At 70.2% G+C, this 57671-nt stretch carries 48 protein-coding genes, 2 pseudogenes and 1 CRISPR repeat array (1 of these 51 running past the window's edge); of the genes and pseudogenes, 39 read left to right on the top strand and 11 right to left on the bottom strand.

Annotation, left to right across the window (positions count from 1 at the left end; translation table 11 throughout):
* The 10 genes from ACZ6Y7_RS32655 to ACZ6Y7_RS32610 form a co-directional block, all read left to right on the top strand.
* Positions 1-161, top strand: the final stretch of a protein-coding gene (locus ACZ6Y7_RS32655; RefSeq protein WP_465761552.1) for a GntR family transcriptional regulator. It extends 652 nt beyond the left edge of the window; the window shows 161 of its 813 coding nt (coding positions 653-813); its start codon lies beyond the left edge, outside the window; it ends in the stop codon at positions 159-161.
* Complete coding sequence (locus ACZ6Y7_RS32650; protein WP_465761551.1) at positions 151-495, top strand: hypothetical protein; 345 nt, start codon at positions 151-153, stop codon at positions 493-495. The genes ACZ6Y7_RS32655 and ACZ6Y7_RS32650 overlap by 11 nt, the downstream gene beginning before the upstream one ends.
* Positions 495-1169: a YdcF family protein gene (locus ACZ6Y7_RS32645; RefSeq protein WP_465761621.1), complete on the top strand. Its 675-nt coding sequence runs from the start codon at positions 495-497 to the stop codon at positions 1167-1169. The genes ACZ6Y7_RS32650 and ACZ6Y7_RS32645 overlap by 1 nt, the downstream gene beginning before the upstream one ends.
* Before the next feature lie 959 nt (positions 1170-2128).
* On the top strand, positions 2129-3349 hold the full coding sequence (locus ACZ6Y7_RS32640; protein ID WP_465761550.1) for a hypothetical protein: 1221 nt from the start codon (positions 2129-2131) through the stop codon (positions 3347-3349).
* Positions 3346-4179 carry a DciA family protein gene (locus tag ACZ6Y7_RS32635; protein WP_465761549.1) on the top strand — a complete coding sequence of 278 codons (834 nt, stop codon included), beginning with the start codon at positions 3346-3348 and terminating at the stop codon, positions 4177-4179. Before ACZ6Y7_RS32640 ends, ACZ6Y7_RS32635 begins: the two co-directional genes overlap by 4 nt.
* 130 nt (positions 4180-4309) lie before the next feature.
* On the top strand, positions 4310-4798 hold the full coding sequence (locus ACZ6Y7_RS32630) for a hypothetical protein (protein WP_465761548.1): 489 nt from the start codon (positions 4310-4312) through the stop codon (positions 4796-4798).
* A 124-nt stretch (positions 4799-4922) separates the two neighbouring features.
* Positions 4923-5444, top strand: a complete 522-nt coding sequence (locus tag ACZ6Y7_RS32625; protein WP_465761547.1) for a hypothetical protein — start codon at positions 4923-4925, stop codon at positions 5442-5444.
* Positions 5445-5608: 164 nt separating this feature from the next.
* A complete protein-coding gene (locus ACZ6Y7_RS32620; RefSeq protein WP_465761620.1) occupies positions 5609-7639 on the top strand; it encodes an RNA-guided endonuclease TnpB family protein in 2031 nt (676 codons plus the stop codon).
* Between the two features lie 93 nt (positions 7640-7732).
* Positions 7733-8309: a CRISPR direct-repeat array (repeat unit 29 nt; unit sequence GTCCGACCCGGGCACGCGAGGGCTGACCG).
* A 363-nt stretch (positions 8310-8672) separates the two neighbouring features.
* Positions 8673-9293 carry a hypothetical protein gene (locus ACZ6Y7_RS32615; protein ID WP_465761546.1) on the top strand — a complete coding sequence of 207 codons (621 nt, stop codon included), beginning with the start codon at positions 8673-8675 and terminating at the stop codon, positions 9291-9293.
* Positions 9294-9476: a DUF4177 domain-containing protein gene (locus ACZ6Y7_RS32610; protein WP_465761545.1), complete on the top strand. Its 183-nt coding sequence runs from the start codon at positions 9294-9296 to the stop codon at positions 9474-9476. It begins immediately after the preceding gene.
* 347 nt (positions 9477-9823) lie between these two features.
* On the opposite strand, the gene ACZ6Y7_RS32605 is transcribed toward ACZ6Y7_RS32610, so the two are convergent.
* Entirely contained in the window at positions 9824-10396 is a 573-nt protein-coding gene (locus tag ACZ6Y7_RS32605) for a restriction endonuclease (protein ID WP_465761544.1), read from the bottom strand.
* A 215-nt stretch (positions 10397-10611) separates the two neighbouring features.
* Here ACZ6Y7_RS32605 and ACZ6Y7_RS32600 point away from each other — a divergent pair, with 215 nt between their 5' ends.
* On the top strand, positions 10612-12384 hold the full coding sequence (locus ACZ6Y7_RS32600; RefSeq protein WP_465761543.1) for a zinc finger domain-containing protein: 1773 nt from the start codon (positions 10612-10614) through the stop codon (positions 12382-12384).
* Positions 12385-12456: 72 nt separating this feature from the next.
* Here the strand turns inward: ACZ6Y7_RS32600 and ACZ6Y7_RS32595 are convergent, their stop codons facing one another.
* Entirely contained in the window at positions 12457-13080 is a 624-nt protein-coding gene (locus ACZ6Y7_RS32595; RefSeq protein WP_465761542.1) for a hypothetical protein, read from the bottom strand.
* Between the two features lie 159 nt (positions 13081-13239).
* Between ACZ6Y7_RS32595 and ACZ6Y7_RS32590 the strand changes: the two genes are divergently transcribed.
* From ACZ6Y7_RS32590 to ACZ6Y7_RS32560, 7 genes are all read left to right on the top strand, one after another.
* On the top strand, positions 13240-13500 hold the full coding sequence (locus ACZ6Y7_RS32590; RefSeq protein WP_465761541.1) for a hypothetical protein: 261 nt from the start codon (positions 13240-13242) through the stop codon (positions 13498-13500).
* Positions 13501-14396: 896 nt separating this feature from the next.
* Complete coding sequence (locus tag ACZ6Y7_RS32585) at positions 14397-17309, top strand: helix-turn-helix domain-containing protein (protein ID WP_465761540.1); 2913 nt, start codon at positions 14397-14399, stop codon at positions 17307-17309.
* Between the two features lie 189 nt (positions 17310-17498).
* Positions 17499-18212, top strand: coding sequence for a hypothetical protein (locus ACZ6Y7_RS32580; protein ID WP_465761539.1), 714 nt, complete (start codon positions 17499-17501; stop codon positions 18210-18212).
* Complete coding sequence (locus ACZ6Y7_RS32575; protein WP_465761538.1) at positions 18209-18682, top strand: MarR family transcriptional regulator; 474 nt, start codon at positions 18209-18211, stop codon at positions 18680-18682. The genes ACZ6Y7_RS32580 and ACZ6Y7_RS32575 overlap by 4 nt, the downstream gene beginning before the upstream one ends.
* A gap of 1593 nt (positions 18683-20275) precedes the next feature.
* Positions 20276-20866: a hypothetical protein gene (locus ACZ6Y7_RS32570; protein ID WP_465761537.1), complete on the top strand. Its 591-nt coding sequence runs from the start codon at positions 20276-20278 to the stop codon at positions 20864-20866.
* Entirely contained in the window at positions 20866-21303 is a 438-nt protein-coding gene (locus tag ACZ6Y7_RS32565; RefSeq protein ID WP_465761536.1) for a replication/maintenance protein RepL, read from the top strand. Before ACZ6Y7_RS32570 ends, ACZ6Y7_RS32565 begins: the two co-directional genes overlap by 1 nt.
* 52 nt (positions 21304-21355) lie before the next feature.
* Entirely contained in the window at positions 21356-22030 is a 675-nt protein-coding gene (locus ACZ6Y7_RS32560) for a GIY-YIG nuclease family protein (protein ID WP_465761535.1), read from the top strand.
* Positions 22031-22198: 168 nt separating this feature from the next.
* On the opposite strand, the gene ACZ6Y7_RS32555 is transcribed toward ACZ6Y7_RS32560, so the two are convergent.
* On the bottom strand, positions 22199-22981 hold the full coding sequence (locus ACZ6Y7_RS32555; RefSeq protein ID WP_465761534.1) for a hypothetical protein: 783 nt from the start codon (positions 22979-22981) through the stop codon (positions 22199-22201).
* A gap of 80 nt (positions 22982-23061) precedes the next feature.
* Positions 23062-23262, bottom strand: a complete 201-nt coding sequence (locus tag ACZ6Y7_RS32550) for a hypothetical protein (RefSeq protein ID WP_465761533.1) — start codon at positions 23260-23262, stop codon at positions 23062-23064.
* A gap of 704 nt (positions 23263-23966) precedes the next feature.
* Between ACZ6Y7_RS32550 and ACZ6Y7_RS32545 the strand changes: the two genes are divergently transcribed.
* Complete coding sequence (locus ACZ6Y7_RS32545) at positions 23967-27224, top strand: AfsR/SARP family transcriptional regulator (protein WP_465761532.1); 3258 nt, start codon at positions 23967-23969, stop codon at positions 27222-27224.
* Between the two features lie 57 nt (positions 27225-27281).
* On the opposite strand, the gene ACZ6Y7_RS32540 is transcribed toward ACZ6Y7_RS32545, so the two are convergent.
* Positions 27282-28895 (bottom strand): alpha/beta hydrolase, encoded by a 1614-nt coding sequence (locus ACZ6Y7_RS32540; protein WP_465761531.1) that lies wholly within the window; start codon positions 28893-28895, stop codon positions 27282-27284.
* 414 nt (positions 28896-29309) lie between these two features.
* Positions 29310-29987 (bottom strand): TetR/AcrR family transcriptional regulator, encoded by a 678-nt coding sequence (locus tag ACZ6Y7_RS32535; protein ID WP_465761530.1) that lies wholly within the window; start codon positions 29985-29987, stop codon positions 29310-29312.
* 72 nt (positions 29988-30059) lie between these two features.
* On the opposite strand from ACZ6Y7_RS32535, the gene ACZ6Y7_RS32530 reads away from it, so the two are divergent.
* The 7 genes from ACZ6Y7_RS32530 to ACZ6Y7_RS32500 all read left to right on the top strand — a co-directional run bounded on the left by ACZ6Y7_RS32530 (position 30060) and on the right by ACZ6Y7_RS32500 (position 38127).
* A complete protein-coding gene (locus tag ACZ6Y7_RS32530) occupies positions 30060-30959 on the top strand; it encodes an alpha/beta fold hydrolase (RefSeq protein WP_465761529.1) in 900 nt (299 codons plus the stop codon).
* 1815 nt (positions 30960-32774) lie between these two features.
* Positions 32775-35240 (top strand): telomere-associated protein Tap, encoded by a 2466-nt coding sequence (tap, locus tag ACZ6Y7_RS32525; protein ID WP_465761528.1) that lies wholly within the window; start codon positions 32775-32777, stop codon positions 35238-35240.
* A 221-nt stretch (positions 35241-35461) separates the two neighbouring features.
* The gene (locus ACZ6Y7_RS32520; RefSeq protein ID WP_465761527.1) at positions 35462-36013 is read left to right on the top strand and encodes a hypothetical protein; all 552 of its coding nucleotides are present in this window, start codon (positions 35462-35464) and stop codon (positions 36011-36013) included.
* Between the two features lie 99 nt (positions 36014-36112).
* Positions 36113-36694 carry a telomere-protecting terminal protein Tpg gene (tpg, locus tag ACZ6Y7_RS32515; RefSeq protein WP_465761526.1) on the top strand — a complete coding sequence of 194 codons (582 nt, stop codon included), beginning with the start codon at positions 36113-36115 and terminating at the stop codon, positions 36692-36694.
* Between the two features lie 280 nt (positions 36695-36974).
* A complete protein-coding gene (locus ACZ6Y7_RS32510; protein ID WP_465761525.1) occupies positions 36975-37364 on the top strand; it encodes a hypothetical protein in 390 nt (129 codons plus the stop codon).
* 132 nt (positions 37365-37496) lie between these two features.
* Entirely contained in the window at positions 37497-37799 is a 303-nt protein-coding gene (locus ACZ6Y7_RS32505) for a hypothetical protein (protein ID WP_465761524.1), read from the top strand.
* A gap of 7 nt (positions 37800-37806) precedes the next feature.
* A complete protein-coding gene (locus ACZ6Y7_RS32500; RefSeq protein WP_465761523.1) occupies positions 37807-38127 on the top strand; it encodes a hypothetical protein in 321 nt (106 codons plus the stop codon).
* Positions 38128-38359: 232 nt separating this feature from the next.
* Here the strand turns inward: ACZ6Y7_RS32500 and ACZ6Y7_RS32495 are convergent, their stop codons facing one another.
* Both ACZ6Y7_RS32495 and ACZ6Y7_RS32490 read right to left on the bottom strand, forming a co-directional pair.
* Positions 38360-38872, bottom strand: coding sequence for a hypothetical protein (locus tag ACZ6Y7_RS32495; protein WP_465761522.1), 513 nt, complete (start codon positions 38870-38872; stop codon positions 38360-38362).
* Positions 38873-39621: 749 nt separating this feature from the next.
* Positions 39622-40347 (bottom strand): hypothetical protein, encoded by a 726-nt coding sequence (locus ACZ6Y7_RS32490; protein WP_465761521.1) that lies wholly within the window; start codon positions 40345-40347, stop codon positions 39622-39624.
* On the opposite strand from ACZ6Y7_RS32490, the pseudogene ACZ6Y7_RS32485 reads away from it, so the two are divergent.
* The 4 genes and pseudogenes from ACZ6Y7_RS32485 to ACZ6Y7_RS32470 all read left to right on the top strand — a co-directional run.
* A pseudogene (locus ACZ6Y7_RS32485) lies at positions 40346-40438 on the top strand (S1 RNA-binding domain-containing protein); the annotation flags it as partial. The gene ACZ6Y7_RS32490 and the pseudogene ACZ6Y7_RS32485 overlap by 2 nt on opposite strands.
* A 430-nt stretch (positions 40439-40868) precedes the next feature.
* Positions 40869-41465 carry a DUF4352 domain-containing protein gene (locus ACZ6Y7_RS32480; RefSeq protein ID WP_465761520.1) on the top strand — a complete coding sequence of 199 codons (597 nt, stop codon included), beginning with the start codon at positions 40869-40871 and terminating at the stop codon, positions 41463-41465.
* Positions 41466-43246: 1781 nt separating this feature from the next.
* Positions 43247-43435 carry a hypothetical protein gene (locus tag ACZ6Y7_RS32475; RefSeq protein ID WP_465761519.1) on the top strand — a complete coding sequence of 63 codons (189 nt, stop codon included), beginning with the start codon at positions 43247-43249 and terminating at the stop codon, positions 43433-43435.
* A complete protein-coding gene (locus tag ACZ6Y7_RS32470) occupies positions 43428-44558 on the top strand; it encodes a sigma-70 family RNA polymerase sigma factor (protein WP_465761518.1) in 1131 nt (376 codons plus the stop codon). The genes ACZ6Y7_RS32475 and ACZ6Y7_RS32470 overlap by 8 nt, the downstream gene beginning before the upstream one ends.
* A gap of 188 nt (positions 44559-44746) precedes the next feature.
* On the opposite strand, the gene ACZ6Y7_RS32465 is transcribed toward ACZ6Y7_RS32470, so the two are convergent.
* Positions 44747-45070: a hypothetical protein gene (locus ACZ6Y7_RS32465; RefSeq protein WP_465761517.1), complete on the bottom strand. Its 324-nt coding sequence runs from the start codon at positions 45068-45070 to the stop codon at positions 44747-44749.
* 489 nt (positions 45071-45559) lie between these two features.
* On the opposite strand from ACZ6Y7_RS32465, the gene ACZ6Y7_RS32460 reads away from it, so the two are divergent.
* The 9 genes from ACZ6Y7_RS32460 to ACZ6Y7_RS32420 all read left to right on the top strand — a co-directional run bounded on the left by ACZ6Y7_RS32460 (position 45560) and on the right by ACZ6Y7_RS32420 (position 54423).
* The gene (locus ACZ6Y7_RS32460; protein WP_465761516.1) at positions 45560-46345 is read left to right on the top strand and encodes a squalene/phytoene synthase family protein; all 786 of its coding nucleotides are present in this window, start codon (positions 45560-45562) and stop codon (positions 46343-46345) included.
* Between the two features lie 17 nt (positions 46346-46362).
* A complete protein-coding gene (locus ACZ6Y7_RS32455; protein WP_465761515.1) occupies positions 46363-47343 on the top strand; it encodes a terpene synthase family protein in 981 nt (326 codons plus the stop codon).
* A gap of 882 nt (positions 47344-48225) precedes the next feature.
* Positions 48226-49194 carry a hypothetical protein gene (locus ACZ6Y7_RS32450; RefSeq protein ID WP_465761514.1) on the top strand — a complete coding sequence of 323 codons (969 nt, stop codon included), beginning with the start codon at positions 48226-48228 and terminating at the stop codon, positions 49192-49194.
* Entirely contained in the window at positions 49191-49349 is a 159-nt protein-coding gene (locus tag ACZ6Y7_RS32445) for a hypothetical protein (protein WP_465761513.1), read from the top strand. Before ACZ6Y7_RS32450 ends, ACZ6Y7_RS32445 begins: the two co-directional genes overlap by 4 nt.
* A 993-nt stretch (positions 49350-50342) precedes the next feature.
* A complete protein-coding gene (locus tag ACZ6Y7_RS32440; RefSeq protein ID WP_465761512.1) occupies positions 50343-51038 on the top strand; it encodes a serine/threonine-protein kinase in 696 nt (231 codons plus the stop codon).
* Positions 51039-51055: 17 nt separating this feature from the next.
* Positions 51056-51346, top strand: coding sequence for a hypothetical protein (locus ACZ6Y7_RS32435; RefSeq protein ID WP_465761511.1), 291 nt, complete (start codon positions 51056-51058; stop codon positions 51344-51346).
* Positions 51347-51393: 47 nt separating this feature from the next.
* Positions 51394-51861, top strand: a complete 468-nt coding sequence (locus ACZ6Y7_RS32430; protein ID WP_465761510.1) for a hypothetical protein — start codon at positions 51394-51396, stop codon at positions 51859-51861.
* A gap of 1130 nt (positions 51862-52991) precedes the next feature.
* Positions 52992-53456, top strand: a complete 465-nt coding sequence (locus ACZ6Y7_RS32425; protein ID WP_465761509.1) for a hypothetical protein — start codon at positions 52992-52994, stop codon at positions 53454-53456.
* On the top strand, positions 53443-54423 hold the full coding sequence (locus ACZ6Y7_RS32420; RefSeq protein WP_465761508.1) for a helix-turn-helix domain-containing protein: 981 nt from the start codon (positions 53443-53445) through the stop codon (positions 54421-54423). Before ACZ6Y7_RS32425 ends, ACZ6Y7_RS32420 begins: the two co-directional genes overlap by 14 nt.
* 94 nt (positions 54424-54517) lie before the next feature.
* On the opposite strand, the gene ACZ6Y7_RS32415 is transcribed toward ACZ6Y7_RS32420, so the two are convergent.
* The gene (locus ACZ6Y7_RS32415) at positions 54518-56356 is read right to left on the bottom strand and encodes a helicase associated domain-containing protein (protein WP_465761507.1); all 1839 of its coding nucleotides are present in this window, start codon (positions 56354-56356) and stop codon (positions 54518-54520) included.
* Positions 56357-56445: 89 nt separating this feature from the next.
* Positions 56446-57066 (bottom strand): annotated as a pseudogene (locus ACZ6Y7_RS32410) (DEAD/DEAH box helicase family protein); the annotation flags it as partial.
* Between the last annotated feature and the right edge of the window lie 605 nt (positions 57067-57671).

Here is a 57671-nt window from a genome sequence, read left to right as displayed (position 1 = left end):
TGCCCGCAGGGGAGCCCGTCATGGTGCTCCACCGAACGACTTACACCGCGGACGGCACTGTGATCGAGTACGCGGTCGGCGTGCACTCGGCCAGCCGCTTCTCGTGGGAGTACAACTTCCTCATCCCAGACTCTGCGTCAGGAGACTCGCATGCCCAGTGAAGGCCGTCCGCGTGCCATCGACACGGCACACATCGCAACGCCTGCCGACGTGCCGCCAGCCGCACTCGTCTCGATGGCTCACCGCCGAGACACTCACCTCGCGCGTGCGCTCGGTCGCCGACAGGACCTCGGTTCCACGACCTCAGCAGACCCCCTCTCGGCTCTGGCGCTTGGGGTCGCGATCACTCAGAAGGTCCTGCAAGAACAGCGCCTGCTCGTCCAGGCCGCGGTGGAGCAGGGATGTTCCTGGGAAGAGATCGCCTCCGCTTTGGACGTGCCTGCGACCACAGTCCGGGATGCGTTCACCGGCCCGGCAGACAAGCAGACCAAGTGATGATGGATACGCGGACGGACATCTCCCAGGACGCCTGGGACGATGCACAGTTGCTGTGGGACTACCACCAGCTTCACCACACGATCCGACCGTGCTCGGTGATCATCGGTCTGGGCAGCCACGACCTTGGCGTGGCCACACACTCCGCACAGCTCTACATCGAGAAGATGGCACCGCTCATCGTCTTTAGCGGAGCCAACAGTCCCACCACCCTGAAGCGCTTCCCTCGCGGGGAGGCGATCCACTACGCCGAGCACGCAGTATCGCTCGGTGTTCCCCGCACAGCGATCCTCCTGGAGACGCACGCGACCAACACCGCCGAGAACTTCCAGTTCTCGCGCGAGGTTCTGCAAGCTGCTGGCGCATCAGTCAGCTCTCTCCTGCTCGTCTCGAAGCCATACGAGCAGCGCCGGAGTCTCGCCACCGTAATGAAGATGTGGCCAGAGGTAGATGTGGTGTGCGCTTCCGAACCGGTGACGCTGAGCGAATACGTGGACAGGATCGGAAACACCAAAACTGTCGTGGACATGCTGGTTGGAACTCTGCAGCGTCTGATCGAGTACCCGAAGAAGGGGTTCATCATCGACCAGGAGGTCCCCGTCGAGGCCGTCGATGCCTACGAAAGGCTTCGGGACAGAGGGTTCGACAGCAGGGTGATCCGTCCGGCCCTTTGATGCGATGGCGGCACGCGCCCGAGGCAACTGATGGCACCTCGGGGCGCGCCGCGCCAAGCACGAAGCTCAGGGCGTGGCCAGCACGGGAAGCGATATCGTGCTACGCAGCGTGCATGATCGTGACCCATATCTGAAAGCGGAAACCCCCGACAGCTGGCCGGCCTCGGGGGTTCGCGGCCCGAGGAACTCGGGCCTGCGTCGACAGTCCCCAAATCCTGGAAGGAGGGAGTCGACGACGTGAAGAAGACTACCCACCTACCGGGATGGACAAGCAGCACCCCGCCGAGAGGTCAGCGACGTAAGCCGCTGGCTTGTCGACGGGGCTTCTGTGATGTCCCGGCCCGCCGCGCTGCGCGCACTCCTGTCGAGGAGGCGGGAATGACGTAGGTCTTTGGGGCGGCGGCTCGCGCCGCCCCGGCCGGGCTCGGTGTTAGCAGCACCAAGCGCGCGGCCATCAGTTTGCGGTCGGGCTAGCAACCCGTTCCGCGCCCGGAGACCGGTTAGCAGCCGGTCAATTCGGGCGAATCGTTCGGTTCATCCCAGAACCTCCCACGCAGGGCGCGAGCCCCGAGCGGGTTTTGCATGCCCACCAATAGGAAGGCGTTGCCATTTTGCAGGTCAGTGCTGCCCTGCGCCAGTTTCGCGCGGCGGGGCAAGTGTGTGTCGATCCCCTGGTTCCGGCCTTCTGCGAGCGCCCCCGCGAGGGGGGCGATCTCTCCTCCCCCGCTCCCGCCTTGGGTTCTGTTGGCGGACCGGTTGTCGGACCGGCCGCCCGCAATCCCGGGACTGTGATGGACATCACTCATCTGGGTGAGGGTGTTGGTGTCGCAGGCGACGCCCCGTCGGGTGTAGTTACGGCCGGACCGCGGGTTCCCGGCCAGCGGTCCGGGGGGTGGCAGTCCAAGATCCCTTCGGGGTTGTCGGCTCGGATGCGGGCGTTGGTGGTTGAGGGCGCGGGGATGGAGCGGTACCGCGAGGGCGGTTCGGACGGCGGGTCGGGGGCTGGCCGGGACACGCACCGGGTCACCAGCGCGATCGCGTTCGGGTTCGCCCGGGTCGGGGCTGACCGGCTCGCGCTGCGCGACGTTCTCTTGGCTTCGCCGGCACCCGGTGGTGCGCTGCTGCGGGACCTGGCGCACGCCAAGGGGCATGACCACGCCTCGAAGTACCTGGACCGGGTGTGGCGGCGTGCGGTGCGTGTGACGGGTGAGTCTGCGCCGATCCTGGAACGGCGGGATGCGCTGGCGGCTGTGGCGGAGCGTCGGGTCGCTGTCGAGGTGTTCCCGTGGCGAGGGCAGGCCGGGCAGACGGACCGGGCGAACCTGCTGTACCGGCTGGAGTTGTGTGAGCGGGCTGGCGGGTTCGACCACGAGGTGTCGCAGCGTCAGCTGGCTCTGGGTATCGGGGCGGGGGAGTCGACGGTGAAGCGCTCGGATGCCCGTCTGGTGGCTGCCGGGTGGCTGTGGCGGGCGGAGCAGGGCAGTGGCGGGAAGTCCTCGAAGTGGATGCTGGGCAAGCCGCGTACTGGGTCGGCTGACGATGTGTCGCCGGTTGACCCCAACCTCCAGGTGGGGCACGAGGCCCCCGGGTACCTAGATGGGGTCAACCGGCGACACGCCCCCGCCACGACGTCCGCTGCCCCGTCGGATACGCCCGCTGAGCTGGACTTCCGTCTGCTCTCGGAGCTGATGGCCCGGGATGCGTTCCGGGCCCGCGGCTTGGGCAAGACGGCCGCAGAGGTGGTGGCGGCACTCGCGTACCGGGACGGGCAGAGTGCGGTGGAGCTCGCGGCCAGCACCCGTCGACACCGTGCCACCGTCCACGCGCGCCTGGCTCCGCTGATGGAGCACGGCCTGGTCGTGAAGACCGGCGAGCTGTACTACCTGGCCGACGGCGTCCTGGACACCCCGGCCAAGCGCCCGCAGGGCAGCCGTCTGCCGTCCTGGCGCCCAGTGGACCGCTGGGACGAGGTGGCCACTGACCTGGGCGTTTTCGGCGCTTCCTATCGGCAGTGGTGCCTGTACGCGTTCGACCGGATCGCCGCGGACGAGGTGTACCGCCGGGTACGCGAGCACGTCCGCCCGGCCCGACCCGCCGCTGAGCTCACCAACCAGGACCGGGAGTTCCTGAACTCCTGGAGCACCGACTTCGAGGGTGCCGACCAGGTGGTGGACGCGTGACTAGCCAGTCCGTCACCAGCGGAGCCGACCTCGCCCGCACCGCCCTGCGCGCCGCCCGCAAGGCCGCCCGCACCAACGGCAACACCCCGGCCCAGCGCACCACCCGGCAGACCACGGTCACGCAGCGGCGCGGCCCGCGCGAACCCGAACCGATCGCGGACGTGTTCCTCGCCCTGGTCGCCTCGCACGGCTGGACCCTCGGCACCGCCGGCGGAGGCCTGCACGACCACTGGCCCGCGATCGTCGGCGGCGAGGCGGCCGCCCACTGGCACCTCGCCGGCTACGACCCGACCACCCGCCGCCTGCGCGTGGTCGCCGACTCCCCGGCCTGGGCCGCCCAACTCCGCTACCAGGCCCGCCGCATCATCACCGACCTCGAGCAGCTGCGCCCCGGCACCGTGGTGGCCATCGACATCCGCGTCGGCCCTGCCCCCGCGGTGCAGCACGACCAGGCCCCCGACGACCGGCCCTTTCGCCGCGACGACCGGCCTGCCGCGCAGCCGACCCGGCCCCCGCTCGCCGACCACACCGCCTACCAGGAACTGCGCCGCCGGATGCGCGAGAACGCCGCCACCCGCCAGGCCACGCTCGACGAAGCCGCCGCCCAGCGCGAGGACATCCTGCGCCGGCACTACAACCGACTGCGCGAGCCCGAGAAAGCCCACTTGCCCCCCGAGATCGAGAACGGCCCGACCGCAGACACCGACGAGCACTCCCACCAGCAGCGGGAGCGCCACCGCGCCGCTCTCGCCGTCGCCCGCGCCGCCCGGGCCGGGGCGATCCCACTGCGTACTGGCCGCCCAGCCCCGACTCGGGCCAGCGCGGCGTGAGCCGCATCCGGCCTCGCTCGTTTGGGGAAAGCCGGGACAACCGCGCGGCAGTGGCGGCAGGGTGGCCTCGGCGACCCATGTGTCGGCCCCCACTCGGACCATTCCAGATGATCAGCAGAGGCAGATGCACGTGAGCGAGCAGGACTCCACGGAGACCAGCGGCACGGCTGGCAACACCCAGCAGACGGCTCTCGACGGGCCGATCAGAAAGTACATCCGCGAACTCCTGCGCGCAAACCTGGCAGCCCAGGAAGCGCGCGAGGCGGAAATCCAGCGCCTCGAAGAGACCGGACACCGGATCGTGAACGGCGGTCAGACCGGGATGGACTCCTGGAAGATCACGGACTGGCGCTCAGGCGCGCTGATTGAAGCCGGTACAAATGGCCTCGAGGGCTACGATGCGGCGGCGGACCGCCTAGACCCCACGGGCATGTGGTTCCACATCGACCACGTTGGCGATGGCGTTGACGAGCCCCTGGTGAACTCCTTCGGCCTGCCCGACTCCTTGGCCGACGCGTTGCGCGAATGGCTCTCGCTGCTTTCGACATCGGACAAGGACGTTGCGGTCGTCACGGGATGGAGCGTGGAAGAGATTCAGCGACACCGAGTCGATATGTAGCACCCGCCGAGCCCCGCTGACTTCATAGTGTCGGGCGTAGCGAACACCGTCGGCTCCGTTCTACCTGACGGGCCGGCAGCCCGACACCTTGCCGCCCGTCGTCGTTAGCCGCACACTGCTCGGCATGGGGGACTCATCCTGGCTGATCGCTGCCATCACCGGCGCGACCGCGATCGGCGCAAGCTGGACGACCGGCCGCCTATCGGCTCGATCAGCCCGTCACACGGCGGAGCTAAACGCTGCCGAAAACCGTGGCGAACACACCAGACAGGCCCGCCGTGCCGCGTACCTGGAGCTCATCGCATCCATTCACATCACTGGAAACCTCCACGGCAACGCAATGGCGCTCTTTCGCGGAGCGCCCCACCCTGAGTGGCGAACCGCACTCTCTGAGATCCACAATGAGCTCCGCGACAACTATCACGACCGGTTTCTTCCCGCACTCGACGTTGTGAGCCTGGAAGGCCCTGACGATGTCGCCGAAGCCGCGATGGCTGTCGGCCCAGCTTCGACAAGGGTCTTCAAACTCGTGGAGAACATCTTGCGAGATACCGGCGACCCGGCCGGGCTGCCCGAGAGCTGCGCTGACCTTTGGAACGTCGTGGAGACGTTCACCATCACAGCACGACGTGCCCTGAACACGTAGGGAAGCCAGGTTGATGGGGATCCACGCGAGTCACCGATCGCTATCGACCCCGTCATCGCGTGGCAGGCCCGCCCCGTGACTGCGGCCGTGTGAGCCCCATCGCGGACGTGTTCCTCGCCCTGGTCCCCGCGCACGGCTGAACCCTCGGCACCGCCGGCGGAGGCCTGCGCGACCACTGGCCCGCGATCGTCGGCGCCGAGGTGGCCGCCCACTGGCACCTCGCCGGGTACAACCCGACCACGCGCCGCTTGCGCGTGCTCGCCGACTCCCCGGCCTGGGCCGCCCAGCTCCGCTACCAGACCCGCCGCATCCTCACCGACCTAGAGCAGCTGCGCCCCGGCACCGTGGTGGCCATCGACATCCGCGTCGGCCCCGCCCCCGCGGTGCAGCACGACCACGACCAGGGCGACCGGCCCGCACGCTGCGAGAACCGACTCACCGCGCAGCCGGCCTGGCTCCCGCTCGCCGACCACACCGCCTACCAGGAACTGCGCCGCCAGATGCGCGAGAACGCCGCCGCCCGCCAGGCCTCGGCGGTCCAGGGGGATGGGGCCGGTTGCCGTCGACGTCGTGGAGCTGCCGGATTGGGAGAAGCCCTCTGCGGCTGTAGCCCCTGTAGCCAGGGCATTTGGTCGTTCTGGTGCCGGCTGTCAGTGGGGTCGGCTACGGTTTCGCCGAACGTAGTCGAGCAGACACGGAAAGGGGTGAACTGCGCTTTGCTGCAGGAGAGTTTGCGGGCGTTCAAGTTCACCCTGGACCCGACGGCGGCGCAGGCGGCGGATCTGAGCCAGCATGCCGGTGCGGCGAGGTGGGCGTTCAACTGGGCGCTGGGCCGGAAGATCGCCGCACACCGTGAGTGGCGTGCTCAGGTGTCTGCTCTGACCGAGGCCGGGCTGAGTGAGGCCGACGCGAGGAAGAAGGCAGACGTCCGGATCCCGGGTCAGGCCGTGATCAAGAAGCACCTCAACGCGATCAAGGGCGACTCCCGGACCGACGGGAACCCGGAGGGCTTCCACGGTCCGCTCGCTCCGTGCCCGTGGTGGCACGAGGTGTCCACCTACGCGTTCCAGTCGGCCTTCATCGACGCCGACGTGGCGTTCAAGAACTGGTTCGACTCGTTGGCCGGCCGACGCGCGGGACGGGCCGTCGGCTACCCGCGGTTCAAGAAGAAGGGCCGCGCCCGGGACTCCTTCCGCCTCCACCACGACGTGAAGAAGCCCACGATCCGCCCGGACGGCTACAGGCGTCTGATCATGCCCCGCATCGGCTCGGTACGCATTCACGACTCCGCCAAGCGCCTGTCCCGCCTCATCGGCAAGGGCCAGGCCGTCGTCCAGTCCGTGACCGTCTCCCGCGGCGGGAACCGCTGGTATGCCTCCGTCCTGGTGAAGGTGGTCCAGGACCTGCCTGACAAGCCGACCCGCGCGCAGACCGAGCGCGGCACGATCGGAGTGGACTGGGGCGTCAAGCACCTCGCTACCCTCTCCCAGCCCCTCGACCCGACGGACCCGGCGAGCGTCCACGTCGACAATCCCCGCCACCTGGAAGCCGCTACTCGCCAGCTCGCCAAGGCGCAGCGCGTCCTGTCCCGCACCCAGCGCGGATCCAACCGCCGTGCCCGGGCGGCGCGGCGCGTTGGCGTGGTCCAGCACCGCATCGCCCAGCGCCGTGCCACCAGCATTCACCAGCTCACCAAGCAGTTGGCCACGGGCTTTGCGACCGTCGCCATCGAGGACCTCAACGTCACCGGTATGAGCGCCTCAGCGAGGGGCACCACGGAGCGGCCCGGTCGGCGGGTGCGGCAGAAGGCCGGCCTGAACCGGGCGGTCCTCGACGCCTCCCCGGGCGAGTTCCGGCGCCAGCTCACCTACAAGACGTGCTGGTACGGGTCCAGTCTCGCGGTCCTCGACCGCTGGCGCCCGTCCAGCAAGACCTGTTCGGCCTGCGGGGCAGTCAAACCCACGCTGTCCCTGGCCGAACGGGAGTACCACTGCACCACCTGCGGCCTGACGATCGACCGCGACATCAACGCGGCCCGCAACATCGCTCGGCACGCCGTCCCTCTGGTAGAGGGGGACGTAAAAGCCCGTGGAAGTTCGGTAAGCCCCGCTCGCGAGGGCAGGCACGGACGCGCCGCAAGGCAGAAGCGGGAAGGCCCACCGCCACTCGGCGGCGGGTCACCTCGGCGGGAGTAATCCCCCGACAGCCCACACCGCCCGAACTCGGGCCACAACTCCACAGAGAGCAAAGAAATCGCAAAGCCCGAAGAAAACCCCAGCTCGCGAAGGGTCCGACCCGGGCACGCGAGGGCTGACGATCCTCTACTGGACCGGCCACGGCCACGCCACGTCCGACCCGGGCACGCGAGGGCTGACCGTGGGCTCCCGCATCAGGAAGCTCCGCTTAGCGGTCCGACCCGGGCACGCGAGGGCTGACCGCCGAGTTCGCGGGCGGCTTCTCCACTGGCGGCGTCCGACCCGGGCACGCGAGGGCTGACCGTGGGCTCCCGCATCAGGAAGCTCCGCTTAGCGGTCCGACCCGGGCACGCGAGGGCTGACCGCCGAGTTCGCGGGCGGCTTCTCCACTGGCGGCGTCCGACCCGGGCACGCGAGGGCTGACCGTCGACCAGCACCAGGTCGCCCTGCGGCGCGGTGTCCGACCCGGGCACGCGAGGGCTGACCGTATCCGCGGCTGCCGGACGGCCGCCCCGACCAGTCCGACCCGGGCACGCGAGGGCTGACCGCGGGGCATGGACGGTGCCATCGCTGTCGTGTAGTCCGACCCGGGCACGCGAGGGCTGACCGGTCGGCCGCTTTCTCAAGGACGACGTGCTGCCGTCCGACCCGGGCACGCGAGGGCCGACCGTTCCGCACTGAACTGCGCAAGGTGGTCGGTGTGTCGGACCCGGGCACGCGAGCCGTCTTGAGCGGGCCGTTCGCGAGGCCCGCAGCGCGGCGAAGCTTCGCGATCACGAGAACATCGTGACTGTCCATGAGGTCGTCATCGACACCGGTCGTCCTTGGATTGCCTGCAATTGGTCGAGGGCTGCTCGCTGGATGTACATCAAGCACTACGGGCCGCTGCCCCATGATCTGGCGCTGAAGGTCGCCGCAGCCGTCCTGCGGCGGCCCGTACCCGGGAGCTTCGCGCCGACGGCGTGCCGAAAGCCGGTACGTCTGGGCTGTGGCGCTGGAAGGATGGGGTGACACTACTTTCGGGGAGGTGCCGGTGACGCTGCGTCGGGACGCGTGGGCGATGCTGGAGACCGTGGCCGCCCAGGGGCCGAACGCCTGGCTGACCGGGACTCAGCCCCTGGAAAACCGAAACGCCGAGGCCCGTATCGTCCGCGACCTCGTGGACGCGGGCCTGTGCGAGCTCGCCCAGCCCGAACCGCTCGCCACTCCGCCCGCGAAAACGGCCCGACCGGCCTGGGCGGTGCGGATCACCGCTCTCGGGCAGGACGCACTGCGCTACCGGGACCACCAGGAGAACCCGCCCGAGCGGACCGCCGGGCCCGGCCCCGACCCCGTGCCGGACACCGCGATCACCGTCCGCGGCACCGACCTCGCCCTGCTGCGCCGGGCCCTCGCAGATGCCGAGGCCGGCGACCTCACCGGTGTGGACACCGCAGCCCTCGGCACCGCGATCGCCAAGGCGCGCCCCGTCGACGGCACCCGCCGCTACACCGTCGACGCCACCGACACCGAACTGACCGCGGTCCTGCGCGTGCTGTACCTGGAATCCCTCTACCGCGACGCCACGGGCTACCACCACGTCCTGCGCGCCTCGAACCGGGCCGACGGCATGCGCCCCCACCATCGGGAATCCGGATCATTGAGGGAGTGCTAAGTGACGACCTGGGAATACAAATGGGTTTCGGTTAGTGGCTGGCATCCCGGCAACGACCTGATCAGGCAGTTGAACGCGGAAGGTGCGCAAGGATGGGAGGCCGTCAGCACCACCGTGGCGGTCCCCCAACGGGAGCGCGATATGCCGACCTACTCGGTGTTGCTGAAGCGGCCCAGTCGCTAGGCGTTGGTGTAGTAGGCGCGCCAGTCCGCCAGCAGCGCGTCCCCGAAGTCGCGCACTCCTTCTCCCGGGCAACCAGCTCGCCGTCGTCCAGCGCCGCCGAGTCTTCCCGGGCCGGGCGCTCCCGTTCGGCCAGGCGACCCGGCACGGGGTGGCGGAAGCCCAGGCCGAGGCCCGGCCCGAGCGAGGTCGGCGAGCACATCGACCCGCCTTGCTGCGCGGATAGCGCAGTGCCGCAGGCCGACTCCGAAGCGCAGTGGAGGGGCGGATGTCCGTTTTGCCGAGCGGATCGGCGATGGCGTTTTCGGCGGGGTGGGGAGGGAGCAATCAACTTCAGGGATGGGAGCGAATTAGCCGGCCGGTCCGAGTTTGCGGTTGGTGCCGGAGCGGGCTATGTCCAGCTCGAGGAGCGAGGACAGGGGGGTGCCGTTGTTCCAGAAGCCGAGCAGATCGACGTCGACGAGGGTGATCTGCTGCCCGGCGGCGAAAGTGCGGGCCGGCCTCGTGAAGACGCAGGACGCGACGAACAACGGCACGTCCGCGCCGTGGTGGAGGCGGGCAGTGCCGTTGAACTTCTGGACCTCGCCGCTGCCGACCGTTCGATGTGCCGCGTAGCGTTTGCACTGGACGACGAGGCGGCGGCCGTCGGGCAGGATGGCGGTGACGTCGGCACCCAGGTCGCCGGCGCCACCGACGCGCTGGACGCCAGTGCAGCCGTCGCGCCGGCACAGCGCGGCGACGTGCTCCTCGAACTGGCGGTCGTCCATGGCCCAGATGGCGTCCATGGACCGGCGCCCGGCCAAGCGGGCGTCCTCGGCAAGGCGGACCTGCTCAGCGGCGGACTCCCGGCGTCCGGCCCGCACCAGGGTGACGACGAGAAACACCGCGGCCACCGTTGCGAGCACGATCACCAGCACCACCATGTCGGTCCCCCTCATCGGCCCGCCTGTTCGCCGCTCTTCCTGCCCACCCGGTGGGACGTTCACGCCGGCCACCGCAACGGCGACCGTCAGGCCGTGGCGGCCTGTCAGTGACGCTGCGGGTGACTGCTCGGCCTGGAAGAGTTGGGCCGTTGTCCCGCAAGCGGGTCGCTCGTGCTGGCACGATGAAGCGTCCATGCAGGGCGGACCTTTGGGGGTTGTCGTTGCCGGGTGACAAGCGGCGGATCCAGACAGCGGTACTGGGCGGCGCGGACTCGGAGGAGCCGCTGATCCTGCCGCTGGAGGCGATCGAGCTGGACGCCTTCCGCAGGCAGCACGCCGCGGACACCTTCTGGTGCGGGCTGCTGCTCGGCGGCTGCGGTGAACGACTCACCACCAAGCTCTACACCGACCGCGTCTGCCACTTCGCGCACCTGCCCGACCCGACCGGCCTGCACGTGTGCGAGCGCCGGGCCCGGGACGTCTCCAGCGCCGACCACCTCTATGTGAAGTCCGCCGCCATCGCCTGGCTCCTCGACCAGGACCACCCCGGCACCGTTCATCTGCGCGAACCGCTCGGCTCCGTCGTCGACATCGCGTGGGAACACGGAACTCGGGGGCTGCGCCTGCACCTGGACAGCGCCGTGGCGCCGGTGTGGGACAACGACCTCCTCGAGCCGGTCCTCGGTACGACGGTGCCGATCGACACCGACACCCTGGTCCGGCGCCGCTACGTGCACCGCGTCCGTCTGGACAGTGCCGGTACCTCCCGCCGAGTGCGCATCGGCACCCAGGCCCCGGCCCGCGACACCGAGTGGTTCAGCCTCGATGAGTGCCACATGTCCCCGGACGGCTTCCGCACCCCCGCCGTCGAGGAGATCGTCGCCGCCGCGAAACGCACCGCCTGGACGCCCTTCACCTCGGCGCCCTGGCGCAAGCCCACCACCGTTCAGCGCCTGGAAGGCGCCCTGAAGTCCAACTCCGTGACCATCGTCCGGTCCGAGTGCCGCGCGGTCGAGGCCGACGGGCCGTACGAGGGGGCCGAGGCACGGGCCGTGGCCGGCCTACTGGAGCAGGCACGGCTGTGGCTGGAGCAGCAGGAGCAGTTGCGCACGGACCTTTTCGGGCGGCTGGCGCAGGCCCTGAGCGATGGAGAGGCCGAGGTGGTGAAGTCGCTGCTCACCCAGGTGAACTTCAAGGCCGCCCGCGAACGCACCGCTGAGCAGCACGAGATCGCCGTCAGGGCCGCCGCATTCCTGAAGGACGTGAAACGCCGGGCCGCCCAGACCGCCCGCGAAACCAGGCAGCCGACGTACCACACCAGGCCTCGCCCAGTCCGCGCCGAGCCGATCCGAAAGGACCGGGCCCAGGCCGCCCATGCACGGATGAGCCGCATCCTGAGCGACCTCGGACGCACGGCGGACCAGCTTCCCGACCGCGAACTGCGCTACCGGGTGTTCATCCTGGCCAAGGAAGCAGACGCAGCCGGCGCCCACGTCACCCCGGGCCAGCGCAAGGCGGTCGACCGGTGGCTCGCCCGGGCCGAGCGCCAGCAGCCCGTCCCCGGAAGCACGCCAGCCGGATCATCGGCTTCCTCCCGCTCGCCCGGTGGTGCGGATCGGCAGATCCCCTCCCCGCGTCGGTTGCCGCCGACTGCGCTGACCGATCTGGCGGCCGGGGTGCGCGGCGCGTTGAAGAAGGCCGCACGCGAGCGGTCCGCCACCTCCTGGTCGAAGCTGAGCCGCGTGGTCGACAGCACCCTGCTCCACCCCGACGACCAGATCCAGGTTCTGCTGCGGGTGGAAGACGGCACCGCAGCCGACGAACCGCTGCTCTCCTCGCTGCTGGCCGTCACCGACACCGATCGTCCGGCCCTCTACCGCGAACTGGCCTCCCGCCTCGGCCGAGAGGTCCCCGCCCCCGCGGGCGACGCCCGCGCACACTGGCAGACCGAAGTCCTCCGCCTTCAGCAGCAGTTCCGGTACCGCTGACCCCGCACGCCAGCCTGCGCCTCGCTTTGCTGGCCCCTGGGGCGGCCGGTAGTTCATCGACCGCCAGCCCGATTACCGCCAGAGCATCGGTGGTGGACCTGGCGGATCCACAGTCGCCGAATCCTGGTCATCGGCGTCCGGCACCGTTGCCCGGTCCGGTACCGCTAGTCCCAGCATTTTGGCTTGGCGTAGCCGGCGGTAGAAAGTGCTCTTGCTGATGTGGAGAGCTTTCTCGGCGGCTTGGGCAGCACTCGCCCTCTTGGTCTGGGCTTCTTCCCGTACATGCAGAATGGCGCGGAGCTGGTTCACGTCGCCGGCGCCTCCAGGGCAGATCATCTCGGCGATGACGATGGCGAGCGGGTCGTTGGGAAGCACTGGGCAAACGGGGCCCTTACTCGGTGGGACGGTTTCGATTCCCCGGCGGGCCAGCGCGGCCAGGCCTTGTGCGAGCACCAGCCGGAACGTGTTGGGCGAGTACGTGACTCGTAGGCAGTCGTAGAGCATGACCGGCGGTTCGGTGAGCGTCACCATGAGGTCAGGGGCGATCGCGGCGCGGAACCGCACCTTCAAGTCGGTCTGCGCTACGAGCAGGTCCACCTCGTCAGGCAGTACGAGGCCTTCGCCGACCGGAATCGGAGACCGGACGCCGACACTGCACAGCCGCTCAGCGTCAGTCAGTGTCGAGTAGACCAGCATGCTCACTCAGCCCCAACGAATAGTTCGAACGCGCGGTCGATGTCAGAATCGCGATTTTCTCGGCATCCCAAGGCTGATGCTATCTGCCCAACTAACCCAGAGGATTGAGCTGTTGAGGCCAGGAGGCCGAAATCCGCACCATGAATCCAGGGGATAGCCATGCCCAAACCCGTGCGCCGCACGAACACCAACGAGCCCCGGCGCGTCTTCAACCTGCCCCGTCCGAAGGCACGCCTTCAGGGCAAGCTGAACCGCGCACGCCGCACCTGCCGGGCTGACAACCACTCGGTTCCGCCGCGCGACCGGCAATCCGTGTCGAAGCTGCTCCAGCAGGCGACCCTCGCCCTGACCACCATCAATGCCGCTGCGCAGGCCGCCCACTGGCTGGCACAACTCGCCGGCCATACCCACCTGCCCTGACCCACCGATACCTCCGACCGACCCGCCGGGGCGGCCAGGGCGCGTGCGCTGGCGCGTCCATCGGCAGCTGTGCTTGCCGGAGCGGGAGCGGTGGTCGGCGGTTGGCACGGTTGTGGATAAGCGTTCGGGGACGCCTCACAGAGCGTCCCCGAACGCGGCCAGCCTGTCGGCTGGTTGCCGGCTCCGCTACGACCGGTGCACGGCGGTGGTTCCCGGCTTGTTTCTGGGCTGCGGCCGGGAGGGTGGTCACCAATCTGCCGCGCCCTGTAGGGAGCGCACCGGGTTGCGACGGCTTCGTGCCGGACACTTCGCACGATCCAGGCAGGCATGATCGATGGATGCCGGGCTCTGACCAGGGCAGGGAGGCACGAGAGGAGACCCGGTTATTGCATTGACACCCGGACAATCATGCAAAAACCGCAAGGGTGGCGCGGGCGCCGGACTGAAAACCGGACAAGCGCGGCTCATTGACGGGGCCTCAACGCTCTGGTCTGCGGTAACGCCCTTGCCTTGGGTCACGGTTGTTTCAAGGCCTGGCGGAAGGATGGGTCTGACGGCTTACTCCGGGCCTCGGCGTGTTCAACACTTAGCCGCACGGTGCGGTAGAGGACTACGACCCCTCCCCGTGCCGGATACGTCGTGAGGGCTGCGGTAACCGAGAGGGACTTCACATGAAAGTACGGCGTGGGGGCCACGAGACCGGCGGGCAAGTGCCTGTCGGCCTCATCGTCCTGGCGGTGGCGGTGCTGGCCGTCTTCGTCGCGCTTGCCGCGATGGGGCTGTCAACCGAGACGGTCATCGCGCTGTCCAGTGCCGCCGTCGTGGCAGCGGCCGAGCTAGTGAGACGTCTGGTCTCGGCCGCCTCTGCGGGACGCCGGCGCGGGTGAGCGTGCGCAGTGGGAAGGCCGAAAAGGGCGATCGCCTCAGGAGCGCTTGCCGGGAGTCTCGCCGAGTTCCTCCAGGCTCTATGCGCACGCAGCGGGAAGACCTATGCCCAGATGGCCGCAGAGACATCGCCGCGCATCTCCATCGCGACCCTCTCCCGCGCCGCGTCCGGACGCCGCCGTCCGCGGCTGGACGTCGTGCAGGCCTTTGCCCGGTCGTGCGGTGCCACCCCGTCAGAGCTGAGGAAGGCGGAAAGGCTGTGGCGCAAGACGCCGGCGAATGCGTCGGCGGCACGTGGACGACGCACGGTTGGCTGGCGTGAGCCGGATTCGCTGAGCGAGGCGCACGACCTGGGCGAGCAGATGCGTTCGGCGCTGCTGCTGAGTGGAAGCCCGTCGCTGCGCGCCATCGAGGAGCGGGCCAAAGGCATGGGCCTGAGCCTGTCCCGGAGCACGCTTGGGGACGCGCTACGCCCGGGGGTGGTACCGACCGAGCTGGTGTTCTGTGCGTTCATGCGGGTGATCTCGCAGTTTGACGGTTCCCCGGCGGCCGACTACCCCGAAGCTGAGTGGGAGCAGCTGTGGATTCGCCTTCAGGCGGTGGGGCGGGCGCGGGACCGTGGGCGGGGAGCCGGGTCTGCCGGGGTGAGGCTCAGAGACGGCCGTGCGGTGGCCCCGGGGCGAAGGGGGTCGCGGCGTCGGCCGTCGGCGCCGCGAGACTGGGTGCGGCCGGGGCCGATGCGGGAGTTCAAGGATTTCGTACACACGCTGTACCTGGAGGCCGGGTGGCCGTCCTTGGTGGACATCGCTACAGCGATCCGGTTGGACGACTCATTGGACTCGGCGCCGACGCGGGACACCGTGAACAGGCTGCTGCGCTCGTCGGCGCTGGGCGTTCAGGTGGACGCGATAGCGGTGGCGGTGGTGCTGGCCCGTATGGCTGGCGTCGAGCCGGTGACGGCCGGTGCGCAGGCCCGTGAATTGTGGATCCGTGCGGCGACGGAGCCTCCGTACGGGTGTGCGGTTCGGGAGGCAGACCCGTTGGCCTTGGGTGTTCGGGAGGCGTTCGCGTTCGCGAACACCGAGGCCGTGCTGCCGACTCTGGTGCCTTATGTCCGGCGTCAGCACGACGTGGTGCTCGACGGCGTTGTGCAGCAGGCTGTCGAAGGGCACAGTGCGATCGTTATCGCCCGCGGGCGGCGGGCGACCGGCAAGTCGCGCAGCTGCTGGGAGGCGGTGCGGAGGCTGCCCGGGACGTGGCGTCTGGGTTATCCAGTGGATCCTCTGAACGGTGAACTGGTGGTTGAGGTGCTGGCCAAGGCCGGGCCTCGCAGCGTGGTGTGGCTGGACCGTATCGATCAGTATCTGGATCCTGCTCAGTGCGCCGCGGCGGGACGGGTTCACGCTGAGATCATCAATGCGCTGCACGACCAGCGCCGGGCGCCGGTGCTGATTGTCGGCAGCATCTCCGCGACGGCGGCGGTGCTGAACGGGACTCGCGGTTCAGGCGGGGCAATCGCTGCGGCGGCGCGAACCCTGATCGAGGACTCAGTCGTCAACGTTCCGGACCGGTTCACCGGTGACGAGCTGGTCTCACTGGCCGGATCCGTCGGTCTGGATCCCCGGCTTGCCCTGGCCGATGCCAACGCCGCCCGGGGCGCGGTGGCCCAGTTCTTGTCCGCGAGCCGCAACGTTCATCCACTGCTGAAAACGCAAAAGCTTCACGCGGCCGTTGAGGAGGGGGACACCCACACCCTTCACATGGCGGGTGCTCTCCTTCAGCAGTCGGGTCGCCTCGAGGAGGCGGCCACCTGGTATCAGCGCGCCGCGGAAGCCGGTGATCCTCAGGCCCTTGAACCGGCGGCCAGGTTGCTGAGCGAGAACGGCGAGCCCTATGAGGCGATCTCGTGGCTGCGGACCCTGGCGGAAGCCGGCGATGCCAACGCGGCCGTGGCTGCCGCTCGGCGGCTTCTTCGGGAAGGCCGGGATGACGAGGCGATCGCGATCTATCAGCAGGCGGCGCTGGCCGGCGGGAATGACCACGCTCTGAGGGCTGCAGTTTCGCTCATGCAGCGCAAAGACCGGACCGAGGAGGCGGTGCGATGGCTCCGGGCGCTGGCGGCTGCAGGAAATCCTGCTGCCCTGCGCGAAGCCGCGCACCTTCTGTGGGAGATGGGAGACACGGCCAGAGCCCTTCGGTTCTACGCGGATGCCGGGGAGGCGGGGGACCTGACCGGGTGGCGCAGCGCCGCGGAGCGTCTGCAGGAGCTGAGCCGGGATGACGAAGCGATTTTGATGTACCGGGCGGCGGTGTATCACGGCGACCGCTCGAGCATGCTGCCTCTCGCCGACCTGCTCACGACGAAGTGCCGGGAAGACGAGGCGCTGTCGCTCTACCTCAAGGCTGCGGAGGCGGTACCGGAGGACCGGGCGGCTATCTGGCGGGTCGCGGTGCTGTACCGGACAACCGGGCGGCCTGACGATGCGCTCAGGTGGTTTCGGCGGGCGGCTGATCTGGGGGACTCGAAGGCGTCGATGCAAGTCGGGCTGGTTTTGCGGGACAAGTGCGAGAGCGACGGGACCCTGGTGGACGACGCGGTCTCGGCGTTCTCGAAGGCCTCCGACGCCGGGGAATGGCACGCCTACCGGGAAGCCGTGTGGCTGCTGCGCAAGCACCGGGGCCTGAACGCTGCCGAGGCCTGGCTCAAGCAGCGGGTGGACGCCCGGGACCGACGGGCGGTGAGGGAGATGGCGGATCTCCTTCGGGAGGCGGGAAATCTTCACGAGGCCCTGGCCTGGTACTCGCGGGCGGCGGCGGCCGGCAGCCGGTACTCGGCCGAGCAGGCTCTGCATCTCAGGTCCCGGATCGGTATCGCAGACAAGGACGAGGAAACCGGTCCGGAGCGACTGAACCTGAGCGACTGAAGCGACCCACAGCAAAGAGCAGAGCCAAGATGGACCGCCCACAGAATTCCCCCAGCACTTCACGGAGCGAGAAGAGTTGTGTCCCCCCTGAGGGGACACAACACGCGCGAAATGTCGGCAAGACCGACGTATCTGTCAGCAGGACTGACATACTGCTGCCGCACGTGATCATCCATGAGAGGAGCAGGAGTGGCCCCCGAGCCCAAGGAGGGCCGGCCGCCGACCGCCAAGCGCGCTCCGCGGTCGCTGCCACCGGCCGACGACGCCATCCAGGCGTGGAGCAAGCCGCTTGCCCCGGTCAAGGACCTCGACGAGGTGGCACGTCGCTACCCGGGCCGGAAGCTGACTCTGGAAGGCGAGCGCAACCCGCTCGAGTTCTACGGCACCCCGGACCGGCCCAATGCCTTTTCGATGGACTCGCTGGAGTTCTTCCTCCTGATCGCGCAGTACTTCCGCGAAGCACTCCCGCTGCGCCTGATCCTGCTGCTGATCGCCTGCCAACGCGCCGGCGGCCGCATCCACCTCACCCAGGAGGAGATGGCCACCGTCCTCGACGTCTCCCGCACGAAGGCCTCCGAGGCCCTGCAAGAGGTCATGAGCCACGGCATCTGCTTCAAGGTCAAGCGCGGCGTCTACCAGTTCAACCCGCCCTTCTCCTACCGGGCAGCCGAGTACATCCCCGGCACCGAGACCGCCGGCGGCAAAGCCGAGTACATTCGCGTAGAGCAGCACGACACCCTCACCAGCATCCGCAAGGACGCGAGCCTGCCGGAACTGGTGCGCTACCCGTCGCTGGAGCACATGCGCAAGGCCATCGAGGACCTGCGCCGGGAACGGTCGAAGCGACGTGCCAGGCGCCGCCTCGAACGCGAGGCGCAGCAAGAGGAAGGAACACTGCAGTGAGCCAGCTGCGATTCGCCGCAGTCAACGCCGACGGCCTCCTGGCCGACCTCGACCTGCCGCCGGCCGCCTACCGCGCGCTCCTCAAGCTCCGCGCACTCAGCGAGCCCGGCGGCCGCATCACCATCGACCAGGCCAGCGTCGGCGACCTCCTCGGACTCAGCCGCCCCAGCGCCAACGCCGCGCTGCGCACCTTGGAGCTGGCCAGACTGGTCAGGAAGATCCGCAACGGCCTCTACCAAATCAATGCGATGCTGGCGGGCTACAACTCCCCCCAAGACGCGGTCGCGGCCGTCAACGAGATGCCACTGGAAGACCGTCTGGACACCCCCGGGTTCGTCGAGTCCTACCACCGAGCCGTCGCCGCCTACCAAGATCAGCTCGCCCAGCAGCGCAAGAAGCGCGCGGCCCAGGCCGCAGCCAAGAAGGCGGCCGCCGCCAAACGCCGCGGCACCCTGCACGCCGTCAGCTAGCCCCACCAGCAAAGCCCCGCCCTCGGACTCAGCCCGGGGGCGGGGCTTTGGCGTGCCACTTGAACCCCTGGTGGGGCCCCAGCAGCACTGACCCACAGACACCTTCTCCCGGGCAAAAAACGTCAGCGACACCGACATATCAACGAAGTAAATGTCAGTCCGGCCGACATTCTGCACACGATATGCACCCTCAGCCGAGACACGCCGAAGGCGTTCTGTCCCTTCAGTCGGGACAGAACGCCCAGCCTCGTAGCCTTCTGACCTGCGGATATCTAACGTCTTCCCTATCTAAGTGGCAGGCACCCACCGTAACGGGGCATTCCATCCGTGCCACAGCATCGGCCCAAGGGGCCGATGCCGCAGCCGCTGCGCCCGCTTCGCTACGCCTAGCCGGGACGGCGGGTGGAGTACCCCTGCGTACAACGTAGGGGCTTCCAGTCGCGCGGAAGCCCTGGCGGGGGTTCCTTCAGACTCTCCACCGGATTCAGTACGCGGGCTGGCTGTTCCGGGGGCATGGGGGTGTGGGGAACGAGTCCGTCGGTGAGGTTGGTCAGGGGCTGGGCTCAGAAACTCAGGTTGGATGGTCCTCGGGTCGCACCTTGAGCTTGTTGGTGCTGTCGTGTCAGGGTGCAGACAGTATCCGTGACCGTGCGGCGCTGATGTTCAAAATCGGTCGAGGTGGTAAGCACCTTCATGACCGCCACCGGCTTCCGGTATCTGGTCAGGGAGAACCGCACAGTGATCAGCGCCGGTGCCGTACCGCCCGGGCCGGAACGGGGCGGCAACCACAACGACGTTGCGGTCCACAGCGGACCAGGTGGCTGGGCGCGGCGCGCTCCGCTACCGCACCCTGGCCAGCGCCCGGATGCGCTGGACCATCCTTCGCTGCCGCCTGGACTGCGCCGCCGGATCCGCCGTCAGGGCCGGCCACGGCCCTGACGGCGGCCCGTCGCCGCACCGGCCGGACCGTGGACGGTCCGGCCAGGGCAGTTGCCCCCAGCGAAGGTGGCCGGTGCCCGTGCCGGGCGGGGCCACTGCCGACCCGTCCTGCCCCAAGTGTTGCGGCCTGCCTGCCTACCGAGCGGTTGCCGACGTCACCACCCACCTGACGAACGAACACATTGCTGGCCACCTCCACGACCTGGGAGCGCTGACCAGAGCCACCCGGGCCTGCACCCGCGTGCCGAACCGTGGCGCCAGCAGCGGCAGGACACGGATGCCGACCACCTGAACTCATAGGCATGGAAAGGGCCCCCTGGGGCCCGGTTCCGGCGGCAGCCGGAATTCCATGACTGGCGCAGTGACGCTCGCCACAGCTCGCCGGCAAGCCGACGTAGGTGCCCGACCCAGGCTGCGGCAGCGGCACGGACGGCCAGCCCGCCGGAGGCCTGACGGCTGGGAAGAGTGCGGCGGTTAGTTCTTAGCCTTAAAAGAGGGGCAACGCGCTGACCTGCGGAAACGCGGAGCGAATGTGGGGTTACAACCCTCGTTACTCGCAGGTAACCGGGGGTTGTAACCCCACATTCGCCGGGTCGACGCGCCGACTGCGGGTTGTAGCCCCACAAAAGTTATGCCCTGAGATAACCTTTGGTGGTGATCAGTGCATCGAAGGGCGGCCGTGTGGTCCGCCTCCCTGCCTCGCGGCCTGGCCAGCCTGCCGCGCCGCCCCCCGCTGAGCCAGCGGGCACGCACAATGTGGTTGCCATCCGGCTCCAGCCGGGTGAGACGGTCACTGTCAACCCGCCCGAGCCCGAACCGGCCAGCGGCAAGCGGGAGGACTTCGACTTCCTCGGTCACACCTTTTACATGGCCTCGAAAGAGCTTTCCGCCAAGCTGCCGTTCATCGGGCTGACCGCCACTGAGTACGACGTCTGGCACACCATGCTCGGCGCCCAGCTCAAGGGCGGTATCGTGCCGATCACCGTCATTAAGCTCGGCGAGCGACTCGGTATCGGCCGCAAGGAAGCGGGCGAGGCCCTGGCCCGTTTCCTTGACATGGGCTTCATGTGGTTGGAGCGGCGAGGCCGCTACCGGATCAACCCGCGCATCGCCTTCTGGGGATCCAGCGCCGAGCAGCAGTGTGCCCTGGCGCTCATGCCGGACTCCATCCCCGAGATCCGCCTGCCCGAGGGCGAGGTCCGTCCGCCTCGCCGCACCCGCCGACCGAAGCTGGAGTCGCTGTGATGACCGCCGCCAACCATGACCCGGGCACGGAAACCTTCCTGACCGCCGAAGGCAGCGTCTTCACCGCGCAGGACCTCTCCCGAGCCCTGCCGCTGTACCGGCTCACCACCCTGCAGTACGACGTCTGGCACACCGTGCTGGGTGAGATGACCGACGGGGGCTTTGTCACTCTCACCCTCGACGACATCGCAGAGCGGCTCGCCACCACCAAGAGCAATGTCTCGCCGGCCCTCAACCGGCTCGCCGAGCTTGGCCTGCTCTGGCGGATCTCAAACGGGCTATACCGAATCAACCCGCGGATCGCCTTCAAGGGCTCCCAGGAGGAGTGGATCGAGGCGCTGGAGGAGGTGCCGGCTGACGTCCCCGAGGTCGTCCTTCCCAGCTACCGCCGACGCCCACCCCGAACCAACAAGTCCGGGCTGGCCGCCGCCGGCTGAAGCCGAGCGCGGGTTACATCCCCCTGAAAGTTATCCCCGCGCAGAACTTCCAGTGGCCCTGCCAGCCAGGCTACGAGACTGGCGATCACGACCGACTGCGGCACTCAGGTCGAGAGCGCTACGGTCAGTGGTGCTCGGTAACGTACCGTGCCGTGAACGAAGTTGGGGTGGGCAAACCGTCGGGCGGAGGGTTGATCCGGTCAGCCGGCTCGCGAGCCTCCAGGCTGGATCGCCCGTGGAACTCAGCCTCCTGGCGACATTTCCCGGTGGCCCGAGGTTGGAGAAACACCTGCACGTCTGCTTCGCCCGTCAGCGGATCCACGGGGAGTGGTTCGACTTTAACGGCGAGGAACCCCTCGCGTTGATCACCAGTGCGGTCGAGGTTTACGAGCCGGATCCGGACCGGCCCGACAGGGCCCGGACTCCCCGCAGCGCTAGCGAGATCTCAACAGCTCTGCTGGACCTTTACACAGCGCGAGTTCCTGGTGGGGATCCGCTGTACATGACGAACCTGGACATGGCCGAGACGCTCGGCACGTCACCGGCCAGTGTGAAGAGGGCCATCGTGGCGCTTGTTGCCGATGGCCGTCTTGTGGTCGCGCGGTCAGTTGGCCGGGTGATGCTGCACGCGCTCGCGGAGCCAGCTCCGCGGAAGCCGGTACCTGCGCCACGTCCGCGCCTTAGGCTCGTGCACTCAGCTGCCGAAGTCCCACGGTCGAAGGGTTGAGAGCGATCTGACCCACCTCGACCGCGCTGGCTGCGAGACCGTAGATCATGACTGACCGTCGACCCCTCGGCTACCCAGCTTCTCCGCCGCCGTTACTGACGCGGCTCTGACCTCTCAAGCCCCGCCGGGACGGGAAGGGGACCTGATGGCGCGGGACCGGGTTTGGGATCAGCCTGCCGCAGAGGGGCGGTTACCGGGGCGGCGGCCGGTCAGTTCCTGCCAGTGGTCGTAGGCGGTGTCCAGCTCGCGTCGGGCCCGGGGGATGCGGGTGTCGTTCTTCAGCTGGGCTGTGACCTGGTGCAGGTTCTGTTCGGCCTGGCGGCGGTTGCCGGTGGCGGCGGTGACGCGCTTCAGTTCGGCTTCGGCCTCGGGGATGAGTGCTCGGAGCCGTTGGAGGGCGGGTCCGGTGTCGGCGATGGCGTTGTGGACGTGGACGACGAAGGCCCGTACGTCCGCCTCGGGGGTCTCCTCCAGCGCGAGGGTGAGCAGCTCGCGAGGGCCGTCGGGCGGCGTCAGGTAGATGTAGGCCTCGGTGGGGGAGTACCGGTCGTCGATCGTTAGGCCGAGGAGCGGGTGGGTGGTGCCGGTGCGCACCCGCAGGGCGTGCTCGTGCAGATCCAGTCGGTCCCCGAGGGAGTGGAGCAGCGCTCCGCGGCCGGGGTCGCGCAGCGCGGCCAGGTGGAGCTCGGCCTTCCTCACCCGGGCCTGGTGCTCGTTTGCGGCGTCGGCTGCGGCCGAGCGGGCGCGTTCCTGCTCGGCGGCCACGTTCTGCTCCGCTCGGCGCAGGCTTTTCCGGGCCGTGCGCAGCTTGTGTCGTTCGTGGCTGTGGCGGGGGTCGAATGCGTGCCGCCAGGTGCCGGGGTAGAGGCTCCTCCACCAGGCCGCGGTGGCTGTGGCGGCCAGGGCTGCCACGATCGACCAGAACAACGTGGTCCACACCGATTCCGCCACGTCTTCTCCTCGACTGGGTCCGGGTGTGCGAGTGCGTCCGGTCGCGCCGGCGGTGCCGCCGTTCGCTGTCGGACGCGGGGTCAGTGGGTGGCGTCGACGGCGACGCCGACGAGCTGGAGGATGGCGTGGCCCCACGCGGTGGCGGCGATCAGCACACCGAACACGACGGCGGTGAAGACGGTGAAGGCCTCGTCGACGCGGCTGCGGGCCTGGGTCGTGCGCCGCAGCCGGGCGATGATGACGATCGCGAGGAACACCGACGCGCTGATCGTGTACTGCACTGCCCACCCCGACCTGGTAACTGACTCTGTGTGAGACCCCGGTGACCCGGTGCCCCTACGCCATCCGGGTGAGCATGCCAGAGCAGCACGGTGGCGGGAGCCGGTTCGGGAAAATCCGGCGGGCGCGAACGGTCCTGTCCGGAGTTCGCTGCCGGCCCTCGCGCGCGAAGCCACCTGTACCAAGCCTTCGGCGTCCGGAAGGGCTCGGCGCGTTCTCTCACTGCTGCCCTTAAGGATGTTCGCCCCATGAGGCCACCCCCGTCGGGCTGGTGCGGCCACCCCGTCCGCGTGGTGCCCACACCCCCTCGTCAATGGGGCCGTTGTGATGGAGCGCCATAGTTTGCGAGTGATCGTTTAGACCTCGCTGGTCATGGCCGTGATGGTGCACCGCAGTTTGCGATGGCGGAGCGCGGCACCTCGCGAGCGCCATAACCGAACGGCCCACAGAGGCGGGGAAAGGCATAGGTCAGACGTGCCGTCCTGGCCGCTCGCAAACCACCGTGCGCGCTGTGGCACTACAACTTGATCGTTTGCCAAATAGCCTTGACTGGTTGTTCGAGTGCCCCGCGCTCGGCGCCGCCTTGCCACCGCGCAGTGCGGCCGTGAAATCTCGCGTCGGATCGCACCCTGCCGCTCCAGCCCGCCAGGGCATCGGGATAATGATCTTGGATGGCTGGCTGATGCGGGGCAAGGAGGCGGACGGAGTGCGGATCAACGTTCTGGGGCCGCTTCAGGTCGTACGGGGTGGGGACGGGTCGGCCTTCGAGGTCGGCGGGGCGCGGCTTCGGCTGCTGCTGGTCCGGCTGGCTCTCGACCCTGGGCGCGTGGTCACCCGTGAGCGTCTGGTGGACGACCTGTGGGCGGACACGCCGCCGGAGGAGCCGGCCGGTGCCCTGCAGTCCCTTGTCTCCCGGCTCCGTCGGGCGCTGGGGGGCGACCGGACGGCGATCGGTTCGCACCCCGCCGGGTATCTGCTGGATCTGCCCCGGTCGAGCGTGGACGCCTGGGACTTCGAGCAGCGGGTGGCCTCGGGGCGGGCGGCGCTGACGGCGGGCCGGTTCGCCGAGGCGGTAGCGCTGCTGGACGGGGCACTGGAACTCTGGCGCGGGGCACCGTTCACGGACGCCAGGGGCGCCGGGTTCACCTCCGCGCCGGCGGCCCGGCTGATCGAACTGCGGCTGGCGGCGGTCGAGGACCGGGCAGATACCCTGCTCGCCCTCGGCGGCACCGAAGCGCTGCCGCGGCTGGTCGCCGAGCTCGCCGGACTCTGTGTCGCCCACCCGCTGCGCGAACGAGCCGCCGTCAGGCTGATGCGCGCGCTTCACGCGGACGGGCAGCAGGCGGCGGCGCTGGAGGTGTTCGAACGTACCCGGCGGGCGCTGGCCGAGGAACTGGGCGCGGACCTGTCTGCCGAACTGCGGGACGCCCACCTGCAGGTGCTGTCCGGCGCGAAGTCGCCGGCGTCCAGGCCGGCCCTGGCTCCCGCCAGCTATCCGGCCGGGCGGGCGACACTGCCCCTTTGGCTCACCGCTCTGGTCGGCCGCGATGAGGCGCTGGCAGCAGTTCAAGAGCGCCTGCGCTGTTCCCGCCTGGTGACGCTGACCGGGCCGGGCGGTGTCGGAAAGACCCGGCTGGCGATTGCGGCCGCGGGTGCCGCCCCGCCCGCGACGGACGTACGGCTGGCCGAGCTCGCGGGCGTCGACGGGGCGCACGCGGTGACCCGGGCCGTGCTGAGCGCTGTATGCCGTCCGGCGGAGGCCGGTGTGCTGGCCGGTGGCCTGCCCGCCGGCGATCAGGCCGGGGATCCCGTCGACCGGATCATCCGGGCCCTGGAGGGCCGTGAGGTCCTACTCGTCCTGGACAACTGCGAGCACCTGATCGAGGACGCCGCCCGGTTGACCCAAGCCCTGCTGGCCGTCGCGCCCCAGCTCACCGTGCTGGCAACCAGCCGCGAACCGCTCGGAATCACCGGCGAGGCGCTCTGGCCGGTGACACCGCTCGCTGTGCCCGAGACTGGCTCCACCGTCCGGGAGGCGCTCGCGCATCCGGCCGTCGCCCTCTTCACGGAAAGGGCTGCCGCTGCCTGCCCCGGCTTCACACTCGACCACGACACCGTCGAGCCGGTCGTCCGGATCTGCCGCGAGCTGGACGGCCTGCCGCTGGCCCTCGAACTGGCGGCGGCCCGGCTGCGGGCCCTGAGCCCCGGACAGGTCGCGGCGCGCCTGCACGACCGGCTCCGGCTGCTGGACCGCGGCCCACGCACCGCTCCCGACCGGCACCGCACCCTGCGCGCCGTCATCGACTGGAGCTGGGAGCTGCTCGACGAGGACGAACGCGTTCTGCTGCGAAGGCTTTCCGTGTTCGCTGGCGGAGCGACCCTCCCCCACGCGCACCTGGTCTGCGCCGACAACTGGCCGGGCGGGCCGACGCCCGACCCGACGGCCATGGAGGACCTGCTGGCGTCCCTGGCCGACAAGTCCCTGGTGGTGGCCGCCGGCCGGGGGACTGGGGCGGTGCGCTACCGGCTGCTGGAGACGGTCCGCGCCTACGCCGCGCAACGGCTCGCCGAGGCCGGCGAGGACGACCGGACCGGCGCCGCCCACCTGCGCTGTTTCGTCGAGCTCGCCGAGAACGCCGAACCCCGGCTGCGGACGGACGGCCAGATCGGCTGGCTGGCCCGGCTGGACGCGGAGCAGGGCAACCTGGACGCGGCCCTGGACCGGGCGGTCGCCGCCGGCCCGCCGGAGCACGCGCTGCGGCTGGCGGCCGCCCGGGCCTGGCCCTGGCTGATGCGCGGTCAGGGCCGCGAGGCCGGTGAGCGGACGGCGGCCGTCCTCGCCGCCCACGGCTACACCCCGCCCCCCGGTCTGGAGCAGACACACGCCATGTGCGTGATCCTGGCCCAGCTCACCGCCCTGCTCCGGAACAGCGGCGAGGCCGCGATCCCGCCGGAGGCGATGGGCGCAGCGCTGGTCACGGCACAGCATGCCGACCACCCGGTCGCCCTGGCCGCCGCGCTGCTGCTCGCCATGGCGGGGCCGCCGGAAGACGTGGGCGCGACGGCTCAGCAGTACGCCGAGCACCCCGACTGGTGGATGCGGGCCGCCGCCCATCTGGTGCTCGGCCGGGTCGAGCTGGGCGCGGGACGGATCGGGCACGCCGAGCACTGCCTGCGGACCGCGGTGGACGGATTCCGCGCCGTGGGCGACCGTTGGGGGCTGGCCATGGCGCTGGTCACGCTCGCCGCGCTGCTGTCCGTCACCGGCGCGGCCGATGAGGCGCTCGCGGCGCTGGCGGAGGCCGGTGAACGGGACGCCGAGATGGGCGGTTCCGGCGAGGCGCCGTTGGCACTGCTGCTGTCGGGCCGGCTGCGGGCGCGCTGCGGCGAGCCGGCCGCGGCCCGGGCCGACTTGGAGCGCGCGCTGGCCGCAGCCGAACGGGCCGGGGACCCGCATCTGCATGCCGCCGTCCGTTACGCGCTCGGCGAACTCGCCCGGCGCGAGGGGGACTTGGAGGAGGCGCTGCACGGCCAGCACGAAGTGCTGCGACGCCTGGAGCAACTGCCCGCGGCCGGCCCCGGCGCCCCCGCACGACTGCACCTGCTCGCCCTGCTGCACACCAGCCTGGCCCGCACCCAGCAGCGGCGCGGCGCACCGGACGCGGCCGGGCCGCTGCACCGCCGGGCCCTGGAACTGGCTGCGGACAGCGGCGACCAACCGGTACGGGCGGACGTGCTGGAGGGATTCGCCGAGTACTGCCTCGACCTCGGGGAGGCGGCACGCGCTGCGGCGGCACTCGGCGCCGCGTACGGCCTGCGCGGGACCCACGACCCGGGCGACCCGGAGCTGCGGGCCGTCCTCGACGGCTGCGCCGAGGCCCTCGGGGAGGTCGGCTTCCGGGCCGCCTGGGAACGCGGCCGGGCGCTGTCGCGACCCGAGTCGCTGGCCCTGGAGACGGGCTGACCGACCCCCGGGGGGCGCGTCGGCCACACCCCCCGGCAGGCGCGGCCGGTTGTGCGATCAGCCGCTGAACGGCGGCTTGTTGGGGGCACAGACCGTACCGGGGGCGGGCAGGACGCCGTCGGTCAGGTAGCGGGTCTCGTGCTCGGCGGCGCAGTCGCTGAGATTGGCCAGCACGGTGTGGCCGTAGCCGTCGACGGTCAGCAGCCGTGCGCGGGCGAGCGAGCGGGCCATCGCGCGGGACCCCTCGTACGGCATGGCTGGGTCGCCGGTGTTGGCGACGACGAGGATCGGCGTGGAGGTGCGGCGGTTCCACGGGCCGTCGTAGCGGTCGCGGTCGCGGTCGGGCCAGTCGGCGCAGCGCTCGTCGGCCCAGGCGAAGTACGGGCCGGTCTCGCCGGAGCGGGCCCGGGCGTGTTCGGCCAGGGCGGGCCAGTCGGCGGCGCCGGGCGGGTTGGCGGAGTCCGAGCAGACTACCGCGAGCGCCTGGTCCGGAGACTGGCGGAAGGCGGGCGTCAGCGGTGCGGTCTGCGTGGCAGACGCCTCGGTGGCGCTCCAGAGCCCCTGGAGCGTGGCCCCGAGCGTGGTCCAGCCGACGGGCAGCTTCGCGACGGGATTGGCGGCGTACAGCCCGATGATCGTCGCCTCCACGGCCGAGCTGGCGGTGACGGTGGCCCCGTTGACCACGATCGGCCGGGTGCGCAGCCGCTGGAGCAGCTCGTCGTACCTGGCCCGGGTCGCGTCGGCTGTCCCGGCGGAGAAGGCGCAGGTTTGGGGGCCGGCCTGGGCGCACTGGTCGAGGAAGGCGTCCAGGACGCGGGCGGTGGCCACGTCGTTGCCGTTGCGCAGCAGGGTGCCCGTGGTGGTGGCCTGGTCTCCGTGGCCGGTCGACCAGGCGACCGGGTCCGGGGCGCTGTCGAGGACCATGGCGCGGACCCGGCCGGGGAACAGGTTGGCGTAGGTGGCGCCGAGGTAGCTGCCGTACGAGGTGCCAAGGTAGCTGAGCTGCCGGTCGCCGACTGCCCGGCGGAGCAGGTCCATGTCCCGGGCCACGTTCGCGGTGGAGACGTGTGCCAGCAGATCGGGGTTGCGGGCCGCACACTGCTGGCCCAGGCGCTGGTAGGCGTCGGCCCAGGCATTCTGCTGGTCGGCGCCCTCGGGGTAGCCGGCGGCCGTGCCCGCCAGCAGGGCCTGCTCATCCGCCGGGTCGTCGAAGCACTGCACCGGAGCGCTGCCGCCGGTGCCGCGCGGATCGAAGCTGACGATGTCGAAGCGCCGGCGCACCTCCTCGGGGAACTGCCCGAGCATCACGGGCAGCGCCACCGTGCCGGCCGCGGCCGGGCCGCCGGGGTTGTAGAACAGTGAGCCGATCCGGTGGGCCCGGTCCTGCGCCGGGTGCCGAATGACGGCGAGGTCGATCCTGGCGCCGTGCGGGTCGTGGTGATCGAGCGGGACGCGGGCGGTCGCGCACTCGAAGCCGTCCGCGCACGCCGCCCACGCGAGTCGCGGCACCGGGACGGTGTCCGGCGCAGCCACCGCGGTCGCCGGGTACACCGCAGCCAGCACCGCGGCCGCGGCGGCACCGGCGACGAGCCTCCAGGAGCCCACCTCCCGTCGGTTCATGGTGCGGAAGGCCCTGGGTGCCGGGCCGGTGGGAGGGGAGGTGCGAGTCACGCGAGAGCCCTTTCGTCAACGGGCCGGGCGGTCGTCCGCGCTCCTCGGTCGTGGTGTACCGCCCGGCATGTCAGACGGTTCCGTACCTCGGTGGCAGACCGCTGTCATCGCGCTGGCAAGGGGTCAGGCAGCCGTCCGGCAACGAACAGTGGGGCACTTGCAATTGCGAGAGGACACACTGAGGGCGCGAAGCCCCTGGCGTTGATGACGATCCCTGAAAAAGGCCACCCCGGACTCGGGCCTTGGTCAGACCTGCTCACCTTGATTCCGCACCTGCGGGCGGTTGACCTGGGGAACGCCAGATCTCTGGGGTCGCCCGGCGGTCAGGCCGATCCAGGGCCGATCTGACCAGTCCAGGGTGGGCGGAGCCGTCGCGGCCCGTGAGGAGGGATTGGAACGGCCGGTAGCGACAGCTCAGCCCTGATCGAGCTTTTTGTGGACGTGGCCTGAGGCTCGCAGCTCGCAAGGGTCTTTTTCAAAGGCGGTTGAGGGCTTGGGGAAGACCCGGCCCAGGTGGTAGCGCAGGATGGCGACCGCTTCCTCGGCCGTGCGCTGGCCGAGCAGCACGCTGAGCCCGAGTCCTGCGGAGACGGCCAGCAGCACGACCGCCTCCTGCCGGGCGTCGACGTGCGGGTCAGCCTGCCCGGCGTCCTGCGCGGCCTGCAACTGCCCAACGAGGAAGCTGTCGATCTGGTTCGGGGCGGCGAGGAACTGCTGTCGGGCGAGCGCAGGATCGGTGATCGACAGGACCGCGTAGGCCGTGTAGACGAGATGGAAGGTCCGGCTCTCCTCGCTGGTCGGAACAGCCTCCAGCAGCACCGCCTCGACGACGTCGCGCGGGGACGTCGAGGCCCCTGCGGCCTTCACCCGGGCGGAGATCCGCTCCCCCATGCGCGCGGCGAGGCGGGTGAGCGCGGCGAGCAGCAGCTGCTCCTTCGTGTCGAAGTAGTACTGCACGAGCCGCAGTGAGACGCCCGCCTCGGCCGCGACGGACCGCATGGTGACGGCGTGCAGCCCGCTCTCCGCCGCCACGCGGAGCAGCGCGTCGATGATGTGGGCGCGCCGTTCCTCGTGGTCGACCAGCTTGGGCATCGGATCCTCCGCGCTCTCTTTATGGTACAAACGTATTATCAAGTCCTGCGGCTTCGTGGACCGGGAGACATCATGACCAGGACCAGTGTCGGACACTTCACCAGCGTGGAGGCCCACGCGAAGTTCCTCGCGGCCTACGACCGCGCGATGGAGCTGTGGCCGGACCCCCGGCGGGAACTGGACGTCGAGACGTCGTACGGGACCGTCCACGTCCATCACTACGGCCCCGAGACCGGGGAGCCGATCGTGCTGCTGCACGGGCACGCCGGCCACGCGTCCAACTGGTACCCGCAGCTCGCCGCCCTCGGCGAGAACCACCCCGTGTACGCGATCGACACCCTGGACGACCCCGGGCGCAGCGTGCAGCGCGCGGTGGCGGCTGGGTGCGAAGAGAACGCGGCGTGGTTGGACGAGACCCTTGCCGGGCTCGGACTGGAGCGCGTCCATCTCGTCGGCCTGTCCTACGGCGGCTGGCTCGCCCTCAACCAGGCGATCCACGCACCCGGGAGGCTCGCGTCGGTCGCGCCGCTCGACCCCGCCGGGATCGAGAAGGTGCCCGCGCGGTTCTACCTGCACGCGGTCGCTGGGCTGTTCGGACTGCTCGCCCCCAAGCGCCTGCGCCCCGCGGTGGCGCGGCTCCTGGCCAATCCCGCTCTCAGCGCGCCGCCCGAGATGGTCGCACCGCTGATGCTCGCGATGCGCTCGTACCGCCCCACACGCCGCCCTCCGGCCAGGCCGTTCACCGATGAGGAACTGGCGTCCATCACGGTGCCCGTGTTCGTCCTGGTGGGGAGCCGCAGCGCGCTTCTGCGGCCGCGCAAGGTGCTGGAGCGGACGACGGCGCTGATCCCGGGAGCGCGGGCCGAGATCCTCAAGGGCGCCGGGCACGGACTCACCCTGGAGCAGCCGAACGTGGTCAACGACCGGCTGCTGGAGTTCGTCTCGTTCAACCGGGAGGCGGTACAGGGCTGAACCGGGTGGAGCCCACCTGCCGCTACCGGCAGGATCCTCCCCACGGACCATCGCGTCAGCGACGCCGAAGGCGCCCTTGAAGGAGCGGTCCAGGCCGAACACTCAACGGACGGGCCGCCCCGCGACCCTCGCTCGCTCAACCTCCCCACTCGCTTCAAAGCTCAACGAGCTGGGGAATCGTGAGCGGGGCCGGGGAATTCCAAAGGTTCTCATCAGCGTGGTGCCCCTGCTGTGCCATCGCTGTGCCTTCCGGGCCAGTGGCATCGTCGGACACCAACGCGGCCAGCTCTACCGCCTGGTAAACGGTCACGATCGCCTGTCGGAGGAGACCGTGTGCCACTCGCAAACTGTGGTGCTGTGATGGAGCACGTTGGTTGAGAGCGCGGGCAGAGGTCGTCACCGCGTGTGATGTTCGGGGTTCTCCGATGTTTGGGCGAGGGTGTCGGCGTGTGCCGCCAGTGCTGTGATGAGTTGCCGGTATCTCCCTGTGGGTCGGACTCCTGCTTGATGGTCTCCCAGTCGGCGGCTCGGAGGTGCCAGGTCGCGAGACGCCTTCGGCGTTCGTGGTAGTCGATCGGGTGAGGGGGCGTTCTCGACGTGCCGGGCGAGGCGTTCGAGCGCCTGGGTGAGGTCCTGACCGTCGCGGAGGCGGGGGAGGCGGCCGAAGGGCAGGATCCGCTGGGCCGGGTCGATGAGCCAGGCCGAGGGGATGCCGAGGAAGCGGGCAGCCTCGCGCGTCGTGCTCGTCTCGGCGGCCTGGACGAGCTGGATGGCGGTCAGCCGCCGTAGCGGCCGGATCATTTGCGCGTAGGCGGCGCGGTCGCGGCGGAGGAGGACGTCGAGCCAGGCCGCGGGGATCTCCTGGGGGATGTTCTCGGCCCCGGTAGCCCCGCCGGCCGAGAGGCAGCAGCGACCTGCTGTTCAGCAGATCGGGCAAGGACGTCCGCGGGAGGCGCCGGTTGAGCGCGCGCGTGGCCTCGGCCCTGACCATCGTCGAGCAGGTCGCCAGCTGGTTCCTCCAGGTCTTGCCCCAACGGGGGTGCCGGCGGTCCGGGATGTGCGCCAGCAGGTTGGCCAGCCGCTCCCGGAAGGCGCCGGGCTCCAGTTGGAGGCAGCGGTCGGCGAGGTGGAGGAGGGCTGCGGTGGCCGGCGGCGGGGTCGGTGCGGCGCCGAAGGAGAAGGCCGCCCGGTTGCTGTAGCCCGTGGCCCGCTCCTCGGGGGTCATGAGCTGTTCCCGCGTGACGAGGAAGTCGTCCAGGGCCGACTCCAGCCCGGGCGGCATGTCCGGCTCGGCGCTGTTCGGCCAGGCGGCGAGCACGACCGCGGCGACCGTCCGCAGGTCGGAGAACGTGCTGACAGCGTCCGAGGGAGCCGCGGCCGGGTCCAGCAGGGCCAGCAGCCTGTTCTGCAGGTCCGCAGTCTCGGCGGTGAGCGCGGGTTGCGCCGGGTAGTGGCCGGGGTGGTCCAGGCGGAGACCGCAGAGCTCGCGCCGGTGGCGGCCCGGGTTGTTGCGGCACTGGGCGGGATGAAGCCCGCTGCTGGCCGCGGGGATCGACGCCTTCGGCGTCACCGGGTCGCCCATGCTCCCAGGACAGCACCGACCCTCGGTCCGCCGTACCAGATCACCGAAGTTGTTCGTAACTCACCGTGATCTGATCACTCCGCACCGGTGCACTCGCAAGGTAGCTTGCTCCACTCGCAACCTAGAACGCTCCATCACACCGCTTTGCGCTGCCCCGATCCGGCAAATGTGCGCCAAAATGTGCGATCCATAAGTGACTTTCACGCTAGAGTGTGTGATGTGGAGGTGAGGTTGTGACTGACGACCTGTTCGCGTCGATCGACGCGCTGCTGGCCCGGCCCCGGCCCGTGGACGACCTGCCGGTCCCGGCCGAGCGGGAGCGGCTGCGCAAGGCCGGCGACTACACCCAGGAGGAGCTGGCCGCGGCGCTGAAGACCCGCCGCGAGACGATCGTCAGGTGGGAAGCCGGGACGACGGAGCCCCGCCCGCCGAAGCGCGAGGTGTACATCCGGTTCCTCGCGACGCTGGCCCTGCAGCACGGCACGGTGGAGCCCACCGAGTGGCTGCACCGCGCGCAGGCCGCCGGCCTCGTGCGCACCGACGGCGACCAGGCGCCCGCTCCCGAGGCCCCCGCGCCCGCTGAAGCGGCGCAGCAGGCTGGCGTCCCTGCGGATCCGGTTCCGGTACCGGAGGCGTTCGCCGCCGATCCGGCCCCGGTGGCGCAGCCGGTGATGCTGGACCAGAATCCGGACGGCTCGCTGCTGATGGCCGTGCCCGCGCCGTGCGTGCAGTGCGGGCAGCCGTCGGTCTACCGTGCCCAGGGGATGCCCATGCATCTGGGCGGGTTCTGCCGCCCCGGCACCGTCCCGGCCGCCGCGCAGCCCGCCCCGGTTGTGGTGTCGCCGGAGCCGGCCTCCTCGGTCGCTCCGGTCGCTGCGCCCCGCCAGGCCGCTCCCGCGGCCGGTCCGGCGGCCGCGCCGCGCCGCGCGTCGTCGCGTCCGGCGACGTCCTCGCGGGCCCGGAAGGCCCCGGCGAAGAAGCCCGCCGCGGCGGAGAGGCCGTCCGACTGGGAGCAGGCCGCGGCTGCGCGCTTCCCGGCAGGTCCCCTCGCGGTGCTGGACGTTACCAAGGACGGCCGGTCCCTGGTCGCCTACCTCGCCGACGGCACCCAGGCGCCGACCGCGCCGTCCGGGCGCACGCTGGTCGACGTCGTCGAGTGGGCGCTGGAGGTGAAGCTCGGTCAGCCCCGGCTGCACCGGCACGGCAAGGACGGCGACGCCCTGGTCGTCCTCACCGACGCCGCCCTCGCCGAGCTCGGCCTGCCCCGGATGGGCCGGGACGAGAAGAAGGACTTCGTCCAGCGCCTGGGCCAGCTGCCGAAGACCCACAAGGCCGTCAAGCAGGTGGAGAAGGCCGGCTGGCTGCTCACCCAGCGCGGCCTGGGCCCGTGGGCGCGGATCTACCGCACCCCGGAAGACGGCAAGCGCCAGTGCGTGCAGCTCTGCATCCCCGCCTGGGGAGCGCTGGCCTCGGGCGGCTGGCAGATCCCCGACGGCCTCGGCGCCGCCAGCCTCGCCCGGCTGCTCGGCACCTACGCGAAGCGCGTCCTCACCCCGCGCGGCTCCACCGCCGTCTCCGGCCTCGAACTCGTCACCGCGCTGCGCCCGCCCACGAAGGCGGTGCGCACCGAAGCCGGCTGGACCTCCGGGCCGGTGGAGGGCTCCCGGCCGAAGGACGCCTTCGACCCGGCGCCGCCGGAGGTGCCGGACGTGCACCCGCTCGCCCAGGACCGGGGGCCGGGCGGCGAGCTGGTGACCGAGGCCTGGGACTGGCACCGCCCGCTCACCGACCAGGAAGCCGCTGCGCCGTTCGCGGTCGGCTTGGACGTCAACATGGCGTTCCTCGCCGCTGCCGGCCGCCTGACCCTGCCGCTGTCCGGCCCGGTCCACGAGCTGAAGCCGGTCTTCGACCCGAAGATCCCCGGGAGCTGGCTGGTCGACCTGTCCGGCGTCGACACGAACCCGCTGCTCCCCAGCCCGTTCACCGCGGACGGCTCCCGGCCAACCGGGCCGGCCTGGTACAGCACGGTGAAGCTGGCGTACGCCGTCGAGCTCGGCGCCCGGGTGCAGCCGCTGGAGGCGTGGCTGCGGTACGAGCACGGCCCCTACCTCGACCCGTGGCACAAGCACCTGCGCCAGGCGTACCTGGACACGATGGCCGCCCTCGGCGTCCCCCAGGACCTGGCCGACCGCGACCCCGTGGCGTTCCTGGACGCCATGGCCGGCCTCAAGACCACCGGCGACCCGGCCGAGCTCGCGGTGCTCACCGCGATCAAGCAGACCGCCAAGGGCACCATCGGCAAGATGCGCGAACGCCCCCGCGGCCACGGCTACAAGCCCGGCGAACGCTGGGCCGCCCTGGAACGGCCGACCTGGGACCCGCTGATGCGCGCCCTGGTCATCGACACCGCCACCGTCAACCTCCACCGCAAACTCCGCCGCGTGGCCGCCGACACCGGCCTGCACGCCTTCGCCGTCCTCTCCGACTGCGCCGTCTTCGCCGCCCCCGGCCCCGGCGCCCTGAACATCCTCACCAAGCCGGACGGCACCCTCACCACCGCGCTGCGCCTCGGGGTGTCGCCGGGGATGGTGAAGTTCGAGGGCTCCCGGCCGATCGCGGAGGTGCTGGAGCTGATCGCCGACGACGCGAACCCGGCCCGGCACATCAAGACCGGCGGACAGGTGTCCGCCGACGAGTAGAACGCCCTGCTCCGTCCGGCCCGTCGCTCGCACCGGCCGGACGGAGCAGTCAGGGCGCGCGCTCTTCGGGCCCGACATCCACGCCGCTCGCGACTGTGAGATTCAGTTGGCAAGTGTCGCTTCTTATTAGCCAAGTAATATCGGAACTTATAGAGTGTTTCCTGTCAGTTGCAACTGAATCTGCTGGGTCGGGAGGGGGTCTGCTCGTGGATCTTGAAGCGTTGAGAGCCGAACTGCACCGGGCGGTCGACGCGATCGTCGACCGCCATCTGAACGGCGAAACGGACAGCGACAGGCCGAAGGAACAGGTCTCCGCGGCCGGAGAGCCCTACACCGAGTGGTACTACCGATGGCCCGGCGGGACCAAGGAGACCTTCCACCAGGCGCAGGAGTACGAGGTCGACGGCGACAGCGGACGCCACCGAGTCGTCGTCGCCTGGGCCCGGCGATACGCGTGGGGACGGGATCGGCTCAGGGCGATCGTCTTCCTGAAGCTGAAGAAGGAAGGCACCTACTACCCGCTCACCGAGTTCGTCGAGACCGACGACGACCGCTTCGCCGCAACCATCCCCCGCCCCGGCAACGCCCGCGCCCAGCTGCGCGCCGACGACCCGACGCCGGAGCGGCTCCGCGGCCACGTCCTGGAGCGCGCCGATGCGCTTTTCACGACGATCGCCAACAGCTCCGCCGTGCGGCTGGTCCTCGAGAAGGACGACGAAGAGGAGATGGTCCGGCACGCCTACTGGGTCGCCTCGGAACGCCACCGCTTCTAAGCGGCCCCGGCCGCCGGCCCAGCCCGGCAGGCCGCCCGCTCCACCATCCCGCGACACGACGCCGTCCCCGCCGGGACGACAGGAAGGACTTGATGCCCCATGAGCCGGGAGATCGACGAGGGCCTGGAGCGCGCCGAGCGCACCCGCCCCATCCCGGTCCACCTCAATACCCGGGTCAAGTTCCTGTGGGAGAAGGTCGCCAAGAACGACACCAAGCGCCTCGCCCAGGTGGCCGGCGTCTCGGTGCGCACCGCCCAGCGCTGGGCTCACGCCCTCCAGGCCGTGGCCGCCGGCGAGCTGACCGGCGACATCCCCATGACCAAGGCCAACGCCGCGAAGATCGAGAAGGCCGTCCGGGCGGCCTGGCAGCCGCGCGTGAAGAAGCGGGTGCGCCGCGACGCCGAACAGCGCGGCTTCATGCTCCACATCCAGGCGACCTTCGGCTACAGCGCCGCCGGCGGCTCCACCGACGACCCCCGCGAACGCATGATCACCCAGAAGATGCCCGGCTCGGTGGCCCAGCGCCTCTACGCCGCCCGCGACGCCGGAGCCGGCCAGGACGAGCAGGAGCGGATCCTCGCCGAAGGCCTGCGCGAGCACTACTTCAAGGACAACGGCCGCCGCGCCGCCGGGCTCGACGTCGAGCTCAACGACATCGCGTGGATGGACGTCGAGCTGTAGAACCATCCCCCAGCGGCCCCGTGTCGCCGAAACAGGGCCAACCCCGGCCGCCGAAAGGCGGCCGGGCTTTTTCATTTGCACGCCCAATTCACCGCCGACGGCGGTCGTGGGCGCTATGGTGTCGGGAGACCGTCCCGGCGGCCTTGCCGTACGGCGTCCAGGGCCGACTCCCCTGGAAGACGCCAGGCAGAAGAAGCCTGCTTCTCCGGCAGAGAACCCGTCCGCGTGCCAGCTCTTCCCGGTGCGCCGGAGTCGGCGGCGTGCCCGAACGGAAGACCGCATGGCCCACGACAAGCAGCAGCGCATGGCGAAGATCCTCGCCTTCTGCACCGGCAAGACCCACCAGCAGGCTCTCACCGCCATCCAGGGCGACGGCACCTGGCGCCCGCTGACGATCAGCGCCGAACTCAACGACGCCAGCGGATGGGACATCCGCATGGGCGGTAACGGCCTGCTGCGCACGTGCCCCGAGTGCGAGCTCGACTCCTTCGTCGACACCCGGCACGAAGTGATGCCCAAGAGCCTCGGTCCCGGCGCCGCCTGGTTCTGCTTCGCCTGCCTGTTCACCGCCGCCGACAACGACCTCGACGACTGCCAGTCGTGCGGCCGCCCCACCACCGATACCGAGCTGTCTGTGTGCGCGGTCTGCGTCAGTGAGTGGGGTTCCTGACCCCCTCGCCTCCAAACATCTGGGGTAAGTGGGTTTTACCCACTTGCCCCGAGTGGGTACGGTGGGTGGTACCGACAACGAACCACCCGGGGATGGCGAAGTCAGCCGCCCCCGCCGCGGAGGAACCCCGACATGACGATCACACAGAGCGAGGAGTTCGAGACAGTCGCTGAGACCGAAGTCGACAGCCGTGGCCGGGTGTCCCTCGGCCGGGCCGGTGCCAAGCCGGGCCGCCGTTACCGGGTGGAGTCCAACCCGGACGGTGTCCTGCTGCTGACTCCCGTCGTCTCCATCCCGGAGCGGGAGATGCAGGTGTGGACCGACCCACTGCTGGCCGAGCGCATCCGCGCCGGCATCGAGCAGGCGCAGCGCGGCGAGACCGTTGATCTCGGCGACTTCTCGGAGTACCTCGACCAGGAAGACGACGAGGACTGACACCACGGTGCACGTTCTGCGATTCACCGAAGACGCCGCCGAGACGCTGCGGCGCCTGGCGGTCGGGCCGAAGGCCGACCCGGTCAAGCTGAGGAAGGTCCGCAAGGCGCTCGCCCTGCTCCAGACCGACCCGCGCTACCCCGGCCTGCACTCCCACCAGTACGAGGCGTTCCCCGGGCACACCACGGAGAAGGTCTGGGACTCCTACGTGGAGAACCACAACCCGTCGGCCTGGCGGATCTACTGGATGTACGGGCCGGACGAGAAGAACGACCGGGGCGAGCCGGTCTCGGTGATCACGGTGCTGGTGATCGGCCCGCACCTGTAGACCCTGAGGCGGTTCCGGCCCCTGAACGGCGGGCCGGAACCGCCGTTCAGTCGGTCAGCTATCAGCTGCTGGAACGACCACACTCAGCCCTCCGCCGGCCGCCGGTCAGCCGCACTGCCGGCAGCGACTACCGCCTCACCGCCGACCACCGCCGGAGCCAATGGCGACCTTCCCGCAGCAGCTCGCCTTCGAGGACATCGTGGAACCAACGTCCTGAGACACCCACAGCTATTCAGTCCTGCCCCTGTCCCTCAGAACCGTCCTCACTCGTACCCCCGACCTTGCCACCAACGAAGACCACGCTCAGTGCGAGGGCGGCCACACCGCCCGCTGCCACCCACTTCATCCCTGTCCCCAGGAACTGCTTGCTCTCGCTGTCCTTCTCGTACACCTGCCGCACGTTCCGGTCGAGGCGGTCGTGGAGGGCCTCCCGCTGCTCCCAACTGAGGTCGTCCCGACCGAGGTCGGCCTGCAGGGCGTCTCGCTGGTCCTGCGAAGCCCGATAGAAGTGGTCCTGGCTGGTCTCATTGGCCGCGAGGGTGGACCTGTGGGCCTCGCTGACCGCATCGATGTTGGCCTTGCCCAGGTCCTTAAAGGCGGAGTACTGCTCGATGAGCTTGAGCTGCGCCTCGGTGGCCATCTCGGGCATCGCAGCCGCGAACTTGAGTACCTTGTTCTTGGAGAGGTTCCGCCAGGTCGATATCCCCAACTTCCGCTTCACTAGTGCTTCGTCCTCGCCGCGCATGCCCACTCCGTCCGCCGTCCAGTGACGCCTCCCGGATCCTAGTGGCGCCCTTCGCCCGGCACACCGCATGCCGGGTAGCCCCTGCGGCCTCCCGGCGTCGACGGTGCGCACCGCAAGGCCGGGCCGCCGGGCTGGCTCGTCCTGGCGGTCCGTAGCCGATCCCCGCCGACGCGAACCCGGCCCGCACATCAAGACCGGCGGCGTCGTCAGACAGCCTCCAGGCCGGGCACCCGCGTTCACGGCAGGCGGGGCTGGCCGGGATCCAGTGCACACGGCTCTGTGACCACGGTCGTTCACAAGCAGCTTCCTACAGTGTCCCGCTCGGCTTGAGGCGGCGGGTGTTTACACACACAGAAAAGAAAGCCACCCACCACCGCTGTCCCCGAGCCGGTCGGCTTCAAGAACTACGAGTCCTTCGTCGGTCTGGCCTTCGGCATCTGGATCGACGACTTCGAGAAGGATCTCGCCACCGCCATCGTCCGCCCCGCCGGCGGCTCCGTGTCGCCGAAACACCCCAGTCCTGGCCGTCTACTCGACGGCCAGGACTTTTTCACGCCCCACCACCGAATTCCCCGCACCGGAGAGTTGTAGGTCCTCCTGCCGGTGCACCCGACCAGCACGGCGCCTTGGTTGTCGCGGCTGGCTACGTCACCGGCCTGGTGCGCGGCATCGCCGCCACCTGGCAGGACTGGGCGGCTGGTGGCGTGCCCGGCATTTCCTGGACCACCACGCCGACTGGCTGGACGTGGTCACGGCGTACCCGCCTCCCGGCCGGAGCCCGACATCTCGAAGCCGTCGACGTAGCGGTTCGCCGATCCCCGGTCGAGCTTGACGCCGTAGGTGAGCAGTTCGGCGAGCAACGCTTCGGTGACAGCGTTGCGGCTACGCGTTTCGCCAGGACGCACTCGCATTCGGTAGAGCAACTCCAGGGCGTCCTTCTTCGTCGCACAGGCCACCAGCTGCTCACCCAGACCCTTCTCCTCGTCGGGCGCCCGAGCGGGCGGGACGGTTGCCGCCGACCCAGGACGAGCCGGCGCTGCCAGACGGCCCAGTTGGGCCTCGATCGCATGGAAGGCGACACCGGCCAGGGCGGCTTGCCCCAGCTGCATGCGTAGTTGGTCCTCCGCCTCAACCACGCTCTCGCAGGCGGCGATGAGGCGGTCCATGCTCATGACCAACTGGGCCTCGGCGTCCTCGGCCGTATTGTCGGAAGCTGTCACGACGGGCGAACGAGCCCGGTTTCGGGAAGTCACTGATTGCGCCCCCCCCGGCGGACGCCGGAGCGTGCGCACGCCGCCGTGGGAGCGTCCGGCACCGGAGAGCTCATGGCCCCGGGTGGCTTCACCGGTGTCGGCAACGGGTGAAACGGGTTCAGGCACGGATTTCGTGAAGCCGATCGCGAGGCCGCTACGGTCTGTTGTCAGTCCGATGGGGGCGTCGTCGGCCAACGACGTGTGTGCCAAGGTGGCGGGCATGGATTGGCAGTCTGAGAGCCCAGGCCTCTGGGCGTTCCTGGAGTCACTGCACCGCGGTGAGATTCTTTCTGGCACCGTCGCAGCGATCGAGCCGCCAACTCCCGGGATGGCATGTTCGCGGCCGAAGAATCGCAGGTCAAACCCCTGGCCCTCGTTGATCAGCAGGTCTAGTGTCTGCGCCACGGCGGCCCCACCACAGCACCACCGGGCCGCCGAGCAGAGCAGCAGCGCCATGCCCCCGGCGCAGCTGGCCTCCCACGGCCGGGCCCCGCGGACCACCCCCTGTCTCCCCGGGACCCGGCCGCTGCGCCGTGCGGCCTGGCTGCCCGACCTGGGACAGAGCGGAGACAACCCGTTGTCGGGCAGCGCTGGCGCCCCGCGGATCGCACCCATACGGATGGCCCTGTTGCGAGAACCCGGTGCGTCGGCGCGCTGGGGCAGCCGTCCCACGCGACAGTTCGGGGTCGTTAGTTGGTCGATCTGACCGCCCGATGCGAACGGGGACGGCGGAGAGGCGGGACATGAGGATCAAGGATCGCTGCTGGGTACTGCTGGCGCTTGCGGTGCCGCTGGTGAGCCCTTCCGGATGCTCTGGTGAGCCCTCGTCCAAGGCGCCGGGCAGTGCGGTGACGACCAGTGGAGTGGGCTCCGTCTCCACCAGTGGCGTCCCCGGCGCTGGTCCGACGATTACTGTGGGCGGCGCCGCCGAGTTCCCCAGTCAGTTCAGTGGGGAGCAGGGCACGACGATGTGGGTGCGGGTGAACGGGGTGACCTATGCCTCCAGCATCGCTGGCGAGAACGGAGCGTCTCCAAGCACGCCCAGCCGCGGCTTGTACTTGCTGGTCAATCTCACGGTGACGAACGTAGGGCCTGCAGCGGGCTACTTCACCGGTGCCAGCTTCCGCTGGACTTCCTCCAGCGGACAGACGATCGCTCAAACTGGCGTGATGATCCTGAACGCTGGTAAGGACTACGGCCAGGCGACCACAACGCTGCAGCCTGGGCAGCACGCCACCGGGACCGAGGCGTACGACGTCCCCTCGCGCGGAGGGCGACTCGACTACGAGATCTACTCGGGGCAGCCTCCGCTGTTGACCATCGCTCTCCCCTCCGGGTGAGCAAGCGGCCGGTACGTACGCCGTCGGCTGGGACACACCCGCTTGCGTCTTCGGTCCGTCGGAGCCGGGCGGCAATCAGACGGGCGAGATCGACTTCGACAAGGAGAACACGTTCCTGTGATTTAGGTCACAGGAACGGGCTTGATCGTGAAACGTTCCGCACGTTTCACGGCATGCTCTGAGCAGCGGATTTAGCGCTCTGACCTGCGCAAATGTGTGCCGCTTCCCGAAGCCCGGCTTTGTCGATCCTCTGTGATATCCCATCCGGCGGCTTTTGTGCCCGGAGCGGTCGATGGGCGGCGGAACTGTCGGAACCGGCGGATAGCCTCCTCGTACCTCGTGGGAGGAGCTCACCGGCCAACGCCCTAGGAAAGCCAGGTCGGCGAGCTCCCCCTCGCGAGGGCGTCCGCATCGATTCAGGAGGCCAACGCTCGTGAACAGTAACTCACCAGGGTCTGACAACCGTGGCCGGTCCGGTCGCCGCCGGACCCTCTGGGCCGCGTTCTACGCCACCGTCACCGGGGCGGTTGTTCTCGGTGTCGTGGATCAGAGCACGGCCTCGCTCGCGCTGGCCACTGCCGCCGGCCCACTCGGGATGACGGCCGCGGCAGCAACCCGCAGGTAGCCGACTTGATGGCGTCGCCCGGGCGACGCCATCAACCTGTCGGCTATGGCCCGCCGGGCGGCTGCCTCCGGCCGGCGTCCGACGGCGAAGCGGAACTACCGTGGGTCGACGCCCGCCTGGGTGGCGGCCTCCATCGTCGCGATGAGGACGGGCAGCTCTCGCGTCGGGTCGTTCAGCACCGTGGCGGGCAGGGCTGCGGCGAGTGCGCAGACCGCGATCAGCGTGACCCATTCGCCGGTCAGAGCGGTACGACCCGGACCACGCGCCGGTGGTGTTGCTCCCGGTGGCCGACGCCGCCGGCCTCGGTGATGCCGGCCGGGATCGCCCTCACCGGTACGGCGAGCGGCGCCGCCCCGCCTGTCCATCTCCTGGATGATCCTGGGCAGCCGACCGGAGCTGGGGGGATGGGTAGTGCCCCGCCCGGGGCTTCCCGGGCGGGGCGAACGCGCCTGGCCTGGACGGAGTCATCCTTCTAAGGCCCTGCGTCATGGGAGCTGGTGCAGTGAACTTTTGCCGAGTCGCACACCCGCTCCGGGTTTCCCTTCGGACAGCCTCTGCCCGCCGTCCCGGTGGCCGGGAGGAGCACAGTGATCGTCCGTGTCCCCGCACTGAAAGGCGCGGTGACATGTGTTCAGACGGGCCAGGCGTTAAGCGGCGTGAAGCCGAAGCGAGCGTGGTGATGTTCACAGCCGCCACTACAGAGTGTCGGCGTGTCGTCACTCGGACGGACGCGATGATGTGGAGCTGACCCCCGTGGCGCTCAGTGTCCATTGCCGAGTCGCGGACGCCCGGCGGGTCGCGCAGTACGCCCTTCCCTTCGTACAGCAGACAGGAACTGACCATGGGTCACACTCCTTCCTCCCGCCCCCGTCCCGGTGCACGGCCCGTCCGTGACCCGCGCGGCTCCCGCGGCCCCGGCCGCCCCGACCGCTGCGCCCACCGCAAGCCCGCCGCGGTGGATCCGCGCCGTCGTCCCGCGACGCGTCGTCCCGTAACGCGCCGCCCGGAGATGTGCCGCCGACCGGTCAACCGGCGCCTGCCGATCGCCCTGCGACCGGCCGGCCGTCCGGTCCCGCCGGCGCACCAGCGGGGGACTGCCGGTCGCCGGGCCATCACCCGGCAGACGGCAGCCGGGCGCCCGTACGAGATGACGCCGGTGCGGGCCGACGTGGCCCGCAGCGGTCCGCAGCCGTCGGTGTGGCCGTTCGTGGGAGCCGGCGGGGCCGTCGTGGTGATCGTGGTGTTCTGCGCCCTGGTCGCCCGCTGGAGCGCCGAGGGCACTATCGGGGTGCTCGGCGGCGCGGCCGCCGTCATGCTGCCGTTCGCGAGCCGCCACGATGCCTGACACCGGCACCCACACGGTCGCCGGCGTCTTCGGCGGGGCCGGGGTCATCCCCGGCCCCGCCGGGGGCACCCGGGCCGACGACATCACGCAGCTGATCCGCGAACAAGTGCCGAAAAGCGTGCGCGCACTGGCACGCGAGGGCATCAGGGGCGCGGACGCCGAGGACATCATCCAAGAAGCGCTCCTGGCGCTGCACAGGCACTGGGAAGAGGTCGAGCCGGAGAAACGGGCGGCGTACCTCGCTCTCACGGTGAAGACCAGGATGATCGACCACTTCCGCAAAGCGGCTCCGGTCCCGGTGGCCGAACTCCCCGACCTTCCCGGGGAGGACGACCCGATCGAGGCGTTCGTCGGACACGAACTCGTGGAGCGCGTCCTTCGCGACGTCGCCATGAACGCCGGACCCAGGCAGGCGCGGGTGATCCGGCTGGTCTACCTGGAACAGCGGTCGCTGCGCGAGATCGCTAAAGAGCTGGGCATCCCCCACGCGACGGCGCGTCGGTCCCTGGCCCGCGCCCAGATCGCTCTGGTCCAGTCGGCCACGAAGTTGGGGCTGCTCCACCAACCGTTGCCCCAGCCCGTGTCCAGGCCGGCACTGCGCCTGGCCCCGAAGCTGGCTGAGGACCCGCGGGTCGGACCGGCCGATGCGGGAGCCGAGCGGATCGCCGCGCTTGAGGCCGAGGTACGCCGACTGCGCGACGAGCTGCACCGCGCGCAAACCGCCGGACCTCGCCCCGGCAGCGGTTCCGCGGGCGGCGGCACTCCGTTCGGCCGAGGCCGGACCGCCCCCGGGGACGATCCCGAACCCGAGGACGCCGGCGCGGCCGCGGTCCGCCGCCACGAGGAGATGCAGCGCGAGTTCCTCGAACGGGAGATCGCCAGGCTGCCGCCCCAGCAGCAGCGCGTCATCCGCCTTACGCAACTGGGCAGCACGCCCGTCCAGATCGCGGAGCTCATGGGCATCACCCCAGGCTGTGCGAGGACGACGCTGTGCCACGCGCGCAAGCGCCTGATGAGCACGCTCAACCTGACGAAGGACCGCCTCACCGCGATCATGAAGCGGCCTTCGCTGAGGAGCGTCCGAGACCAGGACGGCCCCTGGCGCTCCGGCACCGCCGCCTAGATGCCGCTGGTGCCGGAACCGCCTGGCCGGCGGCTCCGGCACCAGCCACCTCTGCTTGCCAGTCTTGCAGCCACCGCTGCCCCAACTCCCCAATCTCCCCGGCCACGGCGGGCACCGGGCCTGCCCGTCGGTCGCCGCCCGAACCCGGCGGCGGCCCGCCGCCCCGCCGCCTGCGGGGGTGCGGCCGGTCAGGTGTGGCTGGTGCGGGTGAGCGCGTCGGTGAGGAGGCGGATGGCGGCTTCGGCGTCGGCGAGTTCGTCTTCGGTGGGCAGGACGGCGCCGAAGGATCTGCCGCCGGGGGCGTCGAGGGCGCGCCAGTGGAGGGCGGGGGAGAGGTGGCTGGTGGCGTCGGCGAGGAACCAGGCGAGGTGGCCGTGGGTGCGGGCGATGGCCAGGGCGAGGGCGGCGAGGGCCTCGCGCAGCGCGGCGATCCGCTCGATCCTGGCCAGCGTCTCGTGCGCCTTGGCGGGGCCGACGGCGTCCGCACCGGGAGCACCAGGCCGGTGTCCCACGCGTGGGACAACTGCGTCCCGGCTTCCCGGCCGACGGCGTCCTCGATCGCCTCGGCGGCCGCCGCCAGGTCCAGCAGCCGGTACGCCGTCGACCGGGACACCCCCGGTTCCCCGGCCGCGTACGCAGCCCACGACGGGTAGCCCAGCGCGGTCCACACCCGGCCGCGGTGCGCCGCGCGCACCCGCTCGGCCAGCACCAGGACGGCGGTGCGCACCTGCTCGACCGACTCGCGCAGCGCACCGGTCGAGCAGGTGCGCCTCGGCCTCGCCGACCGGGACGGCCGGCTCCTGGTGCCGCCGCTCGCCCACACCCTCCTCCTGCCCGCGGGCCGCCGCCCGAACCCGGCGCCGCTCCGCCGCTCCGCCGCTGAGGGCTGTCGAAGCAATGCCCGCCGACCTTGCGCAGTGGTGCTCGGCCCCTTGTGTCCGTCCGCCTCTTGCCCGACGATGCAGGACGAGTCCGCGTCCTGGTCCTAGTAGGCGGCTGACATGACCCCGCTCGATGACGCGCACGCGGTGGTGCGCGAGTACAGCACGACCTGGTACCGGCCGGTGACGAGCATGCCGCCGGGATTGGGCGAGGCGGTCTCCTGCGCCTACCTGCTCATGCGGGGGATCGACGAGATCGAGGACCACCCGTCGCTGGGCGCCGCAGACAAGTCCCTGTTGCTGCGCGGTGTCGGCCGGCTGCTGCAGACCCGGTTCACCGCGGACGACTTCGACGATCTCTTCCGGAACCATAGGGCTGTCCTTCCGGGGGTGACCCTGCGGATCGCGGAGTGGACGGCACTTCCTTCACCGGACATCGGGCCCCGCGTGTACGAGACGTTCGCCACCATGGCGGAACGGATGGCTCAGTGGGCCGAAGCCGGCTTCGAGGTCAGGACCGCCACCGAGCTCGACCGGTACACCTACGCGGTGTCCGGCACGCTCGTCCTGATGCTGTCCGACCTGTGGGCGTGGCACGACGGCACTCGCGCGCACCGGACCCTGGGCATCGCCTACGGACGAGCACTCCAGTGCGTCAACATCCTGGTCGACCGGGACGAGGACACCGACCGTGGCGTGGACTTCTGGCCCGACGGCTGGCGCACCGCTGACATGGTCGCCTACGCGCGCCGTGAACTGGCCGGCGCCGATGCCTACCTTGCCGCCCTGCCGCCAGGACCGGCCCGGACGTTCTGCTCCGAGCCACTCGAACGCGCGCACCAGGCCGTCCGGCGCACGGCCGGGCTTCGCGATGGAACGAACGACGCAGAAGGAGCCGGTGCATGACCTCCGGACAGCCAGGCATGGCACAGGGCAGTAGCGCGGCTGCAAGCGCGATCGCCGCCCAGCTGGTGATCCCCCGGATTACATTCACGGTGGCCGCCCGGCTTCACCCGGACGTCGCCGAGCTGGAGGAGCGCACGCTCGCGTGGCTGCGCGACTTCGGCATCATCGGCACTGACGCGGACGAGGAGTACCTGCGCCACTCCACGCTCGGCCGCACCTACGCGTGGATGATCCCCGAGGGCGACACGGAACGGGTGCTGATCGCGACCCAGTTCTGCATCTGGGCCACCATCCAGGACGACCGCTACACCGAGGGGCTCGGCCTCGCAGGCCGCACCACCGATCTCTCGGCACATCTGCTGGCCTGCGAGAGCATCGCCGAGGACCCGTCCGCGCCGGTGCCGCACAACACACCCATCGAGTGGGCTTACCGCGATCTGTTCCAGCGGATCGAACACGCAGCGACGCCTCAGCAGGTCCTGCGCATCCGCAAGGGCATGCTCCACTACAGCGTCGGAGCCGCCGCCGACGCCGTCTACGCCGAGCACCAGGCCGTCCCGCCAGTGGCCGAGTACCGGCGTATCCGGCACCTGATCGCCCACCTGCACCACCACTTCGTCCTCACGGAGGTCGCCCAGGGCTTCGAGATGCCAACGGCCCTCCTGCTCGACCCGGAGGTCCGGGAGGCAACCGATCTGGCGATCCGCATCATCGGCCTGACCAACGATGTCTACGGCTGCCCCCGCGACGTCGCCCGCAATCACATCGCCAACCTGCCCATGGTCCTCGCCCACCATCATGGCCACACCGTCCAGGAGGGCATCGACATCACCGCCGTCGAAGTCGAACGTGACACGGCCCGGTTCACCCAACTCGCCGCAGGCCTGCGCCGGCGCGGCTGCGATGTGATCGCCCGCTACCTGCGCGGGCTGGAGGACCAGATCGCCGGACACCTGGCTTGGCTCCACGAGACCGGACGATACGACATCGGCCTCTAACTTCATCTTTAACCTGTGCGGCGAGGTCGAGGGCTGCTGGCCTGCGGGTTCTTATTCGCTGATGACGTCTTGGTGTCCGGGTTTCCCGTCCCGGCCGCCCCGCCGCCGGCCGCCTGTCCCGCGGGCGGTCGGCGGCGGGCGCTGGGAGAAGGCGGCCTGGCCTACACCTCCGGACCGGCCGGGGACTGACCGGCCCCCGGCCGGGCGAAGGACGGCCCCATGGCTGCCGAGCCCCGCACCGCCGCCGTCCGGCGCCGCAGGTCGGCCTGGGCCGAATGAACTCCGCCGAGGGCAGCCAGCGAGCGCCCGGCGGCGAGACCGTCGAAGGCATCGGTGTGAGCGTGGCGAGCCGCAGCCTCGGCGGCTGTCACGGCGATGGTGTCGTCCGGATCGTTCACCGCCCAGGCGATCAGCGACTTCGCGTTCTCGTCCGTGTCGTGTGACGTGGCCTCGACGACGAGTGCCAGCCTGCACCCGGTGCAGGGCCGTGATCCCGACAGAGGTCTTGGGATGGGCCTCGATGGCTGGTGGGCGCAGAGTGGCACACGGAGTCTGGCGGGGAAGTGCGGGTGATGACCGGTGCGTACCGGCGGCTGGATCAGCAGCAAGGCACCGGCTGGAGGGAACTGGAAGGCTAACTCGTGCCCAGGCCGTGCCCGTCGCCGCGTCCGTCGTTCTGCCGCAGTCGGGCGCCGTCGCCGTGCTGTCGTAGTCGGCTGCGCGTGATGACCTGGGGGCGCCGCAGTTGACCCTGGGGTGTGGCGCATAGCCAATGTGATACAGGTCACGTTGGGATTCCCAAGATTCTTTGCCGGTCGCACCTGCCCCCAGGCCATGGAGGTGAAGGCTTGATTCGCAGTCACCGGCAAGGAGCCACAGGAGATGTCCCTCCTTCTCATCACCAACTTCAAGAACGACGAGGCGAGCGCACAGACTCTCGATGCTCTGGAAGCGGTCATCATCGAAAAACTGAACGGGGCCGCGGACTGGAGTGAGGGTCGGGCCCGCCTCGTCGTCTTCCCCCCGCCGGAGAACAGCACCGCACCGGACACCGCGCTGCGGACGATCACCATGCTCCGCGACACCCAGGACCAGTTGGCGGAGCACAACATCTACATGTTCCACTTCTGCACCCTCTGCAAGCTCTCCGGCGGCTGCAACAGCGAGGAGAAGCCATACAGCCAGGACAGTACGCGGCACTCCCCGGTGAACTTCATCGCCATGGTGCTGCTCAGACTGGCCGAGGCCATCCGTCTTGTTGAAACGATGCCGGCCACCCGCGAAGCCTTGACAGCTGCCCTGGTGGCCCGGAACGCGGCGATCGAGGGCGACGCCGCGGGCGTCGACGAATTCACCCGCAGTACGCTCGGCATCGCCCACCCCGAGCGGTGGCGCGAGGCGGTGACCGACGCTCTGCTCGGGGACTGGGTCGACCGACTGGGCACCTTCCTCACCGACCCGGAGCTGCTAGCCATCCTGCGCGCATATACCCATGCCGAACACCGACGGTGGCAGCCGCTGTGGGAGCGCAAGGCCTGTGGAGCCCGGGTCAGGATGGCCGGTGTGACGGTCGCGGACGGCATCACGCTCCAGGAGGCCCTGGCCGACCACCGCTCAGCCGAAGACCTCGCACTGTCCAGGGAAATCGGCGATGAGCGCATCCGCGCGGTGCTGCGCAGCCTTGACACGGTCGAGGCTGCGGTCGCGGGGGTGTACGCCGAGGGCATCGGCGCGTGGCCGGACGCTGCCAGGGCCACCGGGAACACCGAGCAGTTCGGTGATCGGGTCCGCCGCAAGCTCCGCCGACTCGGCGACCGCCACACCCAGCGCGCGATGGCGGCGGCTCGATGAACGAGATCCTGTACGCGGCCCTGCCCAGCTTCCTCGGCGGACTCGCCACCGCGCTCGTCGTTACGGCGTCCGCAGCCGCGAACCGCTCCGTCCGATCCCGGCTCAAGCAGTACGGGGCCGCGTACCGCTCCGTCCGATCCCGGCTCAAGCTGTAGATGCCTGACGCCCCGCCGCCTCGGATACCCCGGTGATCTCCGAGGCGCTAACCCATCCAGGCCGGTCAGCCGGAGCGGCCGGGGCAGGGAGAGAAGACGTAACTCACCCCCAATTTGTCCGTCAGTGCTGCATCCGGTGCCCGCGCGGGCCAGCACCGCGAGCACGCGCACCTGCTCGGCTCCTGCCGTTCGCGGGCCACCTCCTCCATCTGCCGCTGCCAGGGCTTGTTCGGTGTGGGTAGCGTGGCCGGCGGCGGCGCGGCGGGTCAGGTCGTTGAGGGCCTGGGCGAGGTCGGCTTCGTGGTCGTGGTCTCCGCGGCGGTGGGGGTTCTCCTCGGCGGCCAGCTGCAGGTTCGCCTGGCCGCCTTCGGCCGTTGTGCCGCCTGTCGCCTGCCCGCTGGATTGCCTGCCCCGGTCGTGGTTCGGCCGTTGTGTCGCCGGCGCGCCGTCGTCCGGCCGCCCGCCGCCGCTGGGTCGCCGTCGCTGCCGGCCCAGGGCCTTCGTTGTGCCGCTGCCGTGCCGCGGTCCACGGCCTGCCTGTGCCCGGCCGGCTGGCCGTTCGCCGTCGTGCGGGTCGCTTGGGTCACTGCTGGGCAAGGTCCCGCCCGAGTTCCTGATCGACGGGCGCCCGAGGGCGATGGCCGTCTGTGGCCTGCCGCTGGCCGTTGTGCCGCCGTCCGTTTGCCGTCGTGGCTGCTGCCGGGTCGCTGCGTCCGGCCAGGTCCTGGCAGCGGCTGGTCTTCCGGTCCCGGCGTCTTCGCGGCCGCTGCTCTGCCTGCGGCCGGGCGCCGGGGGCATCGTGCGGCTGCTGCTCGTAGCTGCGCAGCCAGGCAGGGTACTGGGGGCCGTCCGAGCGATAGAGCGACCGGCCACGGTGTGGTGACGGGCCGCGTAGCGATCCTGTGAAAGCCGTCGCCGGCAAGGAGAGCGTCCCTACCCTGTTTCCCACCGCACCGCGATGATCCGCGGCGAGGGACCGGAGTTGGGGGAACAATGGCAGCGCAGGCACGGCCCGGCACGGTGATCGGCGGACGCTACACCCTGGCCCGTCCGCTCGGTGCCGGCGGCTTCGGCCAGGTCTGGCAGGCGCACGATCCGGTGCTCGGGGTGGACGTCGCGGTCAAACAGGTACGCCTCGACGGGGCGCTGCCCGACGAGGCCCGCGCGGAACTGCTGGCCCGCGCCGCCCGCGAGGCCCGGAACGCCGCCCGGCTGCGCGACCACCCGCACATCGTCACCGTGTACGACGTCGTCGAGGTCGACGAAGGCCGGTGGCGCGTCCCCTGGATCGTCATGCAGTGGGTCGACGGGCACTCCCTCGCCGAGGAGTTGAAGCGCGACGGGCCGCTGGACCCGGAGCGGGCGGTCCGGGTCGCCGAGGCGCTGCTCGGCGCACTGGACGCCGCGCACCGGGCCGGCGTCGTGCACCGCGACTTCAAGCCGGCCAACGTGCTGCTCGCCGCGGACGGTTCGGTCCTGCTCGCCGACTTCGGTATCGCCGTCGCGCAGACCGACCCCCGGCTCACCCGCACCACCCTCGTCATCGGCTCGCCCGGCTACATGGCACCGGAACGCTGGCAGGGAGCCGAGAGCGACGGCCGCGCCGACCTCTTCTCGCTGGGCGTGACGCTGTACGAGGCGCTGGAGGGAGTCCTGCCGTTCCGCCCGGAGAACCGACCGCCGCGCTGACGGAGGAGCCGAGGCCTATGGAGCGGGCGGCTTGGCTGGCCCCGCTGCTCCTCGCCCTCCTGGAGAAGGATCCGGCCCGGCGCCCTACCGTGGACGCGGCACGGAAGCTGCTGGCGCCACCCTCCCGCGCTCCCGAGCGGAAGACGACGCCCTGGGAGCAAGTCCCGCCGGGGGATTCCGCGACGGTCACGAACAAGCAGTTCGAGATCGCGTGGTACTACTCCATCTCTGCGGGGAAGATCGGAGGGTACGCGGGCCTCGCGATCGGCGGGCTCCTCGCCGCCCTCACCTACCCGCTCCCGTCCTGAGCCTGGGGTCGCTGGAGCTCGTCGGCGACAACCGACTGAGGAACGCCATGCTGGGGGCCGCGATGCTCGGCGGCCTTCTCGGCTTCGTCCTCTGGCTGGTGGGCCTGATCGTCGGAGCCAAGTCCAAGTCGGACGTGGTCACCCTCGACGCGCACGGCCTCACCGTCAGCACCTGGCGGGGAGACCAGCAGCACCGCCTCACGGAGGACGGCGCCCTCGAACCGCACGGAGCGAAGACCTTCACCCTCCGGTGGGGCGCGCTGGAGCGCATTGCCGTCGAGCACCCGAAGGGGACGGGACTCGCCGCCATCGCTGTGTGGTTCCGTCCGGCCAACGAGCCCTCCGAGGCCTGGTGCACCAAGCATGGCGCCGAAGGACGGGAGGGCGGCGGCCTGTGGGTCTACCGGGACGACGCCATCAGCCCGCGCACTGTCGACCCCGAGCGGCTCCGCGACGCCCTGAAGCGTTACGCGAACGGGTTGTACGACGACCCGCACGACATCCCCGACCCTTGACCCCCGGCGCGGCCGGATTCGAGGCGAACCCCGCCCACCAGCGCGAGGACGCACAGCGAGTGCCGCGACGAGTTCCTTCCGGGCCCGGCGGTCTGCACGAAGCACGGTGTCCCGGTCGGGGACCGGCCCGATGACGTGCTTGCGCTCGGGTGCCGCGGATTCGACACGCCCGGGTCATGCTGGTGATGTATATCACGGACCGGCTGTCGGCTCGTCGCCGGGGCGAACACGCTGCCGGGGCAAGTGCCCGCCGCGATGGTGCTGGCACTGGCGCCGTCGGGGTTGTTCTGGGGTTGTTGCGCCCGGTAAACATTCCACCCGATCCCGGAGCGGTGCTCGACGGGCGGGTGATGTCGCTCCTGTGGAGCGGAAGTCTTGGCCTCCCGGTGGTGCGGGAGGCCGCCAAGGTGCGCTCAGGCAAGCGAGATCGACGCCTTGGACGGGAGCGGCGTGAAGCCGCCAACACCCATAGTGCACCACACGGCGGTGGGAACCAGCGGCTTCTGGCAGCCCGTAAGCCCGATCTCGTCTTGTTTTTTCTCGGAGAAACAACGCAAAGCCGACCTCGCTAAGCTGCAGGTTTCCGACGCGCTGTTGTTTCCGATCCCTACCGGGACAGGGCGGCGTGAAACATCAGATCAGCCCTGCGGCGGTTGTATCGCCCATATGCCTTGAATCGGACACATGTGTGACGCGGAGGCCGGCGACCTCCTCGCAGCGAACGCGACAGTCGGCGCATTGTGAGCCATCTCGGCCCAGTGCACAAGGGATTCGCCTCGATGCGCCTGCCGTAGCTCTTCAAGCGCTCCCGATCAGCCGATACCGATCAACTCAGCTGTAAATCAACGGATATGACGACAGCTCGGCATGCGGCACACTTAGGGAACGGCAGTGCCACGGCGCTGTCGCGCAGGCGCGCGAGAGGTGGTGCTCTCGCTCGGCCAGCACATCCAGCCGCTGAGGAAGTCGCCAGGCAAGCGAGATCGGAGGACGCCCACCCACACAGCCGTCGTGGCCGAGCGCGCCCGTGCTCGGCCACCTCCGGCCCCTGACCGCGGACACCTCCGCTCGCGGTCATCACCGCCTCCGCGCGCCCCCGCGCGCGGACCGCCCGGACGGGACACCACACGTTGAAGCTCAAGTTCCTGCACACACCGCAGGGCAGCGCCATCGGCGCAGCCATCTCCGGCTCCGTGGTCGGCTACATCGCCAACCACTACGGCATCGACGTCGAAGGAGCGTCGGCCATCGGCCTGGGATGGGGGGAGGCGCAGTTCCGCTACTACATGACCAAGTACGGGCACATCGCCTCGCCCACGACCAGCGACACCCCGGAGCGCACCGAAACCGTTACCGTGGCTGCCGAGCTGCCCGACGCCTCCCCGGCGCCCGAGATCCGCAGCCTGATCGCCGACCCCGACACCCTGGCCGCTCTGATGCGCCTGGAGCCGGGTGAGAGCATCACCATCACCCACACCACCCAGTACGTCAGGTCCAGGGTGAACCCGAACGCCGTCGTCCCCCTGCAGTCACCGCAACCGGTACCGTCTGCTGGCCTGCCGACCATCGAGAAGCTGGTTGATGGCCAGGCCTGAGAAACAGATCCCTGCGGGGTCACCCCCGGGGCTCGCCGCGCTCGCCGGCGAGCTCCGGGCTCTGCGTCACCAGAGTGGAAAGACCTTCGCCGAACTCTCCAAGGAATGCCACTTCTCGACCACCTCGCTCTCCCGCGCGGCTTCCGGCACAAGCCTGCCCAAGTGGGAAACTGTCGCAGCCTTCGTTCAGGCCTGCGACGCCGGTAGCGACCTCACCCAGTGGTTTGACATGTGGGACACCGCCCGTGGGTCAGTCGCCAGCTCCACAGTCGCCAAAGCCACCGATGACGCTGCCGACTCCGCCGTCCCCGGACAGCGCCCGCACCGCCGACAGACAGCACGCCCCGAAACCACCCCGCCCGCGCCCGCCGTCACCGACCTCGGCCTGCTCACGCTCGTCCGCCAGTTCGTCGACCACGACCGCACAGGACCCAGCGGCCCCATCCCCACCGCGCTGTCGCTCTGCACCACCCCCGAGGACTTCATCGGTGTCATGAAGGAACTCATGGACAGCCACAAACTCACCATCCGACAACTCCAGCAGCGAACCCGCGACACCTACGAGATCTCCGGAGAGACCTTCCAGCAACTCCTCGCCGGCCACCAACTACCCACCACCGAACTCCTTCACATCTTCCTGCGCGGCTGCGGTGTCAGCGACGCAGACACCATCGTGTGGCACGACACGGTCACCAGACTCAAGATCGCCCAACTGCGCCACCCACCCCGAACACCAAACGCCTCCAGCACCTTGCAGCTGCAATGGAACCGCCGACCGCGAATCGTCCCGGCGTTACCCGGGGCCAGGCCCTTCCGCGGCCTGGCACCGCGATACATAGCCGTCGCCGGAACGATCTGGGCAACCATCGGCATCGCCGCCGCCAACAGCCTGATGAGCTGGACCGACGCCATCACAATGGCGGTCGCCGGCACCATAGCGCTCGACTCGGTCTCCGGCCGTCGCTAACCGACCCACACCCCCGCCCACACCACCAAAGGGCGCCTCTGCCCAGCAGAGGCGCCCTTCCCCACGTCCGCGCAAACATCCTGCCCCCGAGGACCTACCAGGCCACCCCGAGCGCTTCCAGCTGCCCGAGCTGCTCGGCGGACAGCTTGTCCCGGCGGGCCTTGGTGTTGTTGACCCAGGCGCCCAGCGACAGCCCTTCGCTCGTCTTGTACGGGCGCGGAACCCGGGCGTGGCCCTCCCGCTCGACGAACTCCGCGAGGGCCGCCAGGTGGAGCTGGAACCGGTCCGCACGGGACAGCTTCGGCTTCGCCTCCACGGCCCGCTTCGCGGCGACCAGCTCCGGGTCCTCCTCGATGCCGATCGCCGCCAGCAGGTCCCGCTGGTCCTCCACCAGGTCCGGCCAGCCGGCCCGCTGTGCCTTCACCCAGCGGCCGAGCTGCTCGCCCTCGAACACGGTGTCCTCGGGCAGCGCGGCCCAGTCGACCTTGCCGTCGGCCTCCAGCCACCACTGCCGGGCGGTGGCGTAGACACGCTGCCAGGTGATCGCCCAGGCCGGGCACCACCAGGGGTCGATCTCCTCCAACGCGGCCCGCCGCTGCGGCGCGAGGGCGCCCGGCTGGTCAGCCGGCACCTGCGCGGCGGCCCGCAGCTCCGCCAGCCATGTCCCGATCGCGTACCCGCCGATCGAGGCCCGCGCCGGCGCCGCCAAAGAGCCCCCGTGGCCCTTCGCCCACACCCGCGCCCAGTCCAGCCCGGCCTCGAACCGCGCGTCGCTCACGGACCAGACCATCCCGAGCGCATCCAGCATCTCCACCCGGTGGCGCGCCAATTCACCCGCCGCGTGCTCGCTACGCCGGTCGGAGAGCCATTTCCCGAGCGGGAAACTCCCCTCTTCCCCGACCATCGCGGAATACGGGACATCGAGCCCGCCGGTCTCCTCGAACCACCGGCGGGCGTGGCTGATCCCCTCCCGCCAGAACTGGTTCTCACCCGTCAGCACCCGCGACGCGATGAACAGCGCCAGCACGTTCTCGTCCACCGGCACCTGGAACCGCACCGGCAGCGTGAACGCCCCCGACCCACCCGCGGCATCCTCAAAACCGCTCTCACCAGGCCCGACAGCCGCCTCGGCGCTGCGCCCCTTCGTCCGCTTGCCCGACTTCTGCGGCACCGCCAGGGCCTCGACCACCTTCGCGTCGTGGCTGCGCAGCGCAGTGAGGATCTTGACCAGCGGGCCGTAGGAGTCCGACTCCAGAATGTCACCCGGCTCCTCTCCAGGCTTGAGGAAGACCGGCACGATCAGGCTGGCGGTCTTTCCCTCGCCGGGCTGCATGCGCAGGGCCCTTCCGATGGCCTGGACGATATCCACCATGCTGCCCCGGCCCTGAAGGAGAACCGAATCCGCATTCGGCATGTCGACTCCCTCGCCCAGCACCCGGCAGTTGCTGAAAATCCGATGCTTGAGCCCGTCGTCCTCATTGCCCTTCCCGAAGTCACTGATGAGCTCCTTGCGGTAGTCGATCCCATGTTCACCGGAGAGCCACTGCGCCCAGAACTCCGCCGGGTACTTCGCGGGATTTTCGAAGTGCAGCTTCTCGACCGTCTGGTTCAGCGTCTCCGAGAAATAGCGAGCCTCGATCGTGCGGTTATGGAACGTGATGCAGCGCTCCAACCCCCGCTCCACCACCGTCTTGACCAGCCCGGCCTGGATGGCCGCGATGCGCGCGGCCGGCACCTCGTCCTCACTGCCGTCCTCGGCTTCCCCGACCCCCGGGCCCCACGGCACGCCCTGCCGCTCGGCGCCCTTCCGGTCGCCGAGCGGGTCGCGCAGTTCCAGGACCACGATCTCGAACGGGGCGAGCAGCTTGCGGTCGATCGCCTCGGCCAGACCCAGGGAGTACACGTGCGGGCCGTAGATCCGCTGGTCGTCCATGGACACCGCCAGCTCCTCCGGCAGCGGCTGAAGGGCGTCCTCACGCCGCCGCATGGCACTGCTGGGCGGCGCCCAGATCCGGGGGTGGCGGTCATGTAGAGCCGGCGGTCGGCGGGGATGGCGCCCTGGTCGTGCACCACCGTCCAGGTCTTCTCGACACTGCCGGAGGAACGGTGCGCCTCGTCACAGACCATCAGTCCGAGAGGGGGCAGCAGCTCGCCCTCGCGGGCGGCCCAGTGCCCGTAGGCGTCCGCCACGGCACCGACCGAGGTATAGGTCGCGAACAGCGTGGCCGGCCGGCGGTGCTTGGCCGCGTGGGAAAGCCACATGCCGATCATCAGCGGGCTGGTGGTAGCCCTTACCCCGTACGGCAGCTCGGAGTCGACCAGAGAACAGACGGCGTGCATGTCCCCGGCGCGGCCGGCTGCCCGCCACGAGCCAATCATCTGCACCAGCAGGTCCAGCGTCGGCACCACGACCAGGACCACGCCGCGGGGCACGAGCTTCTGCCCGGCCGCCGCGCCGACGTACGACTTGCCGGACCCGGTGGCCATCTGCACAGTCACCCGCAGCCCGTTGGACGGCACCGGGTGTCCCGGACGGGGCGTCAGGCCCCGCACGATGGCCTCCAGGGCCTCCTCCTGGTGCCCGCGCAGCGAGATTCCGGCGGCAGACTGAGCGGTCGTCAGGCCCGGCTTTACGACGTTCACGAAGACTTGTCTCCCTCATCCATTCCCGAGCCCACACCAGGGACCGCGCGGGAAATTCTGACAGTGCCTTACTGATACATTCGACGGACCGGCGAAGAAATCCAGCAGCCCGGAACACGAGCCCGATTGAAGCGGCTATCCGGCAGGATATCAGCACCGGTCACGATTTCCGGCGAATGCGGAAAATGCAGGGCGGGCACCTCGGTTCCGGCGGGTTCGCCTGGCAGGCCAAGACTGATACACGGAGACCGTTGCCCACCCTGCCAGGGTAGCGCACCCCCACGCGCCGAGGCGCCCGAATCGCGGTCTAGGCCGTGGACTAGACCAATATGGAGGGGAGTGAAGCCGACCCGCACGCGCCCCCAGTGCGAACCCCTCTCCTAGTCAGCCTGCGGTGAGCTCAACCAAAGTTCCAGTTCCACCGCTTGATCGGGCATCAGCCCACCGGCACCATGGAGCGAAGCGGAGTGGTGCCGGCCCGAGCGCGAAGCGCCGGGCCCACCCGGGCGAAGCCCGGGTGCGGACACGCGGAGCGGGTCCGCCCACCGCCCGAAGGGCGGTGGCGAACGGAGGGCCGAAGGCCCGTAGGGACCCGCTCCGCGGGG

Source organism: Kitasatospora sp. NPDC053308 (genome assembly GCF_055585785.1).
The sequence above is the reverse complement of the archived record's forward strand: the minus strand, read 5'-3'. Positions and strand labels throughout refer to the sequence as shown.

Bases quoted from the DNA above. Each gene is read 5' to 3' on its own strand.
- ACZ6Y7_RS32650 (WP_465761551.1), top strand. From the start codon at position 151: ATGCCCAGTGAAGGCCGTCCGCGTGCCATCGACACGGCACACATCGCA.
- ACZ6Y7_RS32645 (WP_465761621.1), top strand. From the start codon at position 495: ATGATGGATACGCGGACGGACATCTCCCAGGACGCCTGGGACGATGCA.
- ACZ6Y7_RS32640 (WP_465761550.1), top strand. From the start codon at position 2,129: ATGGAGCGGTACCGCGAGGGCGGTTCGGACGGCGGGTCGGGGGCTGGC.
- ACZ6Y7_RS32625 (WP_465761547.1), top strand. From the start codon at position 4,923: ATGGGGGACTCATCCTGGCTGATCGCTGCCATCACCGGCGCGACCGCG.
- ACZ6Y7_RS32605 (WP_465761544.1), bottom strand. From the start codon at position 10,396: ATGGTGGTGCTGGTGATCGTGCTCGCAACGGTGGCCGCGGTGTTTCTC.
- ACZ6Y7_RS32595 (WP_465761542.1), bottom strand. From the start codon at position 13,080: ATGCTGGTCTACTCGACACTGACTGACGCTGAGCGGCTGTGCAGTGTC.
- ACZ6Y7_RS32590 (WP_465761541.1), top strand. From the start codon at position 13,240: ATGCCCAAACCCGTGCGCCGCACGAACACCAACGAGCCCCGGCGCGTC.
- ACZ6Y7_RS32565 (WP_465761536.1), top strand. From the start codon at position 20,866: ATGACCGCCGCCAACCATGACCCGGGCACGGAAACCTTCCTGACCGCC.
- ACZ6Y7_RS32535 (WP_465761530.1), bottom strand. From the start codon at position 29,987: ATGCCCAAGCTGGTCGACCACGAGGAACGGCGCGCCCACATCATCGAC.
- ACZ6Y7_RS32530 (WP_465761529.1), top strand. From the start codon at position 30,060: ATGACCAGGACCAGTGTCGGACACTTCACCAGCGTGGAGGCCCACGCG.
- tpg (WP_465761526.1), top strand. From the start codon at position 36,113: ATGAGCCGGGAGATCGACGAGGGCCTGGAGCGCGCCGAGCGCACCCGC.
- ACZ6Y7_RS32510 (WP_465761525.1), top strand. From the start codon at position 36,975: ATGGCCCACGACAAGCAGCAGCGCATGGCGAAGATCCTCGCCTTCTGC.
- ACZ6Y7_RS32505 (WP_465761524.1), top strand. From the start codon at position 37,497: ATGACGATCACACAGAGCGAGGAGTTCGAGACAGTCGCTGAGACCGAA.
- ACZ6Y7_RS32495 (WP_465761522.1), bottom strand. From the start codon at position 38,872: ATGCGCGGCGAGGACGAAGCACTAGTGAAGCGGAAGTTGGGGATATCG.
- ACZ6Y7_RS32490 (WP_465761521.1), bottom strand. From the start codon at position 40,347: ATGCCCGCCACCTTGGCACACACGTCGTTGGCCGACGACGCCCCCATC.
- ACZ6Y7_RS32480 (WP_465761520.1), top strand. From the start codon at position 40,869: ATGAGGATCAAGGATCGCTGCTGGGTACTGCTGGCGCTTGCGGTGCCG.
- ACZ6Y7_RS32470 (WP_465761518.1), top strand. From the start codon at position 43,428: ATGCCTGACACCGGCACCCACACGGTCGCCGGCGTCTTCGGCGGGGCC.
- ACZ6Y7_RS32460 (WP_465761516.1), top strand. From the start codon at position 45,560: ATGACCCCGCTCGATGACGCGCACGCGGTGGTGCGCGAGTACAGCACG.
- ACZ6Y7_RS32455 (WP_465761515.1), top strand. From the start codon at position 46,363: ATGGCACAGGGCAGTAGCGCGGCTGCAAGCGCGATCGCCGCCCAGCTG.
- ACZ6Y7_RS32450 (WP_465761514.1), top strand. From the start codon at position 48,226: ATGTCCCTCCTTCTCATCACCAACTTCAAGAACGACGAGGCGAGCGCA.
- ACZ6Y7_RS32445 (WP_465761513.1), top strand. From the start codon at position 49,191: ATGAACGAGATCCTGTACGCGGCCCTGCCCAGCTTCCTCGGCGGACTC.
- ACZ6Y7_RS32440 (WP_465761512.1), top strand. From the start codon at position 50,343: ATGGCAGCGCAGGCACGGCCCGGCACGGTGATCGGCGGACGCTACACC.
- ACZ6Y7_RS32435 (WP_465761511.1), top strand. From the start codon at position 51,056: ATGGAGCGGGCGGCTTGGCTGGCCCCGCTGCTCCTCGCCCTCCTGGAG.
- ACZ6Y7_RS32430 (WP_465761510.1), top strand. From the start codon at position 51,394: ATGCTGGGGGCCGCGATGCTCGGCGGCCTTCTCGGCTTCGTCCTCTGG.
- ACZ6Y7_RS32420 (WP_465761508.1), top strand. From the start codon at position 53,443: ATGGCCAGGCCTGAGAAACAGATCCCTGCGGGGTCACCCCCGGGGCTC.
- ACZ6Y7_RS32415 (WP_465761507.1), bottom strand. From the start codon at position 56,356: ATGGACGACCAGCGGATCTACGGCCCGCACGTGTACTCCCTGGGTCTG.